Consider the following 57,671-nt stretch of genomic DNA (forward strand, 5'->3'; position numbering starts at 1 on the left):
TCACTAACTCGCAGCGGAGTCAGGCTAACCGTCCCTGGATAGGAGAACCTATCCATTTAGGCTAAACGAATCGCACACCGGAAACGATATTATCCATCGCGCAACAGCCGGCAAGCATACCCACCGACGGCAACAAGCAATAAGCCCAGCGAGGAGATAGCGTATAACAAAGCCATGCCAGCACCCGCACCTGTCCCCAGAATTGGGCCAAAAATAGCTGCTAAAAAACCGGACGGTTGCATGGCGGGTTCAAAGACGCGATCGGCAAGTGGCCCTGCGATCAATAAACCGATCGCAGACGCCAATTGCACGATAACTGCTCTGGTAGCAAAAACGCGCCCCTGTACTTCTGGTGCGACTTTCGCCAACCAAATCGCCTCGTTGGAACTGCCGAGGATGGGGAAATTGAAAGACGAACAAAATTGAGCGGGAATCCAGATAGAAAGGGCCTGGCCGAAAGCAAAGACTATTTTACTCAAGCCCGCGCCTGCCATGCCGAGCAGAAAGCCCCGGATTCGGCGTTTGGGGCCGCCCCATATACTGACGATCGATGCTCCTAAAACGCCGCCGGCGCCGGCGGCTGAAAGGATAGTACCGAGGATTCTGGCATTGTTGTCGGTGCGTGCCAGAATCATCGGTGAGTAGAGGGCCGCGCCGATGTCGTGAGCGAACCAGAATAGCGACACGGACACCAGCAAGGCAAGCAGGCTGGGACGATCGACGATGTAGCGGAATCCGAAGCTGAGTTCTTGCCATAGGTGAAAGCGAGTCGCTTGGGGATTGGAAGCGATCGCGGGCTGTGGTATTTTGACAGATACTAGGGTGGCGATCGCGATTGTAAAAGTTGCCAGGTCGATCGTAAAAATCCCGCCGGGCCCGATCGCAGAATAGAGAATCCCCGCCAGTGTCGGAGCAATAATACTCGCGCCGTAATTTGCCAAAAAACTTAAACTGCTAGCGCGGCTGTAATGCTTTTCTGGCATCATTGTGGCGATCGCTGCTGAGTAAGCTAACTGCTGAATTTGGTCAAAAATTCCGTTAATCGCAGCCGCTACATATATATGCCATATTTGCAGGTTTTGGCTGATATAAAGTAATAGGATAGTGAGCGTTAACAGAGCTGAAACCGCATCACCTATCCCCATCAAAAATTTTCGATTCCAGCGATCGACGAGAATGCCAGCAACCGGAGCGAGCAAGATGCGCGGCAATTGAGTAAAAAACATCAACAAAGCCAAAGCTGTCGCTTGACTGGTAGAGTCCCAAATCCAAATAGTCAGCGCAAACGCGGACATAGCGCTGCCAATCATCGAAGCAGTTTGTCCGAGCCAGAGTTGAATAAATTTTTGCATTAAAGAAGCGATTGATAGGATTTAAAATTGAGAGAATCGGGGTTTTTAGGCAGGAGAATGACCGAAAGCATCCAGGATACAAGCCTCCGGATTCATTCCTTCGCAGACTCAGGACCCAGAAATAAAAAACCTGTATCCGAGAAACTTGCCGAACGTATTTATCTCGCGCAAGTCAATGCTTCAATCTAAAATCGAAAATCGAAAATCGATTGACACCCGCATAAAACCACACATTGCTCTCATTAAAACCAAGGCCATTGCTGGCTAAGGGGAGATAATTCTTCATATTGCTGTCTCGCCTCCTTGCGGTAAAATTTCACCAAATGCCGCTGTCGCCACATCAGTACGCCCGTAACAAACAGTACGATCGCTGCTAATCCTGCGATCGTGTGTACAAGTCGCAAGTAAATTCCGCCATAGCTGCCAATATGTAGCGGATAAAGCGAGTTGAGAATTCGATTTGCTACAGAAGCTGAATTTACACTATCAGCCTGTAATATTTCGCCACTGTATTGGTCGAGATAAATGGTGCTAATCCCGTTTGGGTGCGGATCATTGGGAAATTTTTTCCGTACTTTAAAAGTTGCTTCAGGCTTCAAAGGCAGAGAAATAAAAGTAGTTTTAGCTTCCGGCCAAACGGTATTAACTTGGTGTAATATTTCGTCAAGGTTTTGCCTCGAACTGCTAGAGTGGGGATGAGAAGTCAATGCTGGCTGTGGCTTTTCATTCGTTAGCCAATACAGAGTCGATTCAACCGGCGCGTAAAAAATTATCGCTGTCCCTGTAGCGGAGATGAGTATGAGAAAAGCGACCGATACAATGCCCGAAACGTTATGTAAATCAAATACAGTCCGCTGCCAGTGAGCTTTCCAATTAATTGAAAATCCGCGAGCCAAATTGCGCCAACCAGTCCACAATACCAAGCCACTAAAAGTTAGTCCTAGCATTACTATACCGCAAATACCTACAACAAGATGACCGAATTCTCCTCCCGCTAATTCTGCGTGTAACGTAAAAACCAAACCTGTAAAAGTTTCTTTCCCAAGGCGCGCACCCTTAATTTCTCCACTGTAAGGATTGACATAAACGCTAACTACTTCCTCACTCTTTGACAGCATCGAAACTTGGCAAACTTCCTTGGCTGATCGCGGCAGCAAGATACTAAGAGCTTGATTTTGCGGATAAGCTTTTTCGACAATATGCAGGACATTTTCCAGCGGTATTCGTTCGGCTTGAGGAATTACTTGCAGGAGTTGGGGATTGAAGAACCGCTCGATTTCAGGCCCGAAAACCAGCAAGCTGCCCGTTAAAGCAATTACTGCTAGAAATATTCCTACCACCAACCCCAAATACAAGTGCAGTTTGAATGCGAGTTTGCGGAACTTCATCTCGAAATTTTTCTCAAAGCCGTTAACTGTTCTCATTAAGGTAAAACTGATAGTCCGACAGGGAATTCATTCCCTGTCTCAAAGCTAAAGTCCTCGCTATGAGGACTGAGAAAAATACTTTTTAACTCATTAGTCCTCTTGAGAGGACTTTAGCTATTAGACAGGGGTTTCAACCCCTGGCGGACTGGCGGACTAGCGGGTGGCCGCGAGGACTGGCAGACTAACAGCTTAAATTGACACCAATGGGTTCTTGGAGTGTCCCTACGGGGGATATTGAATCTACTTCATAAACCTGCAATCTGCTGTAATTACCAGTTAAGGCGGTAATTAACACTGAGAGTCAAACCTCTGCCTGCATAATTAGCGCTGTCCGATCCAAATCCAGCTAAGTATTGGGAGATCACGGGAAAATATTGATTATTCAATAAATTCTCGACTTTGACTTGTAGCAGCCCCGATCCAATTTTAACCGCGCTGACGTAATCCAGTGTGAGATAGCTGCTAATCGGGCCGCCATCCGAGCCGTCTTTGAAGGCTTGATCGCGATTTCCAGAATATAATAACTGTAACCGATTGTTCCATCCCGGCAAAGTTTCGTTTTGAACATAAGCTGTTAGCTTGAGGGGTGGAATTCTGCTGCTATCGAGGGCGATGTAACGGTTGTCCTCCTCATATTCGCCATGAAGATAGGTAGCAGTCCCGCCGATCGACCATGCTCGTGCAGGTTGCCAATCCACAGTCCCTTCTAAGCCGTAAATGCGTTCTGGGGCGCGGATTAGTTCCAGGCGACCTGTGTTGCCAACTGGTTGAAAACTGATGCCTAGATCGGAGGTATTGTAAAAAGCGGCAAGCGACATTTGCACGGATCGCCACCCTCCTCGAATGCCAATTTCGTAGCTGTTGACTTTTTGCGGTTGAGTTACTTCTAACGAGGATTCAATTCCCACAAAATCGTCGGGGGGTTGGCGGAGAATGCGGCCAAAATCTGGAACTGAGAAACCTTGAGAAAAGTTGCCAAATACGTTGAAGGTGTCATTAATTTTATAGACAGCCCCTGTATTAAATAGGGTGGCGTTAAATTTGCGATCGCCTCCTTCGATCTGGCGATCGTTAAAAGTGGTATAATCATTGACGTTTAACCCGACGCGTTCGTGACGTATCCCCCCACTTAGAATCACGATATCGTCAATATTCCATTCCAATTGACCGAAAAAGCCAAGGCTGTTGTAAGTGTAAGGAGGGACGAAAGGACGCTCGGAAATTTTCCGGTAAACCCTGCCACCACTTGCGTCAACTCTCTCTGGGTCGTACAGGTCGAAACGCTGTTTGCTATCTTCAGTAACATAGTCTGAACCCCAAGTTAATCGAAGATTTTCGGCACTGGATAAAGGAGTGGTGACCGCAAGCCTTCCTCCTATTTGTTCGTTCTCGGCTCGCGAACGAGCAACGCCGACAAACGGGCCAAAGAAATCGGACGTGCGAAAATCAGAGGGAACACTTACATTGGAATTCGTTCGATAGTAAATTTGACTTTGAAGGCTGCTGCCAAAAAGGTTTTGGTTGGTGTAACTGAGGTTGAGCTGTGTACTTCTATTTCCCGGTGTTTCCCCGTCAATATCCAAATCTCCGGTTCGGATGGCGCGGGCTTTTTGCCGTCCTTCCTGGTCGTCAACACTAAAGTCTGGAATCACATTGGGATCTTGAGTTTCCCGATAGTGATTGACAGTTAGTTGCAGCCGCTGGTTGGTGTCCAAATCTACCCCGACTTTGCCCATCACGTTGAAGAGGGTGCTGCTATCTCCGCCGAGTTCAAAATAGGGAATGCGCGAGCCTTTGGCATCGTAAAAAGCTCCACTTCTAGAGAGCGAGACAGTGCCCGTCAGATCGACATTGCCACTTCGGCCAGAAACCGTCTGCTGAGCGTTAAAGCTTAGAGCATCATCCGTGTTTGTTAAACCGCTACTGACGCCCACTTCAGTAACAGCACTTAGCCTTTCCTCAGTTGGCCGACGAGTAATAATATTAACCACGCCACCTGTAGCCTGAGCGCCGTAGATTGCTGTAGACCCCCGCACTACTTCAATGCGTTCGATCGCGCTGGGATCGATGTTTCTAAATTCTCTGCCAAACGATTGAAGATTGGTCGTTTGTGGCACGCCGTCAATCAGAACGGAAACATCCCTACCCCGCAAAGTTTGTCCATAAGTTGTAGTAAGTTGAGTCGGAGGCGCGAAACCGGGAACCTGATTTGCCAGAGCTTCCCCGATATTTCTCGATTGCCCTACCTGCTGCTGAAGTTCTTCGGAGTCTACCACCGTTATAGAGCGTGGCACGTTGGTCACTCTTTCGGCAGTTCGTGTTGCAGTGACGACGATTTCAATCGGGTCTCTCCCCGCCGGTGGTGTCCCAGGTGGCTGCGCTGTAGGCGGCAAGGGTTCTCCGGGTGTTCCAGGTGGCTGCGCTGTCGGCGGCAAGGGTGATCCGGGTGTCCCAGGTGGCTGCGCTGTAGGTGGCAAGGGTTCTCCGGGTGTTCCAGGTGGCTGCGCTGTCGGCGGTAAAGGTTCTGCAGGTATCTCTACCGGCTGCCCTGTCTGTGGGAAGGGTGCTGCAGGTGCCCCCGGCCGCTGTGTTGTAGGAGCAGGTGCCCCCGGGCGAGCCGTCATCTCCGAGGTGGGTTTTAAGCTGAGAATCAGACCCGCAGCATTAGGAATCACCCGTGCCACTGGTTGACCCCTCTCGCCAACGACTTTGATTCGGATGCTGTTGTTATCTAAAGGAGTAACGGTGACAGAAGCAATTCCGGCTGCAGGCTTGTCTTGACGAAACTCATTTCCCCCCGGTAGTCGCAGTTGAGCGGTGATGACATCAGCTTGTAAAGTTTCGCCAAAGCTGGCGCTGAAGACTTGCAGGGGTCTTCCATCTTCAGTATCTAGGATGATTTCAATGCCTTCTGACGTGGGCTTGAGGCGAACGCCCGTCACCTGCGCGATGTTGGAAGCGCACGCCGACTGAGCGACTAACGCCGACACGACTCCTGCCAGCCCAAGGCTATTTAATAATTTCTGCGATCTCTTCATTACTATTTAATCAACAATTAATGGAACTTCGGATATGTGGTTTGCGTTGCTTGCACAACAAAATGTGTGAGTGAGAGCGTTGCTGCTCTTCTCTGGCTCCTAAAACTGACCTGCGGAAGATACGACCTAGTTGTCGGGCGCAGTTCGATCCGATTCTCCCGTCGCTAGCAGCCTTTGTCTGGGAACACAGCAGGCGCGTGAGGGCGAAAGCCTCAGTCCGGTGGCGCTCTGGACGATCGCCCACGGTTGGCACCTTCCTCGGTTAAAGGAAGTAGCCACTGGGTGCTTAATGAGAAAGTGCCTTAATTAGATAACAGAGCACTTGCATCTGTCAAGAGTTAACTAATGAAAATTTATTGCAGTTTAAGATAGGGGGTCTCACCCCTCTGTCGAGTTACACGCCACTTGCCTATTATGGTTGTTTGTCAGGGCTAGACAAACGATCGCCTAAAATGCTATGGCAAGAGTTAGAAAATATTGTCATATAGGGAAGGATAGGAGTCAATAAAGTTTTTCAACTACTCTTGACAATAAATATCATCTAGCCTACTATGCTTAAAGTCGATAGCCGTAAAGCCCCTGAAGCTGATATCGAAGCTGGCTCGGACCCAAATCGCCCCGGAGCCATTGCCGAACAGCCCGATCGACAACAAAACGTGAAAAGAAGCGCTAATACACGGATTGAAGACTCAAACGCGCTGATGAGAGACTCGTAACGCCCGACAACTGTTCACAGAAAGTCTATGTGGAAAGAATTTGGCGGAACTGGTTGGCGTACTGCAAACAAGATTTATTAGGTAAAAAGAATCGATGAGTGACGCAAGAATTGAGGGAAACCAACTCACCGAAAGTTGTACGAATTTAGTAGAACTCCTACAAAACAGAGCACTACACCAACCAGAGCAGAAATATACATTTCTGTTAGACGGAAAAACTGAAACCGCGAGTTTGACTTATCGAGAGTTAGACGCGATCGCCCGATCGCACGCCGCGCGACTTCAGACATTGGGAGTCACTGGCGAACGAGCCTTACTGCTTTTCCCGCCAGGATTGGACTATCTCGCCGCCTTTTTTGGATGCTTGTACGCCAAAGTTATCGCCGTTCCCCTCTATCCACCGAAGCTGAAACGGAATTTAGCGAAAATTAGTGCGATCGCCCTAGATGCAGGAGCAACAGTTGCGATCGCACCCGCGCGACACCTGGAAAATTTAGAACAGCTATGCGAACAAGCGCCGGAACTCAAAGGGCTGCGCTGGCTGAGTGCAGAGGCGCTTTCGGATGACGGCGAAAAGTGGAAGCAGCCACCCATCCATCCCGACGAAGTAGCTTATCTTCAGTACACTTCCGGCTCAACCTCCACCCCCAAAGGCGTAATGGTGAGCCACGCCAACGTTTTGTACAACATCGAATACATTCACCGAGGCTTCGATCACGATGCCGAAAGCGTTGCCGTAACGTGGCTTCCCCCCTTTCACGACATGGGGTTAATTGACGGATTGCTCAAACCTTTGTATCTGGGAATTCCCTCTTACTTCATGCCGCCAGCGGCGTTTATTCAGAACCCGATGTGCTGGTTGGAAGCGATTTCGCGCTACAAAGCTACCCACAGCGGCGGGCCAAATTTTGCTTACGACTTGTGTGCTAGCAAAATCAGCAAAATGTTGCTAGCACAATTTGAGGATGATTATTGTGGGGTAGGCGTCGGGCCTGCTGTGAAAATACACCGGACGGGCGGGACGCCCATCCCACAAAACAATCAAAATCATCCCGCTATTATGCAGCGCGAAATCTTGGGCGATGGGCAAAAAATGCTCGACTTGAGTAGTTGGCGCGTGGCCTATAACGGTGCAGAACCCATCCACAAAGAAACCCTAGAGCGATTTACCAAAGCTTTTGAGCCCTGCGGTTTTCAGGCCGATGCCTTTTGTCCTGCTTACGGAATGGCAGAAACTACGCTAAAAATTGCCACGGTTCGCAGCGGGACAACACCGACTTTCTTACCTGTTGACGCTGGGGCGCTGGAAAATAATCACATTGTAGAAGTTGTCGAAGGCGAGGGGGGCGCGAGAACTTTAGTCGGCTGCGGTTTCCCTGAATTTGGCACTAAAGTTGCGATCGTCAATCCCGAAACTCTGACACAATGTCAGCCGCAACAAGTCGGAGAAATTTGGGTAGCTGGCGAAACAGTGGCGCGAGGCTATTGGAATCGCCCAGAAGAGACAGAAAAAACCTTTCAAGCATATCTTTCAGATACCAGCGAAGGGCCATTTTTGCGAACAGGAGATTTAGGCTTTTTACGCGATCGAGAACTGTTTATTACAGGGCGACTCAAAGATTTAATTATCATCCGAGGTCGCAATCTTTACCCCCAAGATATAGAAAGAACAGCAGAACGCAGCCATCCCAGTTTGCGGCCGGGGGCGATCGCGGCATTCTCGGTGGAAGTCGCAGGCGAAGAACAGCTCGTTATCGTGCCAGAATTACAATCTCGCAAAGCGCCGGATAATGCCGAGGAAATTATCAGCGCCATCCGCGAACGCATTGCTCAAGAATATGAAGTGCAAGTTTATGGAGTAGTGCTGATTAAGCCCGGAAGCATTCCGAAAACGACCAGCGGTAAAATTCAACGTCGCGCCGCCTATGCTGACTTTCTAGCTGACAATTTGGAAGTTGTTGCCAGTAGCATTTTAGAGCTAGCTGATTCGGTAGAAATCGACAATCAACTAACGCGAGAAATTCTGCTGACAGCCGAGTTAGAAGAACGGCAGCCGCTGCTTGAGGCTTACCTTTGGCAGCAGGTAAACCGCCGGGGAATTCATTCCCCGGCTAATAGCCAAAGTCGGCTAAAGCCGACTGAAATCGATCGCCCACTCAGTAGCTTTGGACTAGATTCTTTAAGAATTTTTGAGTTAAAAAATCAGATAGAGAGCGACTTTGGCGTTACTGTATCGGTTGCCGATTTGTTTGAAGATAGGAGCATTGCTCGACTAGCAGTGCAAATTCTAGAGCAACTGACAGGAAATACCAAAGCAGTCGTCCCAAGGCCAGTTTCTCGCCTACAAAATATTCCCCTGTCTTTTGCCCAAGAGCGCTTGTGGTTCTTCGACCAATTGGAACCCGGAAACCCGTTTTATAACCTCTGCGGTGCAGTTCAGATCACAGGGCAACTTAATGCAGAAGCACTTAGGAAAAGTATTGAGAAAATTATCGAGCGACACGAGATTTTAAGAACTGCGTTTGCTGGTGTTGAAAAAGAACAGATACAAGTTATTTTTGATGCGAAAAGTTTCCCATTACCGCTGATAGATTTGAGCCATTGCTCCCCTGCGGAACGCGAGAAAAAAGCGCAAAAAATGTCGGCGGAAGAAGCACAATTGCCCTTTAATTTAACTCAAACTAATCTGATCCGTGCCAAACTTCTACGTTTATCTGAAACAGAACATACCCTGCTTTTATCTGCCCACCATATCATTTTTGATGGATGGTCTTTGGGCGTATTTTTACGGGAATTAGCGGCATTTTATGAAGAATTTACTAATAAGAGTTTAGCCGATATTCCACCTCTGCCAATTCAGTATGCAGACTTTGCAACTTGGCAGCGCCAACAAATGCAGGGAGAAATATTAGAAACTCAACTTACTTACTGGAAGCAGCAGTTAAGTGGCAGCGCAGCGGTGCTAAATTTACCAACAGACTTTTCTCGTCCCGCTGTTCAAAGTTACAAGGGAGGTCGGCAATTATTTGAATTGCCAGAGCACTTAACCGAGGCAATTAGGCAATTGAGTCGCCGCGAAAAAACTACTTTCTTTATGACATTGCTGGCGGCATTCAAAACACTGCTTTACCGCTACACGGGCCAAGAAGATATCCTCGTCGGTTCACCAATTGCCAGCCGCAACAGCAGCGAAACCGAATCATTAATTGGATTTTTTGTCAATACTTTAGTCCTGCGATCTGACTTAAATGGAAATCCCACTTTTCGAGAGTTGCTGAGTCGAGTGCGAGAGGTTGCATTAGGCGCTTACGCGCATCAAGATGTACCGTTTGAGAAGTTGGTAGAAGAATTGCAGCCGAATCGAGATTTAAGTCACTCGCCGTTATTTCAGGTGATGTTTGCCTTTCAAAATGCCTCGGAATTCGCCTTAGAATTGCCGGATTTAAGCCTGAACTGCCAACAGATTCACAGCGGCACAGCCAATTTCGATTTAACCTTGGAATTAGAAGCCACAGCAACGGATATTAGAGGCTGGTTTGAATACAGCTTAGACTTATTTGAATCGGCTACAATTGCGCGAATGGCAGGACACTTTCAGAACTTATTAGAAGGCATCGTGGCGAATCCCTCCGCGCGTCTATCAGATTTGCCCCTGCTTGCAGAAACAGAACGCCAGCAACTTCTATTTGAGTGGAATAACACTGGGATAAATTACTCCCAAAATGAGTGCGTTCACCGTTTGTTTGAAGCGCAGGCTGCGAAAACACCTGATGCGGTTGCGGTGCAATTTGAATGCCAAAGTTTGACTTACCAAGAATTAAATATTCGCGCGAATCAACTTGCCCATTATTTGCACTCTTTCGGCGTAAAACCAGATGGGATAGTCGGCGTTTATATGGAGCGATCGCTCGATGCGATCGTCGGGATTTTAGGCGTATTAAAAGCAGGCGGCGCTTATTTGCCCCTCGATCCCATCTATGCTAAAGAACGCCTTATTTTCATGTTAGAAGACGCTGGCGTTCAGGTACTGCTAACACAAGCAGAATTAAAAGCAGAAACGCCAGCCCAAAATAATATCTCTGTGATTTGCTTGGATGCAGAATGGCAGACGATCGCTCAACAAAACAAGTCAAATCCTGAAAGCGCCGTTTTGCCAGAAAACCTAGCTTATATCATATATACATCCGGGTCTACCGGCAAGCCAAAAGGAGTGATGGTGCAGCATCAATCTTTGGCGAATTATACCCAAGCTGCAAGTGTCGAATATGGCATCGAACCAGGCGATCGCATTCTCCAATTCGCTTCCCTCAGCTTCGACGCCAGCGCCGAAGAAATCTATCCCTGTTTAACGCGAGGCGCAACATTGGTACTGCGCGGAAATTCCATGTTAGACAGCATTTCTTCCTTCCTGAAAAAATGCCGGGAATGGCAAATCACCGTCTTAGATTTACCAACCGCTTACTGGCGCGAATTAACCGCCAGACTCAGCACCGAAAAAGCAGAATTTCCCCCATCAGTGCGCTTGACAATCATTGGCGGAGAAGCAGCGCTTTCGGCGTCGCTGAATCAGTGGCAAAAGTGCGTTTCAGAAAAAGTACGACTTGTCAATACTTACGGCCCCACAGAAACAACAATTGTCGCCACTTGGTGCGACTTTTCCTCCTCTTGTTCTCTCCCCTCTGCGCCCTCTGCGCCCTCTGCGGTTAAAAACTCCCCAAAAACCTTGCCGATCGGACGCCCAATTCCAAATGCCCGCACCTATGTACTCGATGCTAACTTGCAACCAGTTCCGATCGCAGTCCCCGGCGAACTATATATCGGAGGTGCGGGCGTTTCCAGAGGCTATCTCAACCGTTCAGAGTTGAATCGAGAAAAATTTATTCCCGATCCTTTTAGCAGCAAACAAGGCGTTCGCCTTTACAAAACAGGCGATTTAGTCCGCTATCTCCCCGACGGCAATTTAGAATTTCTCGATCGCACAGATCGCCAAGTAAAAATTCGCGGTTTCCGCATAGAGTTAGGAGAAATCGAATCCACACTCAGCCAACATCCAGACGTGCAAGAAGCAGTCATTCTCGCACGTGACGAAGATTCAGGCGGAAAGCGTTTAGTTGCTTACCTCGTTTTAAACTCAGCACTCAGCATTGGCAACTCCGCACTGATTAAAAATCTGCGCTCTTTTCTCCGGGAACAACTGCCAGATTATATGGTTCCTGCCAGTTTTGTGTTTTTAGAAGCCATGCCATTAACGCCAAACGGCAAGGTAGATTTCAAAGCTTTTCCCGCACCGGAAACCAACAGTTTAGATGCAGATTTTATCGCTCCTGAGACTTTAGAAGAACAAGTATTAGCGGAGATTTGGGCTGAGGTTCTGGGTTTAAAACAGGTGGGAATTAATGACAATTTCTTTGAGTTGGGAGGTCACTCTTTGCTGGCAACTCAACTGATTGCCAAGGTGCGCGATCGCTTTCAAGTCGAGCTATCGTTGCGCTGCTTGTTTCAATCCCCCACAGTCGCTAGTCTAGCAGCGACGATCGCGGAAACTAAAAGCGAGCCAGATCGACAACCTATTAAATTACTGCCGACAATCGCCCCCGATCCTCAAAATCGCTACAAACCATTTCCGCTCAATGAAATGCAGCAGGCTTACTGGATCGGGAGAAATAGCTTCTTTGAAATGGGCAATGTGGCCATTCACGGCTATGTAGAAATTGAAAGCGACTCGTTAGATTTAGAGCGGTTTAGCCTCGCGTGGCAGCGAGTTGTACAGCGTCACGATATGCTGCGGGCGATCGTACTTCCGAATGGACAGCAGCAAATTCTGGAAAACGTACCCGCTTATAAAATTGAGGTTTTGGATTTGCGATCGATCGATCCAGAGGTTGCGGGCGAAAAACTCGAAGCAATTCGCGATCGCCTTTCCCACCAAGTGCTACCGCTCGATCGCTGGCCGCTGTTCGAGATTTGCGCTTCGCAAATAAACAATCGCCGCATCCGGCTCCACATCAGCATTGACGCCTTGTGCATAGACGGCTGGAGTTTTCAAATTTTGTTTGGCGATTTGGTAAAGTTTTACCGCAATCCCCATAGTGCGATCGCGCCATTGCAACTGTCTTTTCGCGACTGCGTGTTAGCGGCGATCGCTTTAGAAAACTCCCCATTTTACCAGCAATCCTTAGATTACTGGCGCACTCGCCTCAAAACCCTGCCACCAGCACCGGAATTGCCCCTCGCCAAACACCCGAATTCCTTAACGCAGCCGCGATTTAAACGCTGGAGCGATCGCTTAGACTTGCAAACCTGGCAGCGCCTCAAAACGCGCACAGCTCGCGCCCGCCTCACTCCTACGGGTTTATTGCTCGCCGCCTATGCGGAGGTTCTGTCTCTGTGGAGCAAAACGCCTCGGTTTACCCTCAACGTGCCGCGCTTTAATCGCCTTCCTCTGCATCCTCAAATTGAGGAAATTATCGGAGAATTTGCCTCATTTACTCTGCTAGAAATAGATAACTCAAAGCAAGAAAGTTTTGAAGTACGAGCCAAGCGATTGCAAGAACAGCTTTGGCAAGATTTAGAGCACCAATATGTGAGCGGCGTGCGCGTTTTGCGAGAACTCGCCCAAGCGCAAGGTACAACTGCAGCGCTGATGCCAGTTGTGTTTACGATCGATCCGCAAAACGCGCCTGGGGAAGATTCCTCTATCTTTTCTCTGATTCAAGAATTGGGAGAATTGGTGCACATTATTGGTCAAACTCCGCAAGTTTGGATCGACGCGCAATTTACCGAAACCGCTGAGGGGATGTCTTTTAGCTGGGATGCGGTGGAAGAACTTTTCCCGCCAGGGATGATTGACGATATGTTTGATGCCTATTGCCGCCTATTGCAAAGCCTCGCCAATGAAGAGGAAACTTGGCATAAAACGGTGCAGTTTCAGCAAGCCTTTACTAACACCATTGAGGCACCGATTCCCGATGGATTGCTGCACGAATTGTTTGCTGAGAAAGTCGCGTCGCGATCGCACGAACCAGCCATCATTACGCGCGATCGTACCCTCACCTACGAGGAACTCTATCGGCGATCGAATCAAGTCGGTCATCGCTTGCGAAATCTCGGAGTTCGCCCTAATCAATTGGTTGCCGTCGTCATGGAGAAAGGATGGGAGCAAATAGTCGCTGTCCTGGGAATTCTAGCCTCTGGAGCCGCTTATTTGCCTATCGATGCGGCGCTACCAAAAGAGCGGATTTGGTATTTGCTGGAAAATGGTGAAGTTGAGATTGTTTTGACGCAATCTCAGTTAAATCAGCGATTGGAATGGCCGGAAAATGTGCGGCGAATTTGTCTTGATACTGAGGAATTAGCAACAGAAAGCGGCGAAGCTTTGGAATCAGTGCAGGAAGCGGAAGATTTAGCGTATGTGATTTATACTTCCGGCTCAACTGGCTTGCCGAAAGGCGTGGCGATCGCCCATCGCGGTGCAGTCAATGCGATCGCTCAGACCAACCAAGTGTTTAATGTGGCCGAGTGCGATCGCGCGATCTCCGTCACCGCACTGCACCACGATATGTCGGTTTACGATATCTTCGGCATCCTAGCAGCCGGAGGAGCGATCGTCATTCCCGATGCCGCCCAACGGCTAGACCCCGCTCACTGGGCGCAATTGATGGTAAAAGAGCGCGTCACCATTTGGAACTCGGTTCCCCCGATGATGGAAATGCTGCTCGATTACGCTGGCGGACGTTCTGAAGTGTTGCCAGAGTGCTTGCGCTGGGCGTTTCTCGGCGGAGATTGGATTCCAGTCACACTGCCTCAGAGGTTAAGGGCGATCGTCCGTGAATGTCGCGTTGTCAGCGTTGGCGGGCCAACCGAAACTACCCTTTGGAACATCTGGTATCCGGTAGAAACTGTTGACCCTTCTTGGAAGAGCATTCCTTACGGATCGCCGATCGCCAATACACGCTATTACATTTTGAATCAAAGGCTGGAAGACTGTCCTGTCTGGGTTGCTGGCGAGATGTGCTGTGCCGGAGTTGGACTGACAAAAGGATACTGGCGGAATGAAGAAAAAACCCGCGCCAGTTGCCTCACGCACCCCGTCACGGGCGATCGCTTGTACCGAACGGGAGATTTAGGGCGCTTCCTCCCTGACGGCAATATCGAATTTTTAGGGCGAGAAGATTTCCGCCTTAAAATTCGAGGATTCCGCATCGAAGCCGGAGAAATTGAAGCTGCTTTGAACGAGCACCGGGCAGTGCGATCGTGTGTAGTAACGGCATTCGGGGAAGATCGCAGTCAGAAACGGTTAGTGGCGTATGTGGTTCCCCAACAAAATGCAGCGCCAGAAACTTGCGAATTGCGACAATTCCTGAGTGAAAAACTGCCCGAATATATGCTGCCATCTGCATTTGTCATGCTGGAATCGCTGCCGCTATCTGCCAATGGCAAAGTCGATCGCAAAGCTCTGCCCGCACCGGATGCCGCCTTCCTTCCGAAAACCTTTGTCGCGCCTAACACCCCGGTTGAAAAAGTTCTCGCAGGCATCTGGGCTGAAATACTCGGAGTGGAAAAAATCGGCCTTCACGACAACTTTTTCATCGATTTAGGAGGGCACTCCCTACTAGCCACGCAAATCATCTCAGCCGTGCGCGACACCTTCGGGGTAGATGTCCCCATGCGCTCTTTCTTCGAGTCGCCCACGGCATCCGAGCAAGCCGCGGCCCTGGTGGAAAATCCCGCGCAGCGAGAGAAAGTTGAAAATACCGCTCAATTGCTGCTGAGTCTTGCGGAACTTTCCGATGAAGAAGTAGAGCGAATGCTAGCCGAGAAAATTTCTCTCCCCGATCGGGAATTGACGATCTCCGCTTTTTCTAGTTATTAATCCCAGAAATTAAGCCAAAACAAACAAAAGCCCAATGAGCTATTTGAAACTATCTGCAAAAAAACGCGCATTGCTGGAAGTGATGCTGCGAGAAAAGGGGGTAGAATCCTCAAGCGATCGCAGAATTCCTAGAAGGAAAGAAGGCGACTCGATCCCCTTGTCTTTCGCCCAGCAACGGCTGTGGTTTTTCGACCAATTCGAGGCTGGAAAATCTTTCTACAATCTCCCAGGCGCTATCCGGCTCAAAGGCAAATTAAATGTGGCTGTGTTGGAGCAAACTTTCAACGAAATCGTCAACCGGCACGAAGCTTTGCGATCGACCTTTACTGAGGTTCAGGGACAGCCCGTTCAAGTTATTGCTCCCCCTGTTTCTCGCCTGCTGCTGCCAGTAATAGACCTGCGAGAAGTGCCCCAGAGCGATCGAGAGGCAGCCGTAAAGCAGCTATCTGCAAAGGAAGCGCAACAGCCCTTTGACTTAGAACGAGGCCCCTTGCTGGGAACCTCTTTGCTACAGCTTAGCGAAGAAGAATACGTCCTGCTGCTGACGATGCACCACATCGTTTCAGATGGCTGGTCGATCGGAGTGCTGGCGCGGGAACTGGCGGCAATTTACGAAGCCTTATCCGCCGGAAACCAACCCCAGCTTCCAGAGCTTCCCGTGCAGTATGCCGACTTTGCGATCTGGCAGCGCAACTGGCTCTGGGGCGAAGTGCTGCAAACTCAGCTTGCGTACTGGAAGCAACAGTTGGAGGGAGCGCCTCCGTTGCTGGAACTGCCTGCCGATCGACCCCGACCTCCAATTCAGACATCAAACGGCGCAACCCAGTCGCTATTGCTGTCTCAGGAGCTGACAGCCGCCCTCAAAAACCTCAGCCAGGGGGAGGACGTTACCCTGTTTATGACGCTGCTGGCGGCCTTTAAAGCGCTGCTTTACCGCTATACAGGGCGGACAGACTTGCTAGTCGGCTCGCCGATCGCCAACCGCAACCGCGCGGAAATTGAAGGGCTCATTGGCGTATTCGTCAATACGCTGGTGTTGCGAACTGACGTTTCCGGCGATCCTACTTTTCGAGAATTGCTTCAACGCGTGCGCGAGGTGACTTTGGGAGCCTACGCGCACCAAGACTTGCCCTTTGAGAAACTGGTTGAGGAACTGCAACCCGATCGCAGTCTGAGTTATAACCCGGTATTTCAGGTTATGTTCCAGTTGCAAAATAACCCCATGCCGCCCTTGGATCTGCCCGGATTGACTTTAAGTCTGCTCGATGTCGAAACGAATACGACGCAGTTTGATTTGAGCTTGGATTTAGAAGAATTGGGGGAAAGGCTGCAAGCCTCAGTGGAATACAGCACGGATTTGTTCGATCGCGCCACCATTACCCGGATGCTCGGACACCTGCAAACCTTGTTGGAAGGTATCGTCCCTAATCCAGAGCAGCGCCTCTGGAGCTTGCCCCTGCTGACTGCTGTCGAAAAGCAGCAATTGCTGGAGTGGAATAATACTTTTGCCCAGTATCCCCAGGATAAGTGCATCCATCAGTTATTTGAGGAGGCTGTCTCGCGATCGCCTGACGCTGTGGCAGTGGTGTTTGAAGGAGAAGAACTCAGCTATAGGGAACTGAACGCCAGAGCAAACCAGTTGGCGCGCCACCTGCGCTCTCTGGGAGTGGAGCCAGAAGTGCTGGTGGGAATTTGCGTCGAGCGATCGCCCTTGATGGTAATCGGCTTGTTGGGCGTCCTCAAAGCGGGCGGTGCTTACGTCCCACTCGATCCAAACTATCCTAAAGAGCGCTTGGCTTTCATGCTAGAAGACTCTTCAGTGCAGGTGCTGCTGGCGCAAGAAAAGCTGCTCGAAAAACTTCCCCCACACTCGGCGCGTGTTGTCTGCTTGGACTCGGGCTGGGAAGAAATTGCTTTTTACAGCTCAGAAAACCCTCGCAGCGGCGTAAAGCCAGAAAACCTGGCCTACGTTATCTACACGTCAGGCTCTACAGGAAAACCCAAAGGCGTTTTAATCGAACATCGATCGCTAGTCAATTACACGACGGCTGCGATCGCTGAATATGGAATAGAAAAGCGCGATCGCGTTTTGCAGTTTGCCTCTATTAGTTTCGATGCCAGTGCCGAAGAAATGTACCCCTGCCTGACTTCGGGCGCAACACTCGTATTGCGTACTGATTCCATGCTGGATTCAGCGGGTGTATTTTGGGAAAAGTGCAGGACTTGGAAGTTAACTGTTCTGAGTTTGCCGACAGCCTACTGGCACGAACTGACAGCCTTATTGAGCCAAGAAACCTTGGTACTTGCCCCGTCATTACGCTTGACAATCATTGGCGGAGAAAAAGCGCTCCCCGAACGATTGAAAACTTGGATTGAGCGTGTAGGGCAACAAGTACGTCTGGTGAATACTTACGGCCCTACAGAAGCCACTGTGGTGGCAACGATATGCGAATTATCGGCAGCCGACGCCACATTGAGGGAGTTGCCGATCGGGCGCCCTATTGGCAATGTCCAAACCTACATCCTAGATTGTAACGGGCAGCCTGTACCCACTGGCATTCCGGGCGAGTTGCACGTCGGCGGCGCTGGTTTGGCACGGGGATACCTCAACCGTCCCGAGCTGACGGCAGAAAAATTTATCCCCAGCCCCTTTAGCAATGAACCTGGTTCGCGCCTCTACAAAACTGGAGACTTAACTCGTTATCGACCTGATGGCAACATCGAATATGTCAGTCGCATTGACAATCAGGTGAAAATTCGCGGGTTCCGCATTGAGCTGGCAGAGATTGAGGCGGCACTCTCCCAGCATCCGGCAGTGCTCGAAAGTGCGGTTTTGGTGTGGTTCGAGGCAAACGCTCGCAAGCGTCTCGTCGCTTACCTCGTCCCCGACGCCCGCCTAGGGGCGGGCACGGGGGCACCGCCCCTACAGTTATCTTCTAGCGAGCTGCGTCAGTTCTTGCAAGAACGCTTGCCAGAGTATATGGTGCCGTCTGCCTTCGTCCTGCTGGAATCGCTGCCTTTAACAAACAACGGCAAAGTCGATCGCAAAGCCCTTCCCGCACCCGATCGCGATCGGCCAGAACTCGAAGAGGCATTCGCCACGCCAAGCACAGCTATTGAGAAAATCCTGGCAGAAATTTGGGCGCAAGTATTGGGGTTAGAACAAGTAGGAATTGACGACAATTTCTTTGAATTGGGCGGCGATTCTATCCTCAGCATTCAAGTAATTTCTCAAGCCAATCGAGCGGGGTTGCGACTCACTCCAAAACAACTGTTTCAACACCAAACCATTGCACAGTTAGCAGCCGTCGCCGATACAACTGGAACCCAACAATCGGAACAGGGATTAATCATTGGCGACGTTCCTCTGACACCAATTCAGCACTGGTTTTTTGAGCAAAATCTCTCCGATCCACACCACTGGAATCAGGCGGTGCTTTTCGAGTTGCGACAACCTCTCGAACCTGCATTAATTGAGTCAGTTTTGCAAGAATTGCTGAAGCACCACGACGCGCTGCGCCTGCGTTTTGTGCAAGGAGAATCTGGCTGGCAGCAGGATCTCGCCAATCCCGACGAGATTGCTCCGTTTACCTGCATTGATTTGTCGTCGCTACCTCCAGAAGAACGAGAAGCCGCTTTCCAAACCGCCGCCACTCAGTTGCAAGCCAGTTTGAATTTGTCAGAGGGGCCATTACTTCGCGCTGCCCTATTTGACTTCGGCAAACATCAGCCAAATTGCTTGTTATTGGCCATTCATCACTTAGCGGTTGATGGGGTTTCGTGGCGAATTTTAATTGAGGATTTCCAGACGGCTTATGGGCAAATTAGCCGCGGCGAAACAGTCGCGCTCCCGCCCAAAACAACCTCATTTAAGCAGTGGGCAGAACGCTTGCATGAGTGGGCGCGATCGCCCGAATTGCAGGCAGAGTTCGATTACTGGTTCGCCCTTTCTCACCAACCAACTTCTCGCTTGCCGGTGGATTTCCCAACCGCAGCTAATTTAGTTGCATCTGAAAAGACAGTATCCGTTGCTTTGAGTGTTGAAGAAACAAAACTGCTCTTACAAGAAGTACCTGCCGCTTACCGCACTCAAATTAATGATGTATTGCTAACTGCTTTAGGTCAAGCATTTGAACGCTGGACTGGCAATAACTCACTTTTACTTGACTTAGAAGGTCACGGGCGCGAAGATATATTTGAGGGAGTAGATTTGTCGCGCACAATCGGCTGGTTCACATCTGTTTTTCCCGTCCTGTTGAATTTAAAAAAACCTGCCGATCTAGGAGCAGCAATTAAATCAGTGAAAGAGCAATTACGCGCCGTGCCTAATCGCGGCGTTGGTTGCGGTGTCCTAGAATATTTAAACCCAGAAAATGTAAAGAATTTGCACAAATTGCCGCAAGCTGAGGTAAGCTTTAACTATCTCGGACAGTTTGACCAAGTGCTGCCGAAATCTTCATTATTTATGCTGTCATCCGAGCCTGTTGGCCCCCTTCGCAGCCCGCGCGGAAATCGGCGTTACCTGCTGGAAATTAACGGATTTGTTGCCAGCAACAAGCTGCAATTAGATTGGACGTACAGCGAAAGCATTCACCGACGAGAAAGCATTGAAAATTTAGCAACCGGCTTTATAGAATCACTGCGATCGCTAATTCAATACTGTCAGTCCCCCGACGCCGGTGGCTGCACTCCTTCTGACTTTGCAGAGTTTAAGTGGAGCCAGTGGAACCAGGACGATTTAGACAACATTACCGCAATTTTGGCAGAGCTTTAATATGACCAAAGGCAATATCGAAGATTTTTATCCCCTCTCCCCAGCGCAGCAGGGCATTCTCTTTCATTCCCTTTACCAGCCAGAATCGGGCGTATATTTCGGGCAACTGCTGTGCGTCTTGCGCGGCGATCTCAATGTTTCTGCGTTGAGAAATAGTTGGCAAAAAGTTGTAGAGCGACATCCCATTTTGCGGACTTGTTTCCTGTGGGAAAAATTGAAAGAACCCGTGCAAGCGGTGCGTAAGCAGGCTGCATTATCTTGGCAGCAGATGGACTGGCGATCGCTCTCGGCCTCCGAACAACAACAGCAGCTAGAAATGTTCCTAAAAGCCGATCGCGAGCAGGGCTTTGACTTGAAATCAGCTCCCTTGATTCGCATTACACTGGCGCAGTTAGAAACAGATAGTTTTCAGTTTATTTTGAGCCACCACCACTTGGTTTTAGATGGGTGGTCGCTGGCGATCGTGCTTGAGGAAGTTTTTGCATTTTATCAAGCCTTCTCCCAGGGCGAGGAATTGCACCTCAAACGCCCTCGCCCTTATCGGGATTACATCGCGTGGCTGCACCAGCAAGATTTATCTGCGGCGGAGTCATTTTGGCGGCAAACTCTCAAAGGTTTTGCAGCTCCAACTGCGATCGGCCGGGGCAATATTGTCGCGGGAAACCGTTTAGAAAGTAGTGGCGAACAGCAGGTGATATTTTCTGCAACAGCCACCGCCGCACTGCAATCTGCCGCGCGACAGCATCAGCTAACATTAAATACCCTCGTACAGGCAGCTTGGGCGCTACTTTTGAGCCGATACAGCGGCGAGGAAGATGTGGTTTTTGGTACGGTTGTCTCCGGGCGACCGCCAGAGTTAATGGGTGCTGAATCGGTAGTGGGGCTGTTCGTAAATCCTCTGCCAGTGCGCGTAAAAATTGACCCACAGGATTCTATTTTATCCTGCTTGAAAGAACTCCAAGCGCAACAAGTTGAGGCGCGACAATATGAGTACAGCCCCCTCGTTGAGGTGCAGGGGTGGAGCGAAGTTCCTCGGAGTTTACCTCTATTTGAGAGTTTTGTCGTTTTTGAAAATTATCCTTCGGATGCTTCTTTGCAGGAGAAGATTCAAAACTTAAAAGTAGAGAATATTCGCTCCTGGGAAACAACGAATTATCCTCTAACCGTGATGGCAATGCCCGGTGCCCAATTGACGCTAAAAATTGGTTACAGTAGCAGCCTCTTTGAAGACGCTGCTATCGCGCGAATGCTCGGACACCTGCACACTTTACTGGAGGAAATGACTGCCAATCCTGAGCGGAAACTGTCAGAATTGTCCCTATTGAGCGCCGCCGAACGCCAGCAATTACTTGTCCCGTGGAACGACACCCAAGCGGATTATCCCAGAAATTCCTCAATTCACGAATTATTTGCCGCGCAAACAGAGCGAACCCCAGATGCAGTGGCTGCAATTTGCGAAAATGAACAATTGACTTACCGCGAATTGAATGCCAAAGCCAATCAAATCGCGCATTACCTGCAATCTCTAGGCGTAAAACCCGAAGTTTTGGTGGGAATTTGCTTAGAGCGATCGCTGTCGATGCTGGTGGCCATTTTGGGCATTTTAAAAGTCGGTGCCGCTTACGTTCCTCTCGATCCTGCTTATCCCCAAGAACGCCGATCGTTCATGCTGGCCGACGCAAAAGTTCCGGTGCTTTTGACTCAAAAAAACCTCCTAGAAACCCTCCCCGAACACAGCGCTAAAGTCGTCTGTATCGACGCCGAATGGCAGGAAATTTGCCGCGAGATCGATCGCAACCCCGCTGTTAAAGTGGAAGCTGAAAACCTCGCTTACGTCCTCTACACTTCCGGCTCGACAGGCACTCCCAAAGGCGTACTCGGCACCCACCGAGGCACAGTCAATCGCTGTTTTTGGAACCCCTACCCTTTTATCGAATCTGATATTTGCTGTCAAAAAACGTCCTTAAATTTTGTCGATTCGGTTTGGGAAATCTTTGCTCCTTTGCTGCATGGGTTGCCCACTGTCATTATTCGCGATCGCTCCGTCAAAGATATTAACCAATTCCTTCAAACCTTATCAAAGCAAAAAGTAACCCGACTGGTACTGGTTCCTTCTTTGTTGCGCGCTATCTTAGATGCTTTCCCTGATTTAGACAGGCGTTTGCCTCAATTAAAGTATTGGATTTGCAGCGGAGAAACTCTGCCGATCGAACTTTGCCAGCAATTTCGAGAGCAGATGCCCCAGCGGGTATTAATCAATCTTTATGGCTCTTCTGAAGTAGCTGCGGACGTGACGTGGTACGATGCAACTCACTGTGTCGAAAAAGTGCCAATTGGTCGCCCGATCGCCAACACGCAAATTTATCTGCTCGATCGCAATTTGCAACCCGTTCCGATAGGAGTTCCCGGCGAGATTTACGTCGGGGGCGATGGATTGGCAAAAGGCTACTTAAACCGCCCCGACTTAACCTCGGAAAAATTCATTTCTAACCCGTTTGGGCAAGAAAAATTAGATTTTGTCGGTAATTATCATCAAAAACTTTTGTTCAAAACAGGCGATATCGGTTGTTACCTGCCGGATGGTAATATAGAATTTCTGGGTCGGGGCGATTCCCAAGTAAAAATTCGCGGTTTCCGCATCGAACTCGGAGAAATAGAGGCAGCACTTTCTCAACATTATTCTGTGTCCACCGCTGCTGTTTTGCTTCAGGAAAATGCACCGGGCAGTCAACGCCTAGTCGCTTACCTAGTTCCTAACTCAGGGTTCAGAAATCAGCACCCAGAACTTATTTCCGAACTGCGTTCATTCTTGAAGCAAAAACTGCCCGATTACATGGTGCCTTCAGCTTTTATGCTATTAGATGCGCTGCCACTAACGCCCAACGGAAAAATTGACCGTCTCGCCTTATCTCAAAGGTGCGATTACGTTTCTGATGAAACAGCATTCACTGAGCCAAAAACGCCCACAGAGAAAGAAATTGCTGAGATTTGGACTGCTATTTTAGGGATAGAAAAAGTAGGAATTAACCAAAACTTTTTTGACCTCGGCGGTCACTCTCTGATGGCAACACAGTTAATATCGCGAGTGCGATCGTGCTTTGGGGTAGAGTTAGCACTGTGCGATTTTTTTGCTGCTCCCACCATTCAGAATTTAGCTGAACTAATCGAGGAAGAAATTCTGGCAAACGCCGATGCTAACCAGATAGATGAATTGCTCGATCTCTTAGAAAAAGTGGATGAAGAGTCAGCACAAACTGTGATGGTGGCTGAGTAAATATCGGGTGGGTCAAAAAACACAAAAAGCCCTTTGCTCCTTAAGGGTTCGGTGGGTAATTGGAGATTTAAAAATCCCATTTAATATCCATTCCGGTTGTATCGGAATGATTAAACCGCAGAGGACACAGAGGATACAGAGAAAGGGAAGAGAGAGATGAATAATTCCGATGTTAACGAATTTGATATAACAGGATAAATTCGCATGAGTAAACTAACAGTAAAAGCCACAAAGTCTCAAGAGGTAATGCAGCAATTAAAAGCCTCTGTTATCCCAATTGAAGAAAAGTTAATGGAGCTATTCAGTGCCTCAGAAAAGTCATTTTTGGCAGAAGAAGCAATGGAGGAGCGAATTTCTGCCCTAGTTCAAGACTTTTTGTACGCAAAAACCGCTAGTACAGATATTGACTTAGAGTTAATTATTCAGCAGTTTAGGGAAAACAAAATTCCCGCCCTTCCTACAGATGTTGGGAATTATATCGATGATTTGACCCAAACCCTCGTTGCTCATTCCATCCACACATCTTCCCCGCGATATATCGGTCACATGACGAGTGCACTTCCCTATTTTGTGCGCCCGATCGCGAAGCTTGTAACCGCGATGAATCAAAATTTAGTCAAGATGGAAACGGCCAAAGTTTTAAGCCCCTGCGAGCGCCAGACTTTGGCAATGATGCACCGATTAATTTACGATTTTTCTGAGGATTTTTATAATCAGCACATTCAAAAAAATGATAGCACGCTCGGTATCATGGTAACGGGCGGCACCCTAGCTAATATCACCGCCCTGTGGTGCGCTCGCAACGCTTCTTTAGGGCCAAAAAATGACTTTGGTGGCATTGAAAAAGAAGGCTTGTACGCAGCTTTAGAATTTTACGGCTACAAGGGAATGGTGATAATCGGATCGAGTTTGATGCACTATTCTTTTGAAAAAGCTGCCGGTTTATTAGGCATTGGCGATCGCAATCTCCTAAAAATCCCCACCGATTCCAATCACCGGATGGATTTGGCAGCGCTGCGCCAAACTGTGGCCGAATGTCGCGATCGCAACCTGCACATTCTGGCAATTATCGGTATCGCCGGCAGCACCGATTCGGGAAGTATCGATCCGCTACCAGAAATAGCCGCGATCGCCCAATCCGCAAACGCTCACTTTCACGTCGATGCCGCGTGGGGCGGCCCCGTGCTTTTTTCCCAACGTCACCGGCACAAATTAGCAGGCATTCAACTAGCAGATTCCGTCACCATAGATGGACACAAACAAATGTATTTGCCAATGGGAATCGGCATGGTTTTATTCCGCAATCCCCAAACCGCCAAAGTTATTGAAAAAAACGCACCCTACACGGTGCGAAAAGACTCGATCGATCTAGGCAAGCGCTCTCTCGAAGGCTCTCGATCGGGTGCGAGTTTGTTCTTGCAAGCCGCCTTGAATATCATCGGCCATCAAGGCTATGAGTTTTTGATAGATGGAGGCATCCATAAAACGCAGCACTTAGCCAATTTACTTCGGGAAAATCCAGCCTTTGAATTGCTGCTAGAACCAGAAATTAATATTCTTTTATACCGCTACATTCCAGAAACCTTCAGGGAAAAAGCAGCCAAAAAACAACTAACCGAAGCAGACAACCACTTCATTAATGAATTTAACGAGCGCCTTCAGGAGGCCCAGCGGCAAGCCGGTCACACCTTCGTCTCGCGAACAACCTTACAAAACACCTGTTATGGCAAAACCATTCCCATTGTTGCTTTTCGAGTCGTCCTTGCCAACCCCCTTACTACTGAAGCAGATATCAATTTTGTTTTAAATGACCAGCTAAAAATAGCAGCAAAACTTTCCTTAACTATCACAAACAGCGACCACTGCGAGGAAGTGAATTATGATGTCTACTAATCGTTCAGAACGACTAAAAAACCTCTCGCCCCAGAAGCGAGCGCTCCTCGTCAAAGCATTGGGCAAAGAGGCAGTACAGGCTGAGCAATCTAAATGTATTCCCAGGCGATCGCAGCCAAATTCTGCTCCCCTTTCTTTTGCCCAGCAACGGCTGTGGTTTCTCGATCGATTGTCTCCCGAAAACCCTGCCTACAACCTTCCGGCTGCTGTGCGGTTGCAAGGGCAATTGAATTTGTCGGCACTGCAACAAACACTCAATGAAATTGTCAGGCGTCACGAAGTTTTACGAACTGCTTTTGCAGAAATGGACGGGGAACCTGTTCAACTGATTTCTCCTTCCTTGGATTTCGCTTTGTCGGTAGTAAACTTGCGACATTTACCAGAAACTGAGCAGCAAGCTGAAATTGAGCAGCGTACTTTAGAAGAAGCCCAACGCCCCTTTGACTTAACGCGATCGCCCTTACTGCGAGGCACTTTGCTGCAACTTAGTTCGGCAGAATATGTGTTGCTGCTGACGATACACCACATTATTTCTGATGGTTGGTCTATGGGGGTATTGGTGCGAGAAGTGGCCGCACTTTATGAAGCTTTTTCCACTGACAAACCCTCTGGGCTGCCTGAACTTTCCGTGCAGTATGCCGACTTCGCCAGTTGGCAGCGGCAGCATTTCCAGGGAGAGAAATTAGAAAAACAGCTCGCTTATTGGAAACAGCAATTGGGAGGCGATTTAGCTGTGCTGTCAACAGATAAGCAGCGCTCTCCCGTGCAAACTTTCCGAGGATCGCAGCAATCTTTTGTGATTTATGCTTCTTTAACTGAGAGACTGAAAGCGCTCAACCAGCAACAAGATGTCACCCTATTTATGACGTTGTTGGCAGCATTTCAATCCTTGCTATCCTGCCAAATAAAGCAAGATAACCTCGCTATTGGCTCTCCTATTGCCAATCGCAACCGCCTTGAATTAGAGGAACTAATTGGATTTTTTGTCAATACTTTAGTGCTGCGAATTGACACGGCAGGTAATCCAACTTTCCGCGAACTACTCGATCGAACACGGGAGGTAGCGTTAGCAGCTTACGCTCACCCGGATGTTCCTTTTGAAAAGCTCGTGGAGGAATTGCAGCCGGAGCGAAATCTCAGCTATAACCCGCTGTTTCAAGTGTGGTTTGTACTCCAGAATGCACCCATGCCACCCTTGGAGTTAGCTGGTTTGACCTTGAGCATTCTGGAATCCGATGTCGGTATGTCGAGACACGACTTAAGCCTCACTCTCTGGGAGGATTCAGAAGGAATTCAAGGCTTATTTGAGTACAAAACAGACTTATTTGAGGCTGCGACTATTGCCCGAATGGTGAGAGGTTTTCAAATCCTCCTCAACCAGGTAGTCATTCAGCCAGATATCAGAATCGACGAGTTGGCAGAAATTCTTGCCGAAGCAGAAAGGCAGCACCAAATCGAGCAGCAAAAACAAATTCATCTTTCGGGAATTCAAAAATTAAAAATGGCTAAACGCAAAGTTATGAAGAGTTGAAAAGGATGGCTCATATCAATTCCGGTTGCATTAGAATGATTAAACCGCAGAGTACGCAGAGAACGCAGAGGAAGAGAACAGAGAGATGAATAGTTCCGATGCTAACGGATTTGATATCAATCTCTCAGGTTTTTTCGGGAAAAAGAGATAAATTTTTCACCAAAGCAAAAATTATGACAAATACAGAAACAAAGAATCTCAATTCCCAAAAGTTAGGATCGGTTAGGCGCAAAGCCGTCAGCCTATCCTCAGAGGAATTAGTCAAAACCGCCTACCTCCAGCCCGAAAACTTTCTACCTCTAGTGGTTCAGCCAACAGTAGAAAAATTAAATCTCGCGGGTTGGGCTGCGAACAATTGCTCATTAATTGAAACGCAGTTATGGCAGCATGGAGGAATACTTTTTCGAGGCTTTGAAGTCGGCGGGGTGAATGGTTTCGAGCAGTTTATTCAAACTCTTGCTGGCGACTTGTTGGAATATTCTTTTCGCTCGACTCCGCGTAGCCAAGTGAGCGGAAATATCTACACTTCCACGGAGTATCCTGCCGAGCAATTCATCCCCCTGCACAATGAAATGGCTTATTCTCGAAATTGGCCGCTGAAAATTGCTTTTTTTTGCGTCAAGAAAGCCGAACAGGGAGGAGAAACTCCGATCGCTAACAGCCGCAAAGTGTTTGAAAGCCTGGATTCAAATATTAGAGAAAAGTTTGCCAAAAAAAAGGTTATGTATGTGCGAAATTACGGCGGTGGCGTAGATTTACCCTGGCAAAATGTCTTTAATACTGATAGCAAAATTGAGGTAGAAGAGTATTGCCAAAAAACGGGAATTGAGTTAGAATGGAAAAGTTGCGATCGCTTGAGAACTAGGCAAATATGTCAAGCTGTCGCCCAGCACCCAAAAACGCAGGAAATGGTGTGGTTTAATCAAGCTCACCTCTTCCACATTTCCAATCTCGAACCCGCCGTTCGCAAAGAGCTTTTAACTTCTTTTAAAGAGGAAGATTTACCCCGCAATGCTTATTACGGCGATGGCTCGCCCATTGAAGATTTTATATTAGACGAAATTCGTCGCTGCTATCAGCAAGAAACGATTGTTTTCCCTTGGAAAGAAGGAGATGTCTTGCTGTTAGATAATATGCTAGCCGCGCACGGACGCACGCCATTCTCTGGTTCGCGTCGGGTTGTTGTCGGTATGGCAGAAGCGTTTAGCTGTCAAGATATTTAGGCTTATTAAAGGAACTTTAGAAATGCAAAACGAAACAATCGAAGGGTTTAGACTCTCTCCACAGCAACGGCATCTGTGGGGGTTACAGCAAAATAATCCTAAACAAATCTATCGCGTTCGAGGTGCAATTTTAATTACCGGAAATCTCGACAAAAAGATTCTTAAAAAGGCGCTGCAAAATGTCGTAAATCGGCACGAAATCCTGCGGACTAGCTTTCACTGCTTGCCTGGGATGACACTACCCCTGCAAGCGATCGCCAGCACTGGTGAAGTTCCTATCTCGGAACACAATCTCAGCGGTTTGTCTCCCGAAGAACAAGAAGCTAAAATCGCAGCGCTTTTTCAGCAACTAAACCTGCTTCCTTTTGATTTTGAGCGCGGCCCACTTTGGCATCTCTCTTTAGTCACTCTGGCGCAAAACAAGCAGCTATTGCTGGTGAACTTCTCTGCCTTAATTGCAGATAGCGTCACCCTGAAAAATTTCACCCGCGAACTCAGTCTTTCCTACTCAGCCTGCGCGTGCGGGGAAGAGTTCTCTGATGAGTCAATGCAATATGCCGATATTGCTGAGTGGCAAAATGAGTTACTCGAATCAGAAGAAACGGCAATCGGCCAAGAATACTGGCGAAAGCTGAACCTTGAATCTTGGGATTTATTAACACTTCCTTGGGAAAAGAAGAATGGAGAAGCGGAATTTAAGCCACAAGTAGAAAGGGTGGAAATTCGCGGTGATTTGTTGAACAGCCTAGAAGCGATCGCCCCAAAACACCAAAGCGATATTTCTGCCTTCCTGCTGACTTGCTGGCAAATTCTCATTTGGCGGCTTACCAGAGAGCAAAACCCGATAATCGGCGTAGCGATTGACGGCAGAAAATATGAAGAATTAGAACACTCTCTGGGGCTGCTGTGCAAATACTTACCCCTACAGTGGCCAGTGCAAGACGAGTTAAATTTCTCACAAGCGAGGCAGCAAGTTGAGCTTAATCTCAACGAAATGTACAACTGGCAAGAATATTTTAGCTGGGAAGAAATTTTAGAAAACGAAAAAAGCAGCAGCTTTTGGCCTGTCTGCTTTGAGTTCCAAGCAGAGCCTAAGAACTATGGTAATTCAGGCGTTTCATTTTCCCTTGTTCGGCAAGATGCCTGCCTAGAGCCATTCAAAATCAAGCTCTCCTGCCTTCGCCTGTGCAATTCCCTAAGCGCTGAATTTCACTATGATTCCGCTTTATTTGCTGCGGCAGATATAAAGCGCTTGTCAGAACACTTTCAGGCGCTTTTAGAAAGCACAGTCAAAAATCCAGAAGTCGCTATCAGTCAGCTAGACATACTCAGCGATCGCGATCGGCTGAAACTTCTCATTGACTTTAACCAAACTCAAAAAGATTACCCGAAAAATAAATGCGTTCATCAGCTTTTTGAAGAACAAGCAGAACGCCACCCAGACAAAATTGCCGTCGTCTTTGAAAGTGAAAAAATCACCTACCGAGCACTCAACGATCGCGCCAATCAACTCGCCCATCACCTGCAAAACTTGGGAGTTGAACCAGAGGTCGTTGTTGGCATTTGCCTCGATCGCTCCTTAGAAACAATCGTAGGAATGCTGGGCGTACTCAAAGCCGGTGGCGCCTATTTACCGATCGATCCAACGACCCCAATAGAGCGCAAAGCGCTAATGCTAGAAGACGCTCAGGTAAAGGTTTTGCTCGTACAACAGCGGCTCATCGAAAGCTTGCCGAAAACTCAGGCAAATATTGTTTGCATCGATACAGATATTCCCACTGTTTCTGCATCTTACACGCCCCGTGTTTCTACAGACAATTTAGCTTACGTCATCTATACTTCCGGTTCCACTGGCATCCCCAAAGGAGTCGCGATCGAACACCGGCAACTGCTCAATTACCTGCACAGCATTCAAGAAAAATTAAACCTACCAGCCGATGCCAGTTTTGCTACCGCTTCCACCTTCGCCGCCGACTTAGGAAACACAGCCATTTTCCCCGCCCTTTGTTTCGGCGGTTGCCTGCATATTATCTCCCAACAACGCGCCACCGATCCAGAGGCACTGGGTGAATATTTCTGCCGCAATTCCATCGACTGCCTCAAAATAGTTCCCTCTCACCTAGCCGCCCTTTTAAATTCCTCTCAACCCCAGTCAATTTTGCCTGGTAAACGGCTTATTTTAGGAGGTGAATCGGCCAATTGGAGCTTAATTAAAACACTTCGCAATCTGGCTCCCAGTTGCTCAGTATTCAATCACTACGGGCCAACAGAAACAACTGTAGGTGTCCTGACTTATCAAGTCGAATTTGATAAAATTGGGTGCGATTTTGACACAGTTCCCCTCGGTCTTCCGATTGCCAACACTCAGATTTATATCTTGGATTCTTACTTGCAACCAGTGCCGATCGGCGTAGCTGGTGAACTGTACATCGGCGGTGAGAATTTGGGACGCGGATATCTTAACCGCCCTGAATTAACCGCAGAAAAATTTATTCGCAATCCATTTGACACGCAAGCAAAGACGCGACTGTACAAAACCGGCGACTTGGCTCGCTATTTGCCAGACGGAAACATCGAATTTATCGGGCGAATTGACGGCCAAGTAAAAATTCGCGGTTTCCGCATTGAATTGGGAGAAATTGAGGCGGTGCTGGGGCAACATCCAGATATCGCGCAGGCTGTAGTGGTGGCGCGGGAAGATGCGCCTGGTGAAAAGCGTCTCGTGGCTTATTTTGTTTCTAATCAGAAACAAGCACCTACCCACAAGGAAATTCGCAATTTTTTAACGTCAAAATTGCCGGAGTACATGGTGCCTTCTGCTTTTGTGATACTCAAAAGTTTTCCTTTAACTTCTAATGGAAAAGTAGACCGACGAGCGCTGCCCGCACCTGATGAAATGCGACCGGAGTTGATAGGAAACTTTGTCGCGCCTCGCACAAATATCGAGGAAGTTTTAGCCGCTATCTGGGCTGAAGTTCTCAAAATTGAAAAAGTCGGCATTTACGACAACTTTTTTGAATTAGGAGGGCATTCCTTATTAGCAACTCAAGTAATTTCCAGAGTGCGCCAAGCATTTCAGGTCGAGTTGCCTTTGCACCGTTTATTTGAGTCGGCCACTGTCGCCGATTTTGCAGTAGCGATCGCGCAAAAGCAAGTCGAACAAAGCGACAGTGAAATGCTAGCTCAAGTTTTAGCAGACCTCGATCAACTGTCAGAAACCGAAATACAGGAAATTCTCGCCCAACAAGGAGTCAATCGATTTTAGATTTTAGATTTTAGATTTTAGATTGACTTGCGCGAGATAAATGCGGGGGCTTGAGGATTTGAGATTTGAGATTTGGGATTGATTCCACGCATAAATCCGGGGCATTGTACCACCTTTGAAATTCGCTTGTCAGAAAATGAGTGATTTAATCGAACGCATCGCGGCTCTTTCTCCCCAAAAGCGCGAGTTGCTGTTGCAGCGACTCAACCAGAAAAAAGAAAGCGTTTCGCTAGAAAAAATTCTGCCTCAAAGTCGAGAGTCTAACACTTTTCCTCTGTCGTTTGCTCAACAGCGATTGTGGTTTTTTGAGCAACTAAATCCCGGCAACTTTACCTATCACATCCTCGCCGCCGTGCGTTTGACGGGAACACTTGACGCGACATCTCTCGATCGCAGTCTCAACGAACTTGTCAAGCGTCATGAAGTTTTGCGAACGGCTTTTAAGACAATAAACGGCCAACCCGTTCAGGCGATCGCTTCCAATCTGGAATTGCAAATTTTAGAAATAGATTTGCGATCGCTTCCTGAAACTGAACGATCGCGCGAAGTTGAACGGTTAATCGCCGCAGAAGCAAAGCTTGCTTTCGATCTCTCACAAGCACCCTTATTGCGTGCCAAATTGCTGCACTTGAGCGATTCCAACTGGGTGCTGCTATTGAGTACGCACCACATCATTTTCGATGCCTGGTCAATGGGAATATTCATCCAGGAACTCGCCACGTTTTATCAAGCCTTTTGCACTGGCAAACCTTCTCCCCTTCCCGAACTGTCGGTACAGTACGCAGACTTTGCAAGTTGGCAGCGCCAGTGGTTGCAGGGAGAAGTTTTAGAGACGCAGGTTGCTTACTGGAAAAAACAGCTCGGAGGCAATCTCCCGGTACTAAATTTGCCAACCGATCGCCCGCGATCGGCAGTACAAACCTTCCGAGGTGCGGTGCATAAATTCACCATTCCCAAGGCGATCGCAGAGGAAATGACTCTATTAAGCCAGCGGGAAAAAGCGACTTTATTTATGACGCTACTGGCAGCGTTTAAAACATTGATCTATCGCTACACCGGGCAAGAAGATATTTTAGTCGGCTCCCCCATTGCTAACCGTAATAGACGCGAAATCGAGGAAGTAATTGGCTTATTTGCTAACACCTTAGTTTTCCGCACCAATCTGTCGAGCAACCCGACTTTTAAAGACTTACTGGGCCGCGTGCGAGAAGTAGCTCTCGGCGCATATAACCACCAGGATTTGCCCTTCGAGAAACTGGTAGAAATTATACACCACGAACGAGATTTAAGTCATAATCCGCTATTTCAGGTATTGTTTTCTTTGCGAAATGTTCGGACGCCGCAGATAAAATTGCCAGGATTGACGTTGAGCAGTTTGGAAATAGAACGGAAAACGGCGAGATTTGATTTAGCGCTTGACCTTGAGGAAGGATTAGAGGGTATTAATGGAACGCTTGAGTATAGCCAAGATTTGTTTGACGCTAGCACTGCACGGCGGATAGCCGGACATTTTATAACCTTACTAGAAAGTATAGCTGCTAATCCCGAACAGCGCCTTTCAAATTTGCCAATCTTAACGCAACCTGAACAGCAGCAACTGCTGTTCGAGTGGAACAATACTCAATCGAATTTTCCGCAAGATAAGTGCATACATGAACTATTTGAAGCGCAGACAGAGCGGACGCCGGATGCGATCGCAGTCGTCTTTGAAAATGAACATCTGACTTACCGGGAACTGAACGAAAAAGCAAATAACCTCGCCAGTTACTTGCAAAAAATCGGTGTCAAACCAGAAGTTTTGGTGGGAATTTATGTCGATCGCTCCCTAGAAATGATGGTAGGGCTTCTCGGCATTCTCAAGGCTGGTGGCGCTTACGTTCCCCTCGATCCAGCGTATCCACCAGAGCGCCTGGGATTCATGCTGGAAGACGCGAAAATTTCAGTGTTACTCACTCAGAAAAAGCTATTAGAAACCCTGCCCAAAAATAGCGCCTCCCTCGTGTTTCTGGACGCAGATTTGGAAGGCATATCGAGCGGCGACGAGCCACTCGTGGGTTTACAAAATTCCTCCAATTTAGCCTATGTCATCTATACTTCAGGCTCAACAGGTAAACCCAAAGGAGTGCAAATTTCCCACGCCTCTGCCGTTAACTTCTTGAGTTCTATGCGCCAACAACTCGCGATCGCAGACCGAGATGTTTGGTTAGCAGTAACATCCTTATCTTTTGACATTGCAGCGCTGGAACTCTTCCTGCCTATTACAACAGGTTCTCGCGTTGTTGTAGCCAGCCGAGAAGTGGCATCTAACGGCGAAAAGCTTTTAGAAACATTAACAAATTCTGGCGCAAGCATTATGCAAGCTACTCCAGCCAGTTGGAAAATGCTTTTAGCAGCAGGATGGCAGGGAAACAATCAATTAAAAATACTGTGCGGGGGAGAAGCTTTACCCCGACATCTCGCCAATCAGTTGCTTTTGCGCGGCGCTTCTGTGTGGAATTTATACGGCCCTACAGAAACCACGATCTGGTCAACTCTCTATCAGGTCGATCGCAAAGATGAATCAGTTTCCATCGGTCGCCCGATCGCTAACACTCAAATTTTCATATTAGACCGCTATTTAATGCCGGTTCCCGTTGGCGTTTTTGGCGAACTGCACATCGGCGGTGCCGGCTTATCTAGAGGCTACCTAAACCGACCGGAACTGACCGCAGAGAAGTTTATTCCTAACCCCTTTGCAGAAGACCCAACTCATGCTTCATTCATCCTTAATTCTTCATCGTTTATTCTTTCAGAACGCCTCTATAAAACCGGGGACTTGGCTCGCTATCTCCCAGATGGAAACATTGAATTTATGGGGCGCAGCGACAACCAGGTGAAAGTTCGCGGATTTCGCATCGAATTAGGCGAAATTGAAGCGGTACTCAGCCAATACCCAGCCGTGCGAGAAGCGATCGCACTGGTTCGAGAAGACAATCCGGGCGACCAGCGTTTAGTAGCTTATATCGTTGCTAACTCAGCACTCAAAACTCAAGACTCAGAACTTATTAATGATTTGCGCTCTTACCTGAAACAAAAACTGCCGCAGTACATGATGCCGTCAGCGTTTGTGCTGCTGGAAGCAATGCCTTTAACGCCTAACGGAAAGATCGATCGGCGATCGCTAAGAGCACCTGACACAAACACAGCCGAATTAGAGAGCAATTTTACCGAGCCTCGAACTCCCGACGAGCAATTAATAGCAGAAATTTGGGCGGAAGTTCTCGGTTTAGAGCGAGTGGGAATTCACGATAACTTCTTTGAATTGGGAGGTCATTCATTGCTGGCTACTCAGGCGATTTCTCGCCTGCGAGAAGCTTTTCAAATTGAAGTACCCTTGCGCTCTCTTTTTGAATCGCCTACCGTCGCAACAGTCACCGAAAGCCTCTTGCAATATCGCGCCGATCAAAAACTGAAAGCACCCCCCATCAAGCCTGCGTCAAGGCAGGAAGAATTACCCCTTTCTTTTGCACAACAACGACTGTGGTTTCTCGACCAATTGCAGCCGGGAAATCCTGCCTATAATATCCCAGCAGCCGTGCGCTTGAAGGGGGCGCTCAATGTAGCGGTTCTAGAGCAAACTTTTCAGGAGATTATCAAGCGACACGAAGCATTGCGGACAACTTTTAATTCCGTGGAAGGACGACCCGCTCAGGTTATTATTTCATCTTTTAAATTCACATTGCCGATCGTAAACTTAAGAGAGTTATCGCAAGCTGAACGAGAAGCCGAGGCAATGCGACTCGCCGCTGAAGAAGCGCGACAGCCTTTTGACCTCACAAAATGGCCGTTACTGCGCGTCACATTGTTACATCTTGACGAGACAGAATACCTGCTGTTAGTGACAGTACACCACATCGTAGCCGATGGCTGGTCGATGGGGGTACTGGTGCGGGAAGTGGCGGCGCTTTATGAAGCTTTCTGCAGTGGCAAACCTTCTCCCCTACCCGAACTTTCTGTACAGTACGCAGACTATGCTGTTTGGCAAATAAACTGGCTGCAAGGCGAAGTTTTGGAAGCAAAACTCGCTGACTGGAAGCAGCAGTTGGGTCAAAATTTGCCCCCGCTGCAATTGCCAGCAAAACAACCGCGTTCTGCTGTTTCTAGCGATCGAGCTGAGATTCAAGAATTCCAGCTTGATTGGCAAGTTTCAGAAGCGCTAAACGCACTTAGTCGGCAACAAAATGTCACCTTATTTATGACGTTGTTGGCAGCACTTCAAACGCTGCTTTATCGCTACACAAATCAAGAAGATATTGTCGTCGGTACTGACCTGGCAAACCGCACACAAGTTGAGACAGAAGCTTTAATTGGTTTCTTTGTCAATATCCTCGTCTTGCGAACCGATATGCGCGGCAATCCTACATTTCGTCAATTGCTCGATCGCGTGCGCGAAGTGACATTAAAAGCTTACACTCACCAAGATTTGCCCTTCGACAAACTGGTAGAAGAACTGCGTCCCGATCGCACCCTGAGTCAAACACCGCTCTTTCAAGTTTTATTCGTCATGCAAAATGCGCCTATGCCGAATTTAGAAATGGCGGGTTTAACTTTAATCCCGGTTGAAATTGATAGCGGCACGGCTAAATTTGATTTGGCGCTATTTGTGTCGGAAACAAAGACAGGAATTGTCGGCAGTTGGAAGTATAATTCCGACCTATTTGACAGAGAGACGATCGCTCAAATGTCAAATCGCTTTGAAACCCTCCTCGGCAGCATTGTGGCGCAGCCTGACAGTCGTTTGAACACTTTAGAAATACTCACAGAAGCCCAGAAGCAGAAACAAGCCATGCAAGAATTAAAGCGTGAAAAAAGCAATTTTAGTAAGTTCAAAAGCGTCAAGCCGAAGCCAGTGGCTTTGCCGCAAGGCGAATTGATAAAAACCGAGTACCTGCACCCCGACGAACTCTTTCCTTTAGTGGCAAAACCCGCAGTAGCCGATGTCGATCTCGCAGACTGGGCGAAAAATAACCGCGAATTTATAGAAGCAAAATTGCTACAGCATGGAGGGATTCTTTTTCGAGGGTTCACCGGCCCTGTGGTTTCCGCATTCGAGCAGTTTGCACTCTCAATTTGTTCGGAATTATTTGGGGAGTACGGGGATTTGCCACGCGAAGGAGTTAGCGGAAAAGTTTACGGTTCAACTCCTTACCCAGCAGATAAAGCTATCTTATTTCACAGCGAGAGTTCGCACCTGCACCGCTGGCCGATGAAAATCTGGTTTTTCTGCGTTCAGCCAGCGCAACAAGGCGGAGAAACGCCGATTGTTGACTGCCGTAAAATTTACCAGTTGCTAGACCCGAAACTCAGAGAAAAATTTGCCCAAAAGCAAATTATGTACGTCCGTAACTACACAGACGGACTGGATGTAAGCTGGAAAGATTTTTTCCAAACAGAAGACAAATCTGTGGTTGAGGAATACTGCCGACAAGCTGGGATGGAATTTGAGTGGAAAGCAGGAAATAATTTGAGAACTCGCAAAATTCGCCCTGCAATTGCCAAGCACCCAAAAACCAAAGAAATGGTATTTTTCAATCAACTTCCCTTGCACCACATTTCCTGCTTAGATGCGGCAACCCGCGCTTCCTTGCTCTCTGTTTTTGGAGAAGAGAACCTCCCCCGCAATGTTTATTACGGTGACGGCACTCCTATTGAAGACTCAGTAATGGAAGAAATTCAGGCAGTGTACGCGCAAGCTGCTGTTAGTTTTCCCTGGCAAGCAGGAGACATCTTAATGCTAGATAATATGCTTGCCGCTCACAGTCGCAATCCATTTATCGGTTCGCGAAAAATTGTTGTAGCGATGGGCGAAATGATTCCTGAATCAGGAATTTAATTCCCTCTCATATCATGTCCGGTCGATTAGCCTGATTCCTGTAGGGGCGGGTTCACCAACAATATCTGCCAATAATTGACAATCTCAAAAACCCGCCCGGCCGGGATATTATGGTCAATCGATCGGGCATAATATCATCTCTTCCAGGCAAATGTAACGAGAATAAAGTAGTGCTTTGATAAAGAGGAACAATGCAAACAATTAATGGATTTCGCCTTTCACCCCAGCAAAAATATCTGTGGCTTTTGCAGCAAGACAGCCCTGCTTACCGCATTCAATCCGCTATTTCGATCGAGGGAAGTCTTCAAACTGATAACCTCAAGAAAGCTTTAGAAAAAGTTAGCGATCGCCACGAAATTATCCGCACAAGCTTTCAGGGAAAGGCAGGGCTAAAAATTCCTATACAAGTTATCTCCGAACATAGCTCTGTTTCGTGGAACTGGGTTAACTTGAGTGAAGTAAATCCCCAGGAGCAAGAAGCCAAAATAGAAGAGATTTTTCAGCAAGAAAAGAGCGCTTTCTTCAAATTCGATCGCAATCCTGTTTGGCACTTGTCTTTAATTACACTTTCATCTGAAAGGCACATTTTACTGGTTAGTTTGCCCGCACTGTGCGCCGATAGTCGCACACTAAAAAATCTGGTTCAAGAAATCAGCCAGTGCTATGCCGCCTGCCTTCACGGCGAAGAAATTACCGATGAAGTTGTGCAATACATTCAATTTTCCGAATGGCAAAATGAATTGCTCGAAGATGAGGAAGCGGCGGAGGGCAAAGAATACTGGACTAGACAAGATTTATCGGCGCTAGCGAGTTTAAGGTTGCCGTTTGAAAATAGATTAATTAACGCGCCATCTCAATTTACTCCCCAAGCTTTTGAGGTCAAATTAGAGTCAGCTTTGCTGGTTCAAGTGGAAGATATCGCCCGCCAGTACAACACCTCACTTTCTACATTCTTGCTCGCTTGCTGGAAAATTTTGCTCTGGCGACTGATTGGCCAATCAGAGCTCACTGTTGGCGTGGCATTCGACGGTCGAAAATACGAAGAACTAGAGCCAGCGCTTGGGCTGTTTGCCAAATTTTTACCGCTGTCGAGCCAACTAACAGAAAACTTTTCCTTCGCGGAAACCTTGCAGCAAATTCAGCAGGAAGAACGCGAGGCATACAAGTATCAAGAATATTTTTCCCACGAATATCTAGGTAATTCTTCCGGCTTTCCATTTGGTTTCGAGTTTGAGGAACAACTCGAAAAGCATTCGGCTAGTGGCGTATTTTTTTCGATTTACAAGCAGTATGCGTGCGGCGATCGCTTCAAAGTTAAACTCTCTTGCCACCGCCAAAATGACTCGCTCGCGGCTGAGTTTCACTACGATCCTATCTTCCTTGCAGACAAGAGTATCCGGTGCTTGGCAGAGCAATTTTACGCCTTAGTGCAAAGTGTAGCCAGCAACCCACAAACCGCAATCGGCAAGCTCGAAATGCTGAGCGATCGCGCCCGAAATCAATTATTACTAGAATTCAACAGCACCAAAGCAGATTACCAGCTCAATAAGTGCGTGCACCAGCTTTTTGAAGAACAAGCAGAGCGATCGCCCAACAGTATAGCTGCTGTTTGTGAAAATCAGCAAATTACCTACAGCGAACTCAACGCCCGCGCTAACCAAATTGCCCATTACTTGCAACAATTAGGTGTCAAGCCAGAGGTGATTGTCGGCATTTGCGTCGATCGCTCTTTAGAGGCTATCGCTGGAATTCTAGGCATCCTCAAAGCAGGTGGCGCCTACCTACCGCTCGATTCAGCCATGCCCAAAGAGCGCCTAGCATTGATGTTGCAAAACGCTCAGACTCCAGTGCTGTTAACGCAACAGCATCTAATCACAAATTTGCCGGAAACTCAGGCACAGATCGTCTGCTTAGATACAGACATTCTCTCTTTTTCTCCTACTACTTTCGTCTCTGCTTCTGGTGAAAATTTAGCTTACATTATCTATACCTCCGGTTCCACCGGCACACCCAAAGGAGTCGCTATTGAACACCGCCAACTGCTCAATTACCTGCACGGCATTCAAGAAAGATTAAACCTGCCATCAGGTGCAAATTATGCCACCGTTTCCACCTTCGCAGCAGACTTAGGACACACTGTTATTTTTCCCGCTTTGTGTTCGGGTGGATGCCTGCACATTATCTCTCAAGAACGCGCAACAGATCCTCAAGCAATTGCGGCTTATTTTCAGCAACATTCTATCGATTGTTTGAAAATTGTTCCCTCTCACTTAAAAGCTTTGTTGAGCGCTTCTAACCCCGCGCAAATCTTACCGAAAAAGCGATTAATTCTCGGCGGTGAGCCTTTGATGTGGAATTTAATTGAAACAATTCAGAAATACAATCCAGACTGCTCGATCTTCAACCATTACGGGCCGACAGAAACAACTGTAGGCGTGCTGACTTATCAGGTAAAAATGCAAGGCGATCGCATTTCCCAGACAGTTCCTTTAGGTCGCCCACTACCCAACACGCAGATTTATTTGCTCGATTCGCACTTGCAGCCGGTTCCTGTAGGGGTAGCCGGTGAATTATATATTGCTGGTGCGGGATTGGCTCGCGGCTATCTAAACCAACCAGAACTCACCGCAGAAAAATTTATTTGCAAGTCATTGAATCAGGAACCGGAAACTCGACTTTACAAAACTGGCGACTTAGCTCGCTATTTGCCAGACGGAAATATAGAATTTATCGATCGCGTCGATCGCCAAGTAAAGCTGCGAGGTTTCCGCATTGAATTAGGAGAAATTGAGGCGGGGCTGTCTCATCATCCCTCTGTACGCGAGGCAGCCGTTTTACTTCAAGAAAATGAACCGGGAAATCAGCGTTTAGTCGCCTATATTGTTTCTCACTCAAAACCCAGCATTCAGGACTCACAACTAATTGAAAGCCTGCGTTCATTCCTCAAAGAACAACTGCCCGAATACATGATACCTTCTGCTTTTGTGGTTCTGAAAGCGCTGCCACTGACTCCCAATGGCAAAATAGACCGTCAAGCGCTTCCTGCACCGTCCGTAGCAGCCAATTTTACAGATACGTTTGTAGGCCCTCGCACTCCCGCTGAGGAGATTCTTGCCGAAATTTGGAGCCAGCTTCTCAACCTTAAACAGGTAGGAATTCACGACAATTTCTTTGACTTGGGGGGACACTCATTACTGATTACTCAGTTGTTAGCCAAAGTGCGAGAATGTTTTCAGGTGGAATTGCCTTTGCGCGTTTTGTTTGAAGCTCCTACTGTAGCTGGTTTAGCTGAAAAAATCGAAATGCAGCAAGGGGGCAACACAGCGGGCGATCGCACTGCAAGTTTCGATATTAATGCTGAAGTTGTTTTAGATCCGGCAATTCGCCCTGCAACTCCATTGAGCGAGCCAAAAACTGAACCAGCTTGCATTCTCTTAACAGGGGCGACGGGCTTTTTGGGAGCCTTTTTACTCCGCGATCTCTTGCAACAAACTCAAGCAGAAATTTATTGCCTAGTCCGTTCTGCCGATGCAGAATCAGCTAAAAAGCGGATTCAAAGCAGCCTCGAATCCTATTTAATTTGGGATGAAAGCAGCAGCGATCGCATTATCCCAATTGCTGGAGATCTGTCTCAATCACTTTTGGGGCTTTCCGAGGAGCAGTTCGGAGTTTTAGCCAGTAAAATTGATGTCATTTACCACAATGGCGCGTTTGTCAAGTTTACTTATCCCTACTCTGTTCTCAAACCGGCTAACGTTTTGGGGACGCAGGAAGTTCTGAGATTGGCGAGTCAAAGTAAGCTAAAACCAGTCCATTTAATTTCTACTATTTCCGTTTTTTCGGCAAAGGGAGAATCTGGGATTAAGCACGTGCGAGAGGAGGACGAACTCACTCCGGGAGAGGGTCTCAAAGGCGCTTACACTCAGACTAAGTGGGTGGCAGAAAAGTTAGTAGAGGTCGCGCGCGATCGCGGCATTCCTGTTACCATTTACAGGCCAGGTCGCATTTCTGGGGACAGCCAAACAGGGGCCTGCAATCCCAGTGATTTACTGTACAGGTTAATCGCTGGTTGCGTGCAACTTGGATGTGCACCCGATGACGATAAGCTGATGAATGTAGCGCCTGTTGACTATGTGAGCGGAGCGATCGTTCATCTTTCGAGCCAAAAAGAATTGCTCGGAAAGACGTTTCATTTAGTCAACACTCAGTCCTTTCAAATGAGCGAATTGCTGGGCTGGATTTGCTCAATGGGTTATCCAATCAAACGAGTTTCGTCTGAGACTTGGCAAGCAGAAATAATCAATCGCGCTGGAAATTCTCCCGCTCATGCTTTGTACCCGCTTGTCGGTCTTTTTTCCGAAAAAGTTTCTGATGCAGACATGGCTAAATCTGCGACGCTGCAATTTGATTGCCAGAATGCGTTGAAGGGACTTTCTGGAACGGACATTATCTGCCCGCAAGCGGATGCGAGTTTGTTTCGGACTTATTTTTCCTATCTTGTCGATCGCCAGTTAATAGAGGCTCCCAAACATCTGGTCTAAAAATGTAGAGGCGCGAGCGATCGCGTTTCTACCTTGGTCACTTTGAGGAAAATTTTCAATGAAGGAGGGCTTAAACTTAATGAATGTTAGCTTAGGAAATAATAATGCGATCGCGATCGCAGGCAGAGCTACCGCAGAAGGAACGCGGCGTTACAGGGAACGGCACAACAAAAACTGTGCAGCCGATCACTTCCGAGAAACTGGTTCGCTTGTGGCCAGCTCGATTGGAATTGGCACTTACCTTGGGGAACCAGATGAGTATACTGACACTCTGGTGGCGGAAGCTGTAGTGGAATCGGTTCGGCGGGGTGCCAACCTAATTGACTCAGCAATTAACTACCGCTACCAGTACGGAGAGCGGAGCGTAGGAAAGGCTATCCGCCGTCTCCTGGAATCGGGAGAAGCCTCAAGGGATGAACTAATTATCTGTACGAAAGGCGGCGTTGTTCCCCATCCAACTCCCAACCATGTAGAGTGGTTTTATCAGCAGTACGTCGAGCCAAACAACTCTACTATCAGCATGGCAGATTTGGCCCAGGAGCGTTACTGCATCCACCCAGAATACATTCAAGATCAGCTTAATTGGAGCCTCGCCAACCTCGGCATTGAGACAATCGATGTCTACTATCTTCACAATCCAGAAAAGCTACTTTCTCAAGTTGAACCCGATATTTTTTACAATCGGTTGCGAGAGGTTTTTGAGGTACTTGAAGGTGCGGTTTTAGCTGGAAAAATTGCTAATTACGGTGTGGCAACTTGGAATGCTTTTCGCGTACCTCCAACTGAAAAGTACCATATCGATCTGGCGCGTGCGAAGTCCATTGCTCGCGAAGTAGCTGGGAACAAAGAGGATGGGTTTCGGTTTATCCAGCTTCCTTTGAATATGGGGATGCCGGAAGCTGTGCTAAGCCCAACTCAAACAATCAAAGGAGAACAAGTCTCAGTATTGGAAGCTGCCGATCGCTTAGGCATTTGGGCGATCGCCAGTAGGTCGATCTGTGAAGCGCAGGTTATCGGTCAGATCCCAGAAAAGATTGCTTCTGCCTTTGGCGAAAGCTTGCGGACAGACTGCCAGCGGGCGCTCCAATATACCCGCAGCGCCCCTGGCCTCCTGAGTGCCCTTGTAGGGATGAAAGCGCCAAAACATATAGAAGAGAACCTAGCCCTTGCTGCTGTCGGGCGGCTTGGGAGAGCAAGGTTTCAGGAACTTACTGATTCAATTGTTCAAGTGTTAAACGGAAATTGAAGTTGCCCTTGCCGGAGAACGGCTGAACTTAAAATCTTCAATGGCATTATGGAATAGTTTCAGTTAATGTTTATGGTTCTTCCATACTTAGTGTGGGAGCATCTCAATGAAAGCAGGCCTCCGCTAGAAATTGGAGTTTTGAGGCAGGAGGCAGGAGGCAGGAGGGAAGAGGGAAGAGGAAGAAGGAAGGAGCCAGAAGAAGTGTTTTTACAAATATGAGATGCTCCCGATCGTGTGCTAAAATGAGATATTATTGTAACATTTTAGCCGACTAAGTACGCAAGCTCCCTGATTACTGAATAAATCAATCATTAATAAATTCACCTTCACAGATAATCGAGTCTCTGTTCTCCAAATCTTCTTGATTCCAGACCGCGTTTAATGCTGCAGAACTTAAGGAAGTTGACATCGTATTTAATGTTGTGTTGTAGTATTCCGCAGCATTATTAAGTTCCACCTGCGGCGCTTCCTTGAAGTATGAATTAATATCAGGCGTGCACCGCTGGGCTTGGTAGTATACATAAGCTTCAGCATTAATGCACATTACGTGGTAAAAATCCTTATTTGCTGCCGCAACATCTCCAAGTTTATACAGCGCTAAACCCCGGTTGAGATAAGCTTTAACATAGTTCGGATCGAGTTCTACTGCTTGGTCAAAGTCTTCAATTGCAAGCTGCATTTGTTTTAATTTATAGCGAACGCAACCTCTGTTATAATAGGCATAAACATTTTGTGGATCGATGGCGAGTGCAATGTTGTAATCGGCCATCGCCTGCGTATTGTCTCCTAGTTGGTGGTAACAGAGACCTCGATTTATGTAAGCTTTGATATATTTAGGATTCAACCGCAGCGTTTCGTTAAAGTTTTCCGTTGCTGCCTCTTTTTCTCCCAAAAGGTAGTAAGCGCGCCCCCGGTTGTAATAGGTTTTATAATTGTTGGAATTGATAGAGAGAGCTCGATTGTAGTCTTCTATTGCTTCTTCGTAGTTTCCTAAATTAGCAAGTACCAGTCCCCGGTTGTTGTAGATAGCGTGGCTGTTAGGCTTATTTGCTAAAGCACAGTTTAAATCTTCAATGGCTTTGTCGTGTTCTCCGAGATGACGCCAAGCATTGCCTCGATTCAGGTAAGCCTCGAAGAAATTAGGATTGATATCTAGGGCTTGGCTGAGGTCTGCGATCGCTTTTTGGTAGTCTTTCATGTAATAATACACCAAGCCGCGATTGTTATAGGCTTTGGCATCGGCGGGATTGAGTTGCAGTATGCGATCGAAATCGTCGATCGCCGCTTCATAGTTTCCTTTCTTGGCGCTGTGCAAACCGCGCTTGTAAAATTGTTTGAGGTTCATAGGTCAACTTTCAGGAGTGCTTGATTCTGGGGGTTGATTCCTGTGCTGTCAGTTTTGAGTTCGACAGCCGTTAATCTGTTGAAAGAGCATCCACCTGCGGTCAGAGTAACTCTTGAATGATTCCGGGCAATCTACCGTAAACAGGATTTTTGGTTTATTTTAACAGTAGTTAAATCATGTGGAAAGGCTTTGCACGTCGGCTGGATTTACTTATTAGTCAGTTCGATTGTTTACTCGATCGACTTGCTCTCAAAAGTCTAGTTTTACTTGGTGCTCGGTGTCTCTTGATGCAGCGACGATCGGCTAGATCGGCAAATTAAGTTTGAGACCGCTACTCAGTATAAATTGTTGCCAGCAGTCCTACCGAGTAAACTCTCTATTTTTTTGACAAATTTCGTCTCAGTATTTGCGACAGTACGTCTCTACAAACTTTTGTTGCCTAATTACCAATTACCGATTGATTTCCTCTTCCACATAAACTCTCAATTTCTCCAAATCTGGAAGTTCGATCAATTCTTGTTCCTTTTCCTTAACCGACATGGGCATCATCACAGGTTTACGCTGCTCGATCCAGCAACTCGCCAGCGGTAAAGTTTGTTCCAAATCTTCCAAAGGCCTCGGAATTACCATCACCGCGTTCAACTCGCCAATTCGCTCAGCTTCGTACATCCCGGCTTCTACGGCTACTGCTACATCTGCAACTGCACCGCGAATAATTGCCGTACACAAGCCGGCGCCTATTTTCTCGTAAGCTGCCAAGTGTACGTCTGCAGATTTGAGCATAGCATCGCAAGCACCGACCATTGCCGGAAATCCGCGGGTTTCGAGCAAACCGATCGCCTGATTGCTAAGCCGAGAATAACTGCCTTTTTCCGAAAGTTCAGTCAGCCGAAAGCCGATCGGCAAAACCACTTCCAAATTAGCCAAAGGTCTAGGAATCACTAACTTAGAAACAAACTGCCCGAACTGTTCGGCAGTTTGAGCTCCAGCTTCCACAGCCAAACGCACATCCGAAATTCTGCCCCGGACGATCGCGGTACAGTGACCGGAACCAATTTTTTCGTATCCTACTAAAATCACTCCTGCCGACTTGAGCATCATGTCAGCAGTCCCGACAATTGCCGGAAAACTCTTGGTCGATACCAAACCCAAAGCAGTGTCTTTGAAGTATTCCTGGCGCTGCGATCGCTCTTGGTGACTGTTACGATCTGTTTGTCCGTCCATCTTCTATTACCCTTAGAAACTTCCCAAAATAAAAATTTGTTGATAGTTTATAGTTTCTCAGATGAGAAGACAGACTGCACGAGCTACAAGACACTGATTGCTGCTGCAAGGTCTGACAAATTGCTGAGCTACCAATAATATGAGATTACCTATTTATATTTGATCTTTCTGCCTTTAGCATAGCTGGCTTTTGCCGAAATGACCGAAAGCATCGAGGATACCCGCCACGTGATTCATCCGTCCAGAAATAAAAAACCTGTATCCCATAAAGGAACCCCGAATTTATCTCGCGCAAGTCAATGCTTCAATCTCAAATCTAAAATCGAAAATCGCGCAATCGATTGACGGCTACCCGGAACCGCCCGATAGAGTTTGGCCGTTTTCCTCCGATCGATTAAAAGCTTGCCGGTGCGGAAACAGCGTCCCCAACAGCCGATTGATGTGAGCTTGGCCATATAGAATAGTTGGCGTTTCCCCTGGTTGGGGCGGCTCTGCGGTGGTGGGTTCCGGTGGCTCTGGGGCAGTCTCCGGCGCAGTTTGAGGCGGTGTTTGGGCGGGTTGTGGCGGCTCGATCGGCTCGAAAGGCTCGATCGGTCGATCGACTGGTGGCGTAGTGGCTTCGGGGGGTTCTGGTGCTGTTGGCGCTGCTGTTGGCGCTGCTGTTGGCGCTGCTGCTGTTGCTTCTGCGGCGACTTGGCGGCTGGTATCTCCCATTAGAGAACCTGCTGGCATAATTTGCATTTTGTCGATACAAGGATTGATTAGGGTCGTCGCGGCGCCAATACAGGCATTTTCCCCGATCGTTCCCGCACCTACCACCAGCACCCCTGCACCCAGAATTACGCCCGCCGCGATTTCCAGAGTACCTTCACGGGCGTGAAGGATAACTCCCATACCGATACAGGCACCGGCGGCGATCGAGATCCGGCTTCCGGGCTCTGCTTGCAGGATTGCTCCAGGGGCGATCGCCGCACCCTCATTCACAACTACATCGCCACTCATCAAAATCTGAGAGTTGCTACTTAATTGCAGTGGCGATAAATACATTCGACTTCACCATGAAAGGAGCTATTTTTTTCGATAAAACGACTTTAAATTATGGGTTTTCTCGACTGATAAATTTAACCATGTCAATCTAAGAAACGATAATTTACTAATACTGAGAAGCTTGATGATTTAACGTTTTATAGAAACTTTCCGAAGATTCTAGATTTTGACCAACATTTCTCATTCGAGCTTTTTAACTATCTCAAATCCAACTTAAATCCGCTGGGGTTTCTCCCGTTGGCCCCAACGCGAGGGCTTAACGGGAGAAACAAGCTAATTACCTAGCAAATTAAGGACGCTGGATAATTTCTTCGAGTACCCGGCGCTTCGCCTTGGAGTCGATGCCCAGCAAGCGGACGTACTCGCCGCTGTGTTCTTTGAGACAGCTTTCGAGGGCAGAAATCACTTCGGATTCGCGGTTGGATGCGATCGGGGCGCAACTGCTCCAAGAACCGGTGCGGAAACGGCGCGCGTCGGCGTGTTCCGTGCCAATTTTGTAGCCTTGGGAAAGCAGGTTGCGGATTTGGTCGATCGTCTTGCCGGTCAAACTGCCGCTGCTGGCCGAACCAGTCGAAGCTGCTTTGTATCCCGATGTTGCTGCAGGCTTAGCCGATTGAGCAACTGGGCCGTCGGGACGCTGAATAATTTCTTCAACCACGCGTCGCTTAGCTTTCGGGTCAATCCCGATCAAGCGCACGTACTCACCGGGGTACTCGTTCATCACAGCTTCCAAAGCGGCGATCGCCTCAGATTCGTTTCTGACTTGCAGCGAAGCCCCGCTTTGCCAAGAACTGGTGCGGAAGCGGCGCGCGTCGGCGTGTTCCGTGCCAATTTTGTAGCCTTGAGCTAGCAAGCCCCGAACCTGAGTCACTGTTTCGGCACTCAATTTTCCGCTTGACACGGAACCGCTATTGTGGTATGAAGCTTGTTGTGCAACTTTACCGTTAGATTGGTGAGTTTTCGCACCGTTAGAACCGTTAGAGCCGTTGTCTCCCGGTCTTTGGACGATTTCTTCTAGTACGCGGCGCTTGGCTTTGGTGTCAATCCCGATCAAGCGGACGTATTCTCCTTGGTGTTCGGCCATGCAAGCTGACAAAGCCGCGATCACTTCAGAGTCACGGGTTGAGGAAATCGGGCCGCAAGTACGCCAAGAACCGGTACGGAAGCGGCGTGCGTCGGCGTGTTCGGCTCCCACGCTGTATCCTTGAGCTAGTAAATTACGGATGCTATCGGCAAGAGTTGAACTCAATTGGGTGCCGGCATGGGTAGAATATTTGGTTTGAGTCATATTTGGGTTTTTAGTTTGCTCGTTGCGAATTGGTGCTAGACAGGCGATGTTCTCAGCGCAGCGATAACCCGTTCTCAGAGCGTCATTGATGCCGATGACATGGGTCGCAAATTGAATGTCAGAATCTTGAACGTCAGGCAAGCGATCGGCTTGCTTCTGATTAGTGATGATGGCTCCCGAAGGTACGTACTTACCGGGGGGAATCTCCACATCTTTAATTAGTACGTGCATCATGACAATGCAGCCGTTGCCCACTCTGGCATTGAACACCGTGGAGCGAAAGCCGATAAAGCAGTTGTCGCCCACGTAGGCCGGGCCGTGAATTAAACTCATGTGGGTGAGGGAAGTATTTTTCCCCACCCACACAGAATAGGATTTGTCGTCGTCTCCTGTGACACGGCCTTGTTCTAGGCCGTGAATCACTACTCCGTCTTGAATGTTGCTTCCTTGTCCGATATAAAAAGGAGTGCCTTCATCGGCGCGGATAGATGTCCCGGGGGCAATCATCACATTAGAACCGATATGCACATCCCCAATAATGTTAGAAAAGGAATGTACGAAGGCGGTATCGTGAATTTTAGGCTCAGCCAAGTTTTTCGACCAAGGCGTCGGGGGAGCCGCAACGTTGCGGACTGCCATAAATTAAGTTCTCCTAAGCTGAAAAATCTTTTTGTTAGTTGTTAGTTGTTAGTTGTTAGTTGTTAGTTGTTAGTTGTTAGTTATTTTTCCACTAACTGCTAACTGCTAACGGTTGCAACTAGCCGTACGGGTCGTCTTTTTTACTGTAAATGAGGCGGTTTTCTACATTGACAGTATCTATAATGCCTACTACTAGAGCATCGATCGGACGGTTTTCGCTTCCGGGCGCGATCCGGGCTGCGCTGCCTCGGGTTACTAAAACCCATTCATCTATACCAGCGCCCACACAGTCAGCGGCTACCTCATAGCCGGGAACTGGCGAACCTTCCTCATCGATGAATTGCAGCAGTAGAAATTTCGATCCTCTCAGTGTCGGCTCTTTTTGGGTACTGACAACTGTGCCGAGAACTTTGGCCATTTGCATTTTAGGTAATAGGTAATAGGTAATTGGTAATTGTCATTTTTTCACTTAGTCACTTGTCGTTTTTAGATTTGCTTTCTTCTGTCTGCTCTGCGTCTTTTAGAGTTTTTCGTCTAGTAACTAATGACTCGCCAGAAACGGGTAAAATTCCCCACTTAAGTGGACGAGATCGAAATTTTAGACTAAGAGTTCAAGCTCCCCAATTCAATGCGAGAGTCAATCTAAAATCTAAAATCTAAAATCTAAAATCGACGGACTCATGATTCATGACTAATAACCAATATCCCATGCCCACCTCAATTAAAAATTAAAAATGCTAAATCAAAAACATCGCGATTTTTAATTTTTAATTACCAAACGCCCCTAACAGCCGTGAAGCGAAGCTATCCCGTAGGGAATCGCCTATCTTATGATCTGTTGAGAGGGCGAATGCCACTCACGCCTTCACGGAACTGTTCTACAGCTTCGGTGTAGCGAATCGGCAGCACGTACTCTAAGTTTTCGTGAGGGCGGGCGATAATGTGGGTGGACATCACTTGTCCGCCGTTAACGCGCTTCACTGACTCTACTCCGGCTGCGACAGAAGCTTGCACTTCCGAGACATCTCCTCTTACAATGACCGTAACCCGAGCGCTACCGATTTTTTCGTAGCCTACCAAGGTGACGCGGGCTGCTTTGACCATCGCGTCAGCGGCTTCTACCACTGCGGGGAAGCCTAGGGTTTCGATCATGCCAACTGCAATTGCCATTGGTTTTACTCCTGATTGAATATTTGGGGAACTAAACAGTTAATTTTTGACGATCGCACAAATTTTCCTTTAACGAAATTTTTGTGCGCTAAGAACTTAGTAGCCTCGGAACTGTTCTACTGCTTCTGTATATCGAATCGGCAGAACGTATTCTAGGTTTTCGTGGGGGCGAGCGATGATGTGGGTAGAGACGACTTCTCCGCCGTTGACCCGCTTGACGGATTCCACTCCGGCTGCGACTGAGGCTTGGACTTCCGACACGTTGCCGCGCACAATTACGGTGACGCGGGCGCTGCCGATTTTTTCATACCCCACGAGGGTAACGCGGGCAGCTTTGACCATAGCATCGGCAGCTTCCACCACAGCGGGAAAACCTTTTGTCTCAATCATTCCCACGGCAATTGACATTTTTGAATCTCCTTTGAGGATGAGCGAAATTACCGTTACAAATCTTTGAGAAATCTAAAAATTTGGACGGGGAGGCCCACATTTTTTAGTAAGGCAGTGTAAAGCTTCCTATCCTATAAGAATAGGGGAAGCTGTCCACCTTGACAATATAAACTAACATCATAATGTTTAATAACAAAAATTAAAATTTTTTATGTTACTTAAAATAATTTCATATTTATTTAATAATCTTAATATTTAGAGGGGTAGATACCGAGAGCGAGGGGGGATTAAAGTAAGTAAGAATACTCATAAAGTAGAGTTCGGTATGCGAAGCCGGAGCCGATCGCTGGCAGGAAATTAGGGGAGTTCAAAATGGGGATCGCGGGTAAATAGCCAAAAAAGGCAGTCTTGGCCCATCGGCAGACATTTTTTTCTTTGAGTGCCTCCTCTGCTCAGCTTATAAATTAGTGTTGAGATAATTATCAGTTTTGATGCTTTCATGTATAGTTAATCTGGACTGCAAATTATTTTGCCACAACTATACGATCGGGTTTAGTCAAAGTTTTAGGGCCTCGCGCGATCGCCCGCTACTGTTTTTGTATAAAAGCAGCCAGTAATTTCAAGTTTAAGGCATAAATTAAATGACTCAATTTCTCCTCCAAGCCTGTTGGTGGGTACCTTTATATGGCTTAATAGGCGCAATTTTAACTTTGCCGTGGTCTACCGGCACCATTCGCAGAACAGGCCCAAGACCAGCAGCTTACTTCAATTTGCTGATGACAGTGGTGGCTTTCATACACGGATCAGTTATTTTTACAGCGACTTGGGATCAACCGCCGCAACAGTTGCTCGTGCACTGGGTGCAAGCAGCCGATTTAGATTTGTCTTTTGCAATAGAAATCTCCACGGTCAGCGTCGGAGCAATGGAGTTAGTTACACTTCTGAGTTTGCTAGCACAAATTTACGCTCTAGGCTACATGGAAAAAGACTGGGCGCTAGCTCGATTTTTTGGGCTGCTCGGTTTTTTTGAAGCAGCAATTAGCGGCATTGCTATTAGCGACTCACTGCTTCTAACTTACGCTTTATTGGAAATGCTGACGCTTTCAACTTACTTGCTAGTCGGGTTTTGGTACGCTCAACCGCTGGTAGTAACAGCCGCTAGAGATGCGTTTTTAACCAAGCGTGTAGGAGACGTGCCACTGCTGATGGGAGTAGTGACGCTTTCAACTTTAGCAGGAAGTTTGAATTTTTCCGATTTAGAAACATGGGCGGAAACTGCAACTTTGTCTCCCCTAGTGGCGACTCTTTTAGGTTTGGCTTTAATCTCCGCCCCTACAGCCAAGTGCGCTCAATTTCCCTTCCATTTGTGGCTCGACGAGGCGATGGAAGGGCCAAACCCGGCTTCGATTATGCGGAATACGGTAGTTGTGGGCGCTGGGGCTTATGTTTTGATTAAACTTCAGCCTGTTTTAGCGCTGTCGCCCGTGACGGATGGGGTGCTGGTGGTTTTGGGGGCGGTGACGGCTGTTGGCGCTTCCTTGGTGGCGATCGCCCAAATCGACCTCAAAAGAGCACTATCGCATTCTACCAGCGCTTCTTTGGGTTTGGTGTTTATCGCCGTGGGGCTAAATCAAGTTGACATTGCTTTACTGTTGCTGTTCGCGCACTCGATCGCCAAAGGCCTATTATTCATGAGCGTAGGGTCAATTATTACCACAACTAACACTCAAAATTTAACAGAAATGGGTGGGTTGTGGTCAAAGATGCCTGCCACGACTACGGCTTATTTAGTAGGCGCTGCGGGGATGGTAGCGTTGTTGCCTCTGGGCAACTTTTGGGCGATGCGACGCTGGCTCAACGGTTTTTGGACGGTGCCTTTGTGGCTGGTAATAGTGCTGCTTTTAGTTAACGGTTTGACAGCGCTAAATTTAACTCGCATATTCGGTTTAGTGTTTGTGGGAAAACCGCAGCCGAAAACTCGCAGAGCTCCAGAAGTTGGTTGGCCGATGGCTTTGCCGATGGTAATTCTGACAGTGATGGGGCTGTTGGTTCCTTGGATGTTGCAGCAGTGGCAACTGTTAATTAGTTGGACTGGCCCTTGGGCGGAAACGGGAGATTTTGATACTTTAAATTTGCTGTTGAAGACGCTGGATACACCGCTGTTGTTGTTATCTGGATTGATTGGCGTTGCGGTTGGGGTGGCGATTTATTGGTACGGGGTTTTACCTCGACCGGTACGGCTGCCGGTGCCAGCGTTGCAGGATTTGTTTGCTTACGATTTTTATATCGATCGAGTTTACCGCTTGACTGTCGTTTGGGCTGTGGCTTTTATTTCTAAAATCAGCGCTTGGACTGATAGGTATGTGGTGGACGGGGCGGTGAATTTGTTCGGTTTTGCCACAATTTTCAGCGGTGAAGGGTTGAAGTACAGCGGCACCGGTCAGTCGCAGTTTTATGTGTTGACTATTGTGGGGGGGGTTGCGGTGTTGCTGGGGTTGATTATTTGGCAGTTTTAAACAGCAGAGGTTGGCAGATGAATTTTTCGGGTTTGTCTGCTTTTTGTCTGATGTTATTTAATTTTAAACCGCAGATGAACGCAGATGATTTTATTCTGGGTTTGTCTGCTTTTTTATCTACTTTTATTCAAACTCGATCGGCCACAATTCGATCACTGGAACTTCCCAACCGGGCAAAAGTTCGGGAATTGAAATCATGTCGCCGTCTCTCAATACCACTGGATCTGCTTGGGGAGTGTAAATTGTTATTGTGCGCTTGTCAGGGTCGATTAATATTCCTACTTTGGCTCCTAGTTCGATAAATGATAAAATTTTTTCTCGCAGGGGTTTGAGGCGATCGGACTGAGATTTGATTTCTACAACTAAGTCGGGAACGAGTTCGGCAAAATACCTTTTACTTTGTTTGAGGCGATCGGCGGTTACAAACGAAACATCGGGTGCTGTAAGATTTGAATTGGGGAGAATAAACCCGCCACTGGACTCAAACACTCGTCCAAGTTTGCGGGGTTTGACCCAGTTTAGTAAAAGTCTGACTAACTCTGCCCCAATTTCGCTCGATACAATGTCTGATGGGCCCATAAGGATAATCTTCCCGTCTACGAGTTCTAATTGGTAGTCTAGATGCGCTTCCGAGAGTATACCTTGCAGTTGTTCCAAGTCGGCAACGGTGAGGCGGGTGGAAGGAGAACCGGATTTAATTTGCAAATCTTCTCGATCTGTAAGACTTGAGGTCATAGGAGGATTCCAGACACATTTGAATCTATGTTAACAAGAAAATGGGCCGATCGCTTTTTTATGCAGTTGCTTTGCGTTAATGTTAAATATATACCAATCCTTGCAGGAGTCGTAATTTTTTTACCCCACCCCAACCCTCCCCGATGCCTTGGGGAGGGAGTAAGAAATTCACAAATGATTTAGGATTGCTATATCTCTAAAAACTGCGTAATAAAGGAAAGTTTTAATTGATGCTCAGTGCTTTAATCTGGATACCTATGTTGGCCGCTGCCCTGATTGGGATCTGGCCTGGTTCAGTGAGTTCTAAAATAGTTCGGAATGTAGCGATCGCCATTGCGGGTATAACTTTTATTCTCTCGGTGATTTTGGCAGTTCAGTTTGATGCCAGTACCAGTCAGTTGCAGTTTGCGGAATTCATTCCTTGGATAGATGTTTTGGGATTGAATTACAATCTCGGTGTTGATGGTTTGGCTCTGCCTTTGGTAATTTTAAATACTCTGCTGACAGGAATAGCTATTTACGCTACGGATGAGTCGATCCGCAGACCTCGACTTTATTATTCTTTGATTTTGTTAATTACCGGCGGCGTAACAGGGGCTTTTTTATCTCAAAATTTGCTGCTGTTTTTCCTGTTTTTTGAGGTAGAATTGATTCCGCTTTACCTGTTAATTGCGATTTGGGGAGGCGAGCGCCGGGGTTATGCTGCTACTAAGTTTTTAATCTATACTGCATTTTCGGGAATTGTGCTCCTGGCTGCTTTCTTGGGTACTGGTTGGCTTAGCGGTGCTTCGAGTTTCGATATGGTTGGTGCAGCGGGCGCATCGCATTTACAAGGAGGATTGCCATTGCCTTTGGTAAGGCAAATTGTTTTGCTGGCAGGGGTGTTGCTGGCTTTTGGAATTAAGATGCCTTTGGTGCCTTTTCATACTTGGCTGCCGGATGCTCACGTAGAAGCTTCGACGCCGGTTTCGGTGCTGCTGGCGGGGGTGCTTTTGAAGCTGGGAACTTATGGGATGCTGCGTTTTGGTTTGGGTTTGTTTCCAGATGCGTGGGCGGTGGCGGCACCTTGGTTGGCGAGTTGGGCGGTGGTAAGCGTGCTTTACGGGGCGAGTTGCGCGATCGCCCAAAAAGATATGAAAAAAATTGTAGCTTACAGTTCGATCGCTCACATGGGCTACATTTTGTTAGCTAGCGCCGCAGCTACTCCGATTAGTATGCTGGGAACAGTTTTGCAAATGGTTAGCCACGGTTTAATTTCAGGGCTGCTATTTTTGAGTGTCGGCGTTATTTACAAAAAATCCGGCACCCGCAACATCGATGTGCTCAAAGGTTTGTTCAATCCCGATCGCGGTTTGCCGATGATTGGCAGTTTAATGATCCTCGGCGTGATGGCTAGTGCCGGCATTCCTGGTTTGGCTGGATTTATTGCTGAATTTTTGATATTTCGGGGCAGTTTGCCAGTGTTTCCCCTGCAAACTTTGCTCTGCATGATTGGCACTGGTTTAACTTCAGTTTACTTTTTAATTATGGTCAACCGCGCCTTTTTCGGCCGCCTTTCTGATGTGGTGGTAAATTTGCCGCAAGTCCGCTGGGACGATCGCATTCCTTCGCTGGTTTTAGCAATAATTATTGCCATCATGGGAGTGCAGCCGGGAGTTTTAGTTGCTTTGAGCGAAAAAACTGCGATCGGAATGGTTGCTAATGTGCCACCCCAAGTTAAAGTGATTGCTCAAAACTTGAAATAAAATATGACCTAAGTTTGTAGCATCTGACATCTTGCAGCAATATCAATAAGAGGATTTTTCGTGGGGTCGGGCGGGCTTATATAACCTATTTGCAAGCTTTAAGGCTGTTGGCGAACCCGCCCCTAGGGCTAATTGAGAATGGTGCAAGATATCAGTAGCATCGGACTTTAGTCCTATGGCAGTTTTCAATCCCATAAAATACAGCAGACTGCTGTAGGGACACGGCACTGCCGTGTCCCTACCTATTCCATTCATCAGTGTATCCGTGTTCAAATCCGTGTCGTGCCTTCCTTCAATTAAGGTTAAATAAAAATGACAAGTACCGTATTAAAACCATCTTCCCATCCCCTATCCGCATACATTGACATCTTGGAATCAGGCAAAGCTTTACTGCCTGAATCTACGGAAAATGTAGTTGAAGTTGTCGGCGTACTGAAAAGTTATGCTATTGTTTTAGATGCCTATTCTCGCAATCTCAACTATATTGCAGAAGAACAGTTTTTAGTGCTTTTTCCGTTTTTTAAATATTTCAACGGAGATGTGACTCTGCCGAAATTAATTCGCTATTTGTGGCACGATCGCATAAATTTTGAGTATGCTGAGTATTGCATGAGAACAATGCTTTGGCACGGCGGCGGCGGTTTGGACAGTTATTTGGATTCCCCGGAATTTAGCAGTTTGGTCGAAAAGGCGATCGCTGCTAAATTGAAAGGCAATTTTTTCATGCAGGGACTAAACAAAACCTTTCCTAATTTTTTGCCGGAACAAGTGCGGATGCTGGCTTACTACACCGGTCTCGGTCAGTTTTGGCGGGTAATGAGCGATTTGTTTATGGACTTATCTGATTCCTACGATCGAGGGGAAACTAAGTCTATTTCTGATGTAGTTGATTTTGTCAAAGCCGGTTTAGTCGCCGCCGCCAGCCTACCGATTACCTACAGCGTCAAGATTCACAGTCAAGTCTACGATATCATTCCGGCCTCGGCTAACTTGACATTTTTACCAGATGTAGCGGTGCCTTATGTAGAGGCTGTTTTCTTTCGGGGCACAGCTTTTTTTGGCACAGTTTCCTACAACGCTCAAGCCCATCAAATCCCGGAAAAACAAAAAGATTTTGCCTACGGGGCTTTGTTTGCTGATCCATTACCTATTGGAGGTGCAGGGATTCCGCCAACTCAATTGATGCAAGATATGCGGCATTATTTGCCGGAGTATTTGCACGCAGTTTATCGCACTAGCTGTCGGGGTGAAGATGATCTGCGGGTGCAAATTTGCCAAAGTTTTCAGAAGTCGATGTTTTGCGTGACGACGGCGACTATTTTTGGTTTAGCACCTCATCCCATGAATACCTCCGATCCAGAGGAAAAAAAGGCTAATCGCGCTTATTTGGAAGGTTGGATGGATCGATTTGGAAATTCTCGCTTGGAGTGGGCAAATCAGCCAACGAACAGGGCCTGTCAGTTGTTCCCCGAACGGTAGAAGGGCGACTGGTTTTTAGGGCGCAATGTCTCTCGGAGTTGCAAGAATATTACCTGAAGAAAGCAATTGCTTACTTTTGGATACCGAAAGCTCATTCTGGCGATCGCAATTATCTCACGTCCCGTAAAATAGCCGTTATCAGGCAAGTAGTAAAAACTTCAGTCCACAGACTTTTATGAGGACTGAAGTCCTCACTACCAAACAATTTTATAGTCATTTTAGCGCACCTAATATGACAATCAAGCATCCAGGATACCCGCCACGTGATTCATCCGTCCAGAAATAAAAAACCTGTATCAAATGAAACTTGCCGAACGTATTTATCCGTGCAGTCAATCTAAAATCTAAAATCTAAAATCTAAAATCGATTGACCTGATCAACTGTTTGTTTTCGGCTCATGGTGATTGCTTTCATAAGAGATATATCCGCTAACGCTTAGACTGGCAAGGACAGGATAAAGCACTTCTTATTTCCGAACTATTTAGATTCGGACTAAAAGACTCAGGCCGTGAGAGTCCGTGCCACAAGTTCCCAGCAAACCATAAGTTTCTGCTAAATCTTTGACTAAAGCAGTTTGTTTGGGACTCGGTTTCCAAGGATTTGGATTACCGTAAGCATAGTAAATTTCTACACCGTCAATGCCGCAACTGGCTGCTTCTGGGATTAGTTTATCTGCAGTCGATCGATACCGGCAAGGATGTGCTAGAACTGCTAAACCTCCTGCTTCATGAATAGCTTCAATTACCCTGGCTGCTGAATAACAATAGGTGCCTTCTGTACTTTTACCTCGCAAGTAAGGTTTGAGACTGGGATTTTGCGGATCGAAGGCGTAACAGAGAATGTGTACCTCATTGTTGAGCAATTCGGCATTAATTTCAGCGCCTGTCCAGAGACTAGGTGCTTCACTATTTTTGTCAGGATGGTTTAATTTCCAATTATCCAGCCAAATTTGAGCTTTAACGTAGCCTTCGGTGCTGTGGTGGTCGGTGATAGCTAAGCCCTTGAGACCGCGGGCTATGGCTTGTTCCATCAATTTCTCTGGCTGCAATCGCCCGTCAGAGTAGACTG

General features: G+C 47.6%; 26 protein-coding genes (1 of these 26 running past the window's edge). 14 read left to right on the forward strand and 12 right to left on the reverse strand.

What is annotated here, in order from left to right:
* Positions 1–89: 89 nt before the first annotated feature.
* The 3 genes from QUB51_RS05150 to QUB51_RS05160 form a co-directional block, all read right to left on the reverse strand.
* Positions 90–1,352 (reverse strand): MFS transporter, encoded by a 1,263-nt coding sequence (locus tag QUB51_RS05150; RefSeq protein WP_333053478.1) that lies wholly within the window; start codon positions 1,350–1,352, stop codon positions 90–92.
* Between the two features lie 242 nt (positions 1,353–1,594).
* Positions 1,595–2,776, reverse strand: coding sequence for a PepSY-associated TM helix domain-containing protein (locus QUB51_RS05155; RefSeq protein ID WP_333260281.1), 1,182 nt, complete (start codon positions 2,774–2,776; stop codon positions 1,595–1,597).
* A 272-nt stretch (positions 2,777–3,048) separates the two neighbouring features.
* The gene (locus tag QUB51_RS05160; protein ID WP_333260278.1) at positions 3,049–5,817 is read right to left on the reverse strand and encodes a TonB-dependent receptor domain-containing protein; all 2,769 of its coding nucleotides are present in this window, start codon (positions 5,815–5,817) and stop codon (positions 3,049–3,051) included.
* A 551-nt stretch (positions 5,818–6,368) separates the two neighbouring features.
* Between QUB51_RS05160 and QUB51_RS05165 the strand changes: the two genes are divergently transcribed.
* From QUB51_RS05165 to QUB51_RS05215, 11 genes are all read left to right on the forward strand, one after another.
* The gene (locus tag QUB51_RS05165; RefSeq protein ID WP_333053475.1) at positions 6,369–6,533 is read left to right on the forward strand and encodes a hypothetical protein; all 165 of its coding nucleotides are present in this window, start codon (positions 6,369–6,371) and stop codon (positions 6,531–6,533) included.
* Positions 6,534–6,627: 94 nt separating this feature from the next.
* On the forward strand, positions 6,628–15,405 hold the full coding sequence (locus QUB51_RS05170) for an amino acid adenylation domain-containing protein (protein ID WP_333260274.1): 8,778 nt from the start codon (positions 6,628–6,630) through the stop codon (positions 15,403–15,405).
* A 34-nt stretch (positions 15,406–15,439) separates the two neighbouring features.
* Positions 15,440–20,179 (forward strand): amino acid adenylation domain-containing protein, encoded by a 4,740-nt coding sequence (locus QUB51_RS05175; RefSeq protein WP_333260271.1) that lies wholly within the window; start codon positions 15,440–15,442, stop codon positions 20,177–20,179.
* Between the two features lies 1 nt (position 20,180).
* Positions 20,181–23,453, forward strand: coding sequence for an amino acid adenylation domain-containing protein (locus tag QUB51_RS05180; RefSeq protein WP_333260268.1), 3,273 nt, complete (start codon positions 20,181–20,183; stop codon positions 23,451–23,453).
* A 204-nt stretch (positions 23,454–23,657) separates the two neighbouring features.
* The gene (gene panP / locus QUB51_RS05185) at positions 23,658–25,346 is read left to right on the forward strand and encodes a pyridoxal-dependent aspartate 1-decarboxylase PanP (protein WP_333053470.1); all 1,689 of its coding nucleotides are present in this window, start codon (positions 23,658–23,660) and stop codon (positions 25,344–25,346) included.
* Positions 25,333–26,877 (forward strand): condensation domain-containing protein, encoded by a 1,545-nt coding sequence (locus tag QUB51_RS05190; RefSeq protein ID WP_333231391.1) that lies wholly within the window; start codon positions 25,333–25,335, stop codon positions 26,875–26,877. Before panP ends, QUB51_RS05190 begins: the two co-directional genes overlap by 14 nt.
* Before the next feature lie 173 nt (positions 26,878–27,050).
* Complete coding sequence (locus tag QUB51_RS05195; RefSeq protein WP_333260266.1) at positions 27,051–28,100, forward strand: TauD/TfdA family dioxygenase; 1,050 nt, start codon at positions 27,051–27,053, stop codon at positions 28,098–28,100.
* A gap of 22 nt (positions 28,101–28,122) precedes the next feature.
* The gene (locus QUB51_RS05200) at positions 28,123–31,365 is read left to right on the forward strand and encodes an amino acid adenylation domain-containing protein (protein ID WP_333260263.1); all 3,243 of its coding nucleotides are present in this window, start codon (positions 28,123–28,125) and stop codon (positions 31,363–31,365) included.
* Positions 31,366–31,501: 136 nt separating this feature from the next.
* The gene (locus QUB51_RS05205; protein WP_333260259.1) at positions 31,502–37,237 is read left to right on the forward strand and encodes an amino acid adenylation domain-containing protein; all 5,736 of its coding nucleotides are present in this window, start codon (positions 31,502–31,504) and stop codon (positions 37,235–37,237) included.
* 191 nt (positions 37,238–37,428) lie between these two features.
* Positions 37,429–41,778, forward strand: coding sequence for an amino acid adenylation domain-containing protein (locus tag QUB51_RS05210; RefSeq protein ID WP_333260256.1), 4,350 nt, complete (start codon positions 37,429–37,431; stop codon positions 41,776–41,778).
* 58 nt (positions 41,779–41,836) lie between these two features.
* On the forward strand, positions 41,837–43,024 hold the full coding sequence (locus QUB51_RS05215; protein WP_333053463.1) for an aldo/keto reductase: 1,188 nt from the start codon (positions 41,837–41,839) through the stop codon (positions 43,022–43,024).
* A 304-nt stretch (positions 43,025–43,328) separates the two neighbouring features.
* Here QUB51_RS05215 and QUB51_RS05220 read toward each other — a convergent pair whose 3' ends face one another.
* From QUB51_RS05220 to QUB51_RS05250, 7 genes are all read right to left on the reverse strand, one after another.
* Positions 43,329–44,369 carry a tetratricopeptide repeat protein gene (locus QUB51_RS05220; protein WP_333053462.1) on the reverse strand — a complete coding sequence of 347 codons (1,041 nt, stop codon included), beginning with the start codon at positions 44,367–44,369 and terminating at the stop codon, positions 43,329–43,331.
* A 450-nt stretch (positions 44,370–44,819) separates the two neighbouring features.
* Positions 44,820–45,593, reverse strand: a complete 774-nt coding sequence (locus QUB51_RS05225; protein WP_333053461.1) for a BMC domain-containing protein — start codon at positions 45,591–45,593, stop codon at positions 44,820–44,822.
* 348 nt (positions 45,594–45,941) lie between these two features.
* Positions 45,942–46,640, reverse strand: a complete 699-nt coding sequence (locus tag QUB51_RS05230) for a carbon dioxide concentrating mechanism protein (RefSeq protein WP_333053460.1) — start codon at positions 46,638–46,640, stop codon at positions 45,942–45,944.
* Between the two features lie 289 nt (positions 46,641–46,929).
* A complete protein-coding gene (locus QUB51_RS05235; protein ID WP_333053458.1) occupies positions 46,930–48,567 on the reverse strand; it encodes a ribulose bisphosphate carboxylase small subunit in 1,638 nt (545 codons plus the stop codon).
* Positions 48,568–48,685: 118 nt separating this feature from the next.
* The gene (locus QUB51_RS05240; RefSeq protein WP_006635057.1) at positions 48,686–48,991 is read right to left on the reverse strand and encodes a EutN/CcmL family microcompartment protein; all 306 of its coding nucleotides are present in this window, start codon (positions 48,989–48,991) and stop codon (positions 48,686–48,688) included.
* Between the two features lie 404 nt (positions 48,992–49,395).
* Positions 49,396–49,737, reverse strand: coding sequence for a carbon dioxide-concentrating mechanism protein CcmK (locus QUB51_RS05245; protein ID WP_006635058.1), 342 nt, complete (start codon positions 49,735–49,737; stop codon positions 49,396–49,398).
* Between the two features lie 96 nt (positions 49,738–49,833).
* Positions 49,834–50,145: a carbon dioxide-concentrating mechanism protein CcmK gene (locus QUB51_RS05250; RefSeq protein ID WP_006635059.1), complete on the reverse strand. Its 312-nt coding sequence runs from the start codon at positions 50,143–50,145 to the stop codon at positions 49,834–49,836.
* Between the two features lie 623 nt (positions 50,146–50,768).
* On the opposite strand from QUB51_RS05250, the gene QUB51_RS05255 reads away from it, so the two are divergent.
* Positions 50,769–52,643 carry an NAD(P)H-quinone oxidoreductase subunit F gene (locus tag QUB51_RS05255; protein WP_333053457.1) on the forward strand — a complete coding sequence of 625 codons (1,875 nt, stop codon included), beginning with the start codon at positions 50,769–50,771 and terminating at the stop codon, positions 52,641–52,643.
* A gap of 123 nt (positions 52,644–52,766) precedes the next feature.
* Here the strand turns inward: QUB51_RS05255 and QUB51_RS05260 are convergent, their stop codons facing one another.
* Positions 52,767–53,378 carry a Uma2 family endonuclease gene (locus QUB51_RS05260; protein WP_333053456.1) on the reverse strand — a complete coding sequence of 204 codons (612 nt, stop codon included), beginning with the start codon at positions 53,376–53,378 and terminating at the stop codon, positions 52,767–52,769.
* A gap of 230 nt (positions 53,379–53,608) precedes the next feature.
* On the opposite strand from QUB51_RS05260, the gene QUB51_RS05265 reads away from it, so the two are divergent.
* On the forward strand, positions 53,609–55,123 hold the full coding sequence (locus QUB51_RS05265; RefSeq protein WP_333209387.1) for an NADH-quinone oxidoreductase subunit M: 1,515 nt from the start codon (positions 53,609–53,611) through the stop codon (positions 55,121–55,123).
* Between the two features lie 312 nt (positions 55,124–55,435).
* Positions 55,436–56,602: a CO2 hydration protein gene (locus QUB51_RS05270; RefSeq protein ID WP_333209389.1), complete on the forward strand. Its 1,167-nt coding sequence runs from the start codon at positions 55,436–55,438 to the stop codon at positions 56,600–56,602.
* 482 nt (positions 56,603–57,084) lie between these two features.
* Here QUB51_RS05270 and QUB51_RS05275 read toward each other — a convergent pair whose 3' ends face one another.
* Positions 57,085–57,671 carry the 3' portion of a PHP domain-containing protein gene (locus tag QUB51_RS05275; RefSeq protein ID WP_333209391.1) on the reverse strand. It continues 133 nt past the right edge of the window, so only the last 587 of its 720 coding nucleotides appear in the window; its start codon lies off the right edge, out of view — the gene reads right to left on this strand; the stop codon is at positions 57,085–57,087.

It is taken from the genome of Microcoleus sp. AT8-A3 (assembly GCF_036705675.1).
Lineage (GTDB): Bacteria > Cyanobacteriota > Cyanobacteriia > Cyanobacteriales > Microcoleaceae > Microcoleus.

What these genes read in the sequence shown, in the direction of transcription:
- QUB51_RS05160 (WP_333260278.1), bottom strand. Translation starts at nt 5,817, where the DNA reads ATGAAGAGATCGCAGAAATTATTAAATAGCCTTGGGCTGGCAGGAGTC.
- QUB51_RS05195 (WP_333260266.1), top strand. Translation starts at nt 27,051, where the DNA reads ATGACAAATACAGAAACAAAGAATCTCAATTCCCAAAAGTTAGGATCG.
- QUB51_RS05270 (WP_333209389.1), top strand. Translation starts at nt 55,436, where the DNA reads ATGACAAGTACCGTATTAAAACCATCTTCCCATCCCCTATCCGCATAC.
- QUB51_RS05200 (WP_333260263.1), top strand. Translation starts at nt 28,123, where the DNA reads ATGCAAAACGAAACAATCGAAGGGTTTAGACTCTCTCCACAGCAACGG.
- QUB51_RS05170 (WP_333260274.1), top strand. Translation starts at nt 6,628, where the DNA reads ATGAGTGACGCAAGAATTGAGGGAAACCAACTCACCGAAAGTTGTACG.
- QUB51_RS05265 (WP_333209387.1), top strand. Translation starts at nt 53,609, where the DNA reads ATGCTCAGTGCTTTAATCTGGATACCTATGTTGGCCGCTGCCCTGATT.
- QUB51_RS05255 (WP_333053457.1), top strand. Translation starts at nt 50,769, where the DNA reads ATGACTCAATTTCTCCTCCAAGCCTGTTGGTGGGTACCTTTATATGGC.
- QUB51_RS05235 (WP_333053458.1), bottom strand. Translation starts at nt 48,567, where the DNA reads ATGGCAGTCCGCAACGTTGCGGCTCCCCCGACGCCTTGGTCGAAAAAC.
- QUB51_RS05260 (WP_333053456.1), bottom strand. Translation starts at nt 53,378, where the DNA reads ATGACCTCAAGTCTTACAGATCGAGAAGATTTGCAAATTAAATCCGGT.
- QUB51_RS05150 (WP_333053478.1), bottom strand. Translation starts at nt 1,352, where the DNA reads ATGCAAAAATTTATTCAACTCTGGCTCGGACAAACTGCTTCGATGATT.
- QUB51_RS05225 (WP_333053461.1), bottom strand. Translation starts at nt 45,593, where the DNA reads ATGGACGGACAAACAGATCGTAACAGTCACCAAGAGCGATCGCAGCGC.
- QUB51_RS05155 (WP_333260281.1), bottom strand. Translation starts at nt 2,776, where the DNA reads ATGAGAACAGTTAACGGCTTTGAGAAAAATTTCGAGATGAAGTTCCGC.
- QUB51_RS05215 (WP_333053463.1), top strand. Translation starts at nt 41,837, where the DNA reads ATGAAGGAGGGCTTAAACTTAATGAATGTTAGCTTAGGAAATAATAAT.
- panP (WP_333053470.1), top strand. Translation starts at nt 23,658, where the DNA reads ATGAGTAAACTAACAGTAAAAGCCACAAAGTCTCAAGAGGTAATGCAG.
- QUB51_RS05230 (WP_333053460.1), bottom strand. Translation starts at nt 46,640, where the DNA reads ATGTATTTATCGCCACTGCAATTAAGTAGCAACTCTCAGATTTTGATG.
- QUB51_RS05205 (WP_333260259.1), top strand. Translation starts at nt 31,502, where the DNA reads ATGAGTGATTTAATCGAACGCATCGCGGCTCTTTCTCCCCAAAAGCGC.
- QUB51_RS05190 (WP_333231391.1), top strand. Translation starts at nt 25,333, where the DNA reads ATGATGTCTACTAATCGTTCAGAACGACTAAAAAACCTCTCGCCCCAG.
- QUB51_RS05165 (WP_333053475.1), top strand. Translation starts at nt 6,369, where the DNA reads ATGCTTAAAGTCGATAGCCGTAAAGCCCCTGAAGCTGATATCGAAGCT.
- QUB51_RS05245 (WP_006635058.1), bottom strand. Translation starts at nt 49,737, where the DNA reads ATGGCAATTGCAGTTGGCATGATCGAAACCCTAGGCTTCCCCGCAGTG.
- QUB51_RS05210 (WP_333260256.1), top strand. Translation starts at nt 37,429, where the DNA reads ATGCAAACAATTAATGGATTTCGCCTTTCACCCCAGCAAAAATATCTG.
- QUB51_RS05240 (WP_006635057.1), bottom strand. Translation starts at nt 48,991, where the DNA reads ATGCAAATGGCCAAAGTTCTCGGCACAGTTGTCAGTACCCAAAAAGAG.
- QUB51_RS05250 (WP_006635059.1), bottom strand. Translation starts at nt 50,145, where the DNA reads ATGTCAATTGCCGTGGGAATGATTGAGACAAAAGGTTTTCCCGCTGTG.
- QUB51_RS05220 (WP_333053462.1), bottom strand. Translation starts at nt 44,369, where the DNA reads ATGAACCTCAAACAATTTTACAAGCGCGGTTTGCACAGCGCCAAGAAA.
- QUB51_RS05180 (WP_333260268.1), top strand. Translation starts at nt 20,181, where the DNA reads ATGACCAAAGGCAATATCGAAGATTTTTATCCCCTCTCCCCAGCGCAG.
- QUB51_RS05175 (WP_333260271.1), top strand. Translation starts at nt 15,440, where the DNA reads ATGAGCTATTTGAAACTATCTGCAAAAAAACGCGCATTGCTGGAAGTG.